The sequence below is a fragment of the Streptomyces sp. TP-A0356 genome, assembly GCF_001417775.1.
Taxonomy (GTDB): domain Bacteria; phylum Actinomycetota; class Actinomycetes; order Streptomycetales; family Streptomycetaceae; genus Streptomyces.
In genome coordinates this window covers 1-42,461 of sequence record NZ_BBZJ01000041.1, presented here as the reverse complement: position 1 = coordinate 42,461, position 42,461 = coordinate 1, and the positions used below count along the sequence as shown (strand labels likewise).

At 69.2% G+C, this 42,461-nt stretch carries 40 protein-coding genes and 8 pseudogenes; 24 read left to right on the top strand and 24 right to left on the bottom strand.

The features are described from left to right. Window positions 1-127: 127 nt before the first annotated feature. A complete protein-coding gene (locus ASC56_RS35460) occupies window positions 128-892 on the top strand; it encodes a MerR family transcriptional regulator (RefSeq protein WP_055495725.1) in 765 nt (254 codons plus the stop codon). Between the two features lie 29 nt (window positions 893-921). Here the strand turns inward: ASC56_RS35460 and ASC56_RS39075 are convergent, their stop codons facing one another. Further along, a complete protein-coding gene (locus tag ASC56_RS39075; RefSeq protein WP_079102941.1) occupies window positions 922-1,803 on the bottom strand; it encodes an IS5 family transposase in 882 nt (293 codons plus the stop codon). A gap of 157 nt (window positions 1,804-1,960) precedes the next feature. Further along, on the bottom strand, window positions 1,961-2,986 hold the full coding sequence (locus tag ASC56_RS35450) for an alpha/beta fold hydrolase (protein ID WP_234377227.1): 1,026 nt from the start codon (window positions 2,984-2,986) through the stop codon (window positions 1,961-1,963). A gap of 377 nt (window positions 2,987-3,363) precedes the next feature. On the opposite strand from ASC56_RS35450, the gene ASC56_RS35445 reads away from it, so the two are divergent. From ASC56_RS35445 to ASC56_RS43390, 3 genes and pseudogenes are all read left to right on the top strand, one after another. Next, complete coding sequence (locus ASC56_RS35445; protein ID WP_055495722.1) at window positions 3,364-3,981, top strand: TetR-like C-terminal domain-containing protein; 618 nt, start codon at window positions 3,364-3,366, stop codon at window positions 3,979-3,981. A gap of 913 nt (window positions 3,982-4,894) precedes the next feature. After that, complete coding sequence (gene ltrA, locus ASC56_RS35435; RefSeq protein ID WP_055495720.1) at window positions 4,895-6,136, top strand: group II intron reverse transcriptase/maturase; 1,242 nt, start codon at window positions 4,895-4,897, stop codon at window positions 6,134-6,136. Window positions 6,137-6,292: 156 nt separating this feature from the next. Then, window positions 6,293-6,807: pseudogene (locus ASC56_RS43390) on the top strand (hypothetical protein); the annotation flags it as partial. Here the strand turns inward: ASC56_RS43390 and ASC56_RS42600 are convergent. Continuing rightward, a pseudogene (locus ASC56_RS42600) lies at window positions 6,793-6,981 on the bottom strand (IS5/IS1182 family transposase); the annotation flags it as partial. The pseudogenes ASC56_RS43390 and ASC56_RS42600 sit on opposite strands and share 15 nt — an antisense overlap. A 409-nt stretch (window positions 6,982-7,390) precedes the next feature. Here ASC56_RS42600 and ASC56_RS39060 point away from each other — a divergent pair. Next, window positions 7,391-7,598 (top strand): annotated as a pseudogene (locus tag ASC56_RS39060) (transposase); the annotation flags it as partial. Window positions 7,599-7,697: 99 nt separating this feature from the next. Here the strand turns inward: ASC56_RS39060 and ASC56_RS43385 are convergent. After that, a pseudogene (locus ASC56_RS43385) lies at window positions 7,698-8,252 on the bottom strand (rhomboid-like protein); the annotation flags it as partial. Window positions 8,253-8,464: 212 nt separating this feature from the next. Between ASC56_RS43385 and ASC56_RS35425 the strand changes: the two are divergent. From ASC56_RS35425 to ASC56_RS39055, 3 genes are read left to right on the top strand one after another with little or no spacing between them, the layout of a single operon-like run. Then, window positions 8,465-9,571, top strand: a complete 1,107-nt coding sequence (locus tag ASC56_RS35425) for a sensor histidine kinase (protein ID WP_159039808.1) — start codon at window positions 8,465-8,467, stop codon at window positions 9,569-9,571. Further along, on the top strand, window positions 9,568-10,236 hold the full coding sequence (locus tag ASC56_RS35420) for a response regulator transcription factor (protein WP_055495718.1): 669 nt from the start codon (window positions 9,568-9,570) through the stop codon (window positions 10,234-10,236). Before ASC56_RS35425 ends, ASC56_RS35420 begins: the two co-directional genes overlap by 4 nt. After that, complete coding sequence (locus ASC56_RS39055; protein ID WP_159039807.1) at window positions 10,206-11,372, top strand: hypothetical protein; 1,167 nt, start codon at window positions 10,206-10,208, stop codon at window positions 11,370-11,372. The genes ASC56_RS35420 and ASC56_RS39055 overlap by 31 nt, the downstream gene beginning before the upstream one ends. Before the next feature lie 31 nt (window positions 11,373-11,403). On the opposite strand, the gene ASC56_RS42935 is transcribed toward ASC56_RS39055, so the two are convergent. Continuing rightward, window positions 11,404-11,865: a hypothetical protein gene (locus tag ASC56_RS42935; protein ID WP_159039806.1), complete on the bottom strand. Its 462-nt coding sequence runs from the start codon at window positions 11,863-11,865 to the stop codon at window positions 11,404-11,406. A gap of 15 nt (window positions 11,866-11,880) precedes the next feature. Between ASC56_RS42935 and ASC56_RS40300 the strand changes: the two genes are divergently transcribed. Beyond that, the gene (locus ASC56_RS40300; RefSeq protein ID WP_055495715.1) at window positions 11,881-12,084 is read left to right on the top strand and encodes a hypothetical protein; all 204 of its coding nucleotides are present in this window, start codon (window positions 11,881-11,883) and stop codon (window positions 12,082-12,084) included. Window positions 12,085-12,114: 30 nt separating this feature from the next. On the opposite strand, the gene ASC56_RS35400 is transcribed toward ASC56_RS40300, so the two are convergent. Next, window positions 12,115-12,435, bottom strand: coding sequence for a hypothetical protein (locus tag ASC56_RS35400; RefSeq protein WP_159039805.1), 321 nt, complete (start codon window positions 12,433-12,435; stop codon window positions 12,115-12,117). 82 nt (window positions 12,436-12,517) lie between these two features. Between ASC56_RS35400 and ASC56_RS40940 the strand changes: the two genes are divergently transcribed. After that, window positions 12,518-12,700: a hypothetical protein gene (locus ASC56_RS40940; protein ID WP_159039804.1), complete on the top strand. Its 183-nt coding sequence runs from the start codon at window positions 12,518-12,520 to the stop codon at window positions 12,698-12,700. 71 nt (window positions 12,701-12,771) lie between these two features. Here the strand turns inward: ASC56_RS40940 and ASC56_RS35395 are convergent, their stop codons facing one another. Next, window positions 12,772-13,125: a hypothetical protein gene (locus ASC56_RS35395; protein ID WP_107309450.1), complete on the bottom strand. Its 354-nt coding sequence runs from the start codon at window positions 13,123-13,125 to the stop codon at window positions 12,772-12,774. A 764-nt stretch (window positions 13,126-13,889) separates the two neighbouring features. Here ASC56_RS35395 and ASC56_RS35390 point away from each other — a divergent pair. Beyond that, window positions 13,890-14,516: pseudogene (locus ASC56_RS35390) on the top strand (protein kinase); the annotation flags it as partial. Between the two features lie 141 nt (window positions 14,517-14,657). Here the strand turns inward: ASC56_RS35390 and ASC56_RS35385 are convergent. From ASC56_RS35385 to ASC56_RS35375, 3 genes are all read right to left on the bottom strand, one after another. Then, a complete protein-coding gene (locus tag ASC56_RS35385; protein ID WP_055495713.1) occupies window positions 14,658-15,860 on the bottom strand; it encodes an IS110 family transposase in 1,203 nt (400 codons plus the stop codon). A gap of 668 nt (window positions 15,861-16,528) precedes the next feature. Then, window positions 16,529-17,191, bottom strand: a complete 663-nt coding sequence (locus ASC56_RS35380; RefSeq protein WP_055495712.1) for a response regulator transcription factor — start codon at window positions 17,189-17,191, stop codon at window positions 16,529-16,531. Beyond that, a complete protein-coding gene (locus ASC56_RS35375) occupies window positions 17,188-18,360 on the bottom strand; it encodes a sensor histidine kinase (RefSeq protein WP_107309449.1) in 1,173 nt (390 codons plus the stop codon). The genes ASC56_RS35380 and ASC56_RS35375 overlap by 4 nt, the downstream gene beginning before the upstream one ends. A gap of 207 nt (window positions 18,361-18,567) precedes the next feature. Here ASC56_RS35375 and ASC56_RS35370 point away from each other — a divergent pair, with 207 nt between their 5' ends. The 4 genes from ASC56_RS35370 (at window position 18,568) to ASC56_RS35355 (ending at window position 21,957) form a co-directional block, all read left to right on the top strand. Next, window positions 18,568-19,488, top strand: coding sequence for an ABC transporter ATP-binding protein (locus tag ASC56_RS35370; RefSeq protein ID WP_199836159.1), 921 nt, complete (start codon window positions 18,568-18,570; stop codon window positions 19,486-19,488). Then, window positions 19,485-20,309: an ABC transporter permease gene (locus tag ASC56_RS35365; RefSeq protein WP_055495709.1), complete on the top strand. Its 825-nt coding sequence runs from the start codon at window positions 19,485-19,487 to the stop codon at window positions 20,307-20,309. The genes ASC56_RS35370 and ASC56_RS35365 overlap by 4 nt, the downstream gene beginning before the upstream one ends. A gap of 589 nt (window positions 20,310-20,898) precedes the next feature. Continuing rightward, entirely contained in the window at window positions 20,899-21,273 is a 375-nt protein-coding gene (locus ASC56_RS35360) for a hypothetical protein (protein WP_055495708.1), read from the top strand. Window positions 21,274-21,504: 231 nt separating this feature from the next. Continuing rightward, window positions 21,505-21,957, top strand: a complete 453-nt coding sequence (locus ASC56_RS35355; RefSeq protein ID WP_234377224.1) for a hypothetical protein — start codon at window positions 21,505-21,507, stop codon at window positions 21,955-21,957. A 119-nt stretch (window positions 21,958-22,076) separates the two neighbouring features. Here the strand turns inward: ASC56_RS35355 and ASC56_RS35350 are convergent, their stop codons facing one another. The 4 genes from ASC56_RS35350 to ASC56_RS35335 form a co-directional block, all read right to left on the bottom strand. After that, window positions 22,077-22,583 carry a hypothetical protein gene (locus ASC56_RS35350; protein ID WP_371330474.1) on the bottom strand — a complete coding sequence of 169 codons (507 nt, stop codon included), beginning with the start codon at window positions 22,581-22,583 and terminating at the stop codon, window positions 22,077-22,079. A gap of 253 nt (window positions 22,584-22,836) precedes the next feature. After that, window positions 22,837-22,980 carry an ATP-dependent DNA ligase gene (locus ASC56_RS42580; protein ID WP_159039803.1) on the bottom strand — a complete coding sequence of 48 codons (144 nt, stop codon included), beginning with the start codon at window positions 22,978-22,980 and terminating at the stop codon, window positions 22,837-22,839. Beyond that, window positions 22,971-23,537 carry a hypothetical protein gene (locus tag ASC56_RS42575; protein ID WP_371330483.1) on the bottom strand — a complete coding sequence of 189 codons (567 nt, stop codon included), beginning with the start codon at window positions 23,535-23,537 and terminating at the stop codon, window positions 22,971-22,973. Before ASC56_RS42575 ends, ASC56_RS42580 begins: the two co-directional genes overlap by 10 nt. Window positions 23,538-23,690: 153 nt before the next feature. Beyond that, window positions 23,691-24,620 carry an ADP-ribosylglycohydrolase family protein gene (locus ASC56_RS35335; RefSeq protein ID WP_055495705.1) on the bottom strand — a complete coding sequence of 310 codons (930 nt, stop codon included), beginning with the start codon at window positions 24,618-24,620 and terminating at the stop codon, window positions 23,691-23,693. A gap of 400 nt (window positions 24,621-25,020) precedes the next feature. On the opposite strand from ASC56_RS35335, the pseudogene ASC56_RS43380 reads away from it, so the two are divergent. Then, window positions 25,021-25,197 (top strand): annotated as a pseudogene (locus ASC56_RS43380) (integrase); the annotation flags it as partial. A gap of 41 nt (window positions 25,198-25,238) precedes the next feature. Here ASC56_RS43380 and ASC56_RS42570 read toward each other — a convergent pair. The 3 genes from ASC56_RS42570 to ASC56_RS35320 all read right to left on the bottom strand — a co-directional run bounded on the left by ASC56_RS42570 (window position 25,239) and on the right by ASC56_RS35320 (window position 27,527). Further along, complete coding sequence (locus ASC56_RS42570) at window positions 25,239-25,532, bottom strand: hypothetical protein (RefSeq protein WP_234377223.1); 294 nt, start codon at window positions 25,530-25,532, stop codon at window positions 25,239-25,241. Between the two features lie 313 nt (window positions 25,533-25,845). Then, complete coding sequence (locus ASC56_RS35325; protein ID WP_055495728.1) at window positions 25,846-26,604, bottom strand: response regulator transcription factor; 759 nt, start codon at window positions 26,602-26,604, stop codon at window positions 25,846-25,848. A gap of 41 nt (window positions 26,605-26,645) precedes the next feature. Then, window positions 26,646-27,527 (bottom strand): sensor histidine kinase, encoded by an 882-nt coding sequence (locus tag ASC56_RS35320; RefSeq protein WP_079102937.1) that lies wholly within the window; start codon window positions 27,525-27,527, stop codon window positions 26,646-26,648. A gap of 129 nt (window positions 27,528-27,656) precedes the next feature. On the opposite strand from ASC56_RS35320, the gene ASC56_RS35315 reads away from it, so the two are divergent. Then, entirely contained in the window at window positions 27,657-28,400 is a 744-nt protein-coding gene (locus tag ASC56_RS35315; RefSeq protein WP_079102936.1) for an ABC transporter ATP-binding protein, read from the top strand. Further along, window positions 28,397-30,742, top strand: coding sequence for an FtsX-like permease family protein (locus ASC56_RS35310; RefSeq protein ID WP_055495703.1), 2,346 nt, complete (start codon window positions 28,397-28,399; stop codon window positions 30,740-30,742). The genes ASC56_RS35315 and ASC56_RS35310 overlap by 4 nt, the downstream gene beginning before the upstream one ends. Window positions 30,743-31,434: 692 nt before the next feature. Here ASC56_RS35310 and ASC56_RS35305 read toward each other — a convergent pair. Together ASC56_RS35305 and ASC56_RS40930 are read right to left on the bottom strand one after the other, a co-directional pair. Continuing rightward, a complete protein-coding gene (locus tag ASC56_RS35305; RefSeq protein WP_055495702.1) occupies window positions 31,435-32,265 on the bottom strand; it encodes an SDR family NAD(P)-dependent oxidoreductase in 831 nt (276 codons plus the stop codon). Window positions 32,266-32,445: 180 nt separating this feature from the next. Further along, on the bottom strand, window positions 32,446-32,604 hold the full coding sequence (locus ASC56_RS40930) for a hypothetical protein (RefSeq protein WP_159039800.1): 159 nt from the start codon (window positions 32,602-32,604) through the stop codon (window positions 32,446-32,448). Between the two features lie 49 nt (window positions 32,605-32,653). Between ASC56_RS40930 and ASC56_RS40925 the strand changes: the two genes are divergently transcribed. From ASC56_RS40925 to ASC56_RS42560, 4 genes are all read left to right on the top strand, one after another. After that, on the top strand, window positions 32,654-32,998 hold the full coding sequence (locus ASC56_RS40925) for a hypothetical protein (RefSeq protein WP_159039799.1): 345 nt from the start codon (window positions 32,654-32,656) through the stop codon (window positions 32,996-32,998). Between the two features lie 756 nt (window positions 32,999-33,754). Beyond that, window positions 33,755-33,928 carry a hypothetical protein gene (locus ASC56_RS40920; RefSeq protein WP_159039798.1) on the top strand — a complete coding sequence of 58 codons (174 nt, stop codon included), beginning with the start codon at window positions 33,755-33,757 and terminating at the stop codon, window positions 33,926-33,928. Window positions 33,929-33,975: 47 nt separating this feature from the next. After that, the gene (locus tag ASC56_RS42565) at window positions 33,976-34,776 is read left to right on the top strand and encodes a hypothetical protein (RefSeq protein WP_055495699.1); all 801 of its coding nucleotides are present in this window, start codon (window positions 33,976-33,978) and stop codon (window positions 34,774-34,776) included. 772 nt (window positions 34,777-35,548) lie between these two features. After that, on the top strand, window positions 35,549-35,848 hold the full coding sequence (locus ASC56_RS42560; protein WP_234377222.1) for a hypothetical protein: 300 nt from the start codon (window positions 35,549-35,551) through the stop codon (window positions 35,846-35,848). 15 nt (window positions 35,849-35,863) lie between these two features. On the opposite strand, the gene ASC56_RS35280 is transcribed toward ASC56_RS42560, so the two are convergent. Together ASC56_RS35280 and ASC56_RS35275 are read right to left on the bottom strand one after the other, a co-directional pair. Further along, window positions 35,864-36,520 carry a hypothetical protein gene (locus tag ASC56_RS35280; RefSeq protein WP_055495698.1) on the bottom strand — a complete coding sequence of 219 codons (657 nt, stop codon included), beginning with the start codon at window positions 36,518-36,520 and terminating at the stop codon, window positions 35,864-35,866. Next, a complete protein-coding gene (locus ASC56_RS35275) occupies window positions 36,517-36,714 on the bottom strand; it encodes a hypothetical protein (protein WP_055495697.1) in 198 nt (65 codons plus the stop codon). The genes ASC56_RS35280 and ASC56_RS35275 overlap by 4 nt, the downstream gene beginning before the upstream one ends. Before the next feature lie 74 nt (window positions 36,715-36,788). Between ASC56_RS35275 and ASC56_RS43375 the strand changes: the two are divergent. Then, a pseudogene (locus ASC56_RS43375) lies at window positions 36,789-39,437 on the top strand (CHAT domain-containing protein); the annotation flags it as partial. 692 nt (window positions 39,438-40,129) lie between these two features. Here the strand turns inward: ASC56_RS43375 and ASC56_RS43370 are convergent. Further along, window positions 40,130-40,198 (bottom strand): hypothetical protein, encoded by a 69-nt coding sequence (locus tag ASC56_RS43370; protein WP_371330482.1) that lies wholly within the window; start codon window positions 40,196-40,198, stop codon window positions 40,130-40,132. Here ASC56_RS43370 and ASC56_RS43365 point away from each other — a divergent pair. Further along, entirely contained in the window at window positions 40,197-40,976 is a 780-nt protein-coding gene (locus tag ASC56_RS43365; RefSeq protein WP_371330480.1) for a tetratricopeptide repeat protein, read from the top strand. The genes ASC56_RS43370 and ASC56_RS43365 overlap by 2 nt on opposite strands. Before the next feature lie 193 nt (window positions 40,977-41,169). Here ASC56_RS43365 and ASC56_RS35265 read toward each other — a convergent pair. Together ASC56_RS35265 and ASC56_RS42555 are read right to left on the bottom strand one after the other, a co-directional pair. Continuing rightward, window positions 41,170-42,120, bottom strand: a pseudogene (locus ASC56_RS35265) (helicase associated domain-containing protein); the annotation flags it as partial. 45 nt (window positions 42,121-42,165) lie between these two features. Next, on the bottom strand, window positions 42,166-42,461 hold a 296-nt coding region (locus ASC56_RS42555), incomplete at its 5' end, for a hypothetical protein (RefSeq protein WP_234377221.1).

Below are 42,461 nucleotides of genomic sequence, written 5' to 3'. Positions count from 1 at the left end.
GGGCCTGTCCGACGGGTCAGGCCCTGGTGTCTGTCCAACAGGGTTTCGGGCTTGCGCTTTCCGTTGCGGCAACTTCTACGGTCATGTGTGTGGCCGGAGAGACCGGCCCGGCGAGGGAGGCACCGGCATGGCCTGGTCGATTGCGGAGGTGGCGAGGATGTCCAAGGTGACATCGCGGACGCTGCGGCACTACGACGAGATCGGCCTGCTGCCGCCCGCATGGATCGGGAGCAACGGGCACCGCTACTACGAGGAGGCCGATCTGCTGCGGTTGCAGCAGATCCTGCTGATGCGGGAGCTGGACCTGGGGCTGCGCGATATCCAGGCGGTCCTGGACAGCCAGCTCGACCAGGTGGCCGTGCTCCGCGAGCACCACCAACGGCTGCTCGCGGAACGGGACCGGCTGGAGACGCTGGCCCGTACGGTCGGCCGCACCATCGCCGAACTGGAAGAAGGTAGGGACAACGGGAAGATGACGAAGATCAACAAGCCGGAGAACCTGTTCGAGGGGTTCCAGGCCCCCTCCGAGGCCGAGGCCGAGGTACGGGAGCGGTGGCCGCAGGCGTGGGAGCAGTCCCGGCAGGCAGTCGAGGCGATGACCTCCGAGGACACGGAGCGCTGGCAGCGTGAGGTGACGGCGCAGATGATCCGTATGGCGGAGTTCATGGTGGCCGGCACGCCGGTCTCCGACCCCGCGGTTCAGGCCGAGGTGGACGCCAACTACCAGCAGATCTGCCGGTTCTGGACCCCGACCGCGGCCGCGTACAAGGGAGTGGGCCAGACCTATGTCGACGACCCACAGATGCGGGCCAACTTCGACAAGATCGCCGAAGGTCTGGCCATCTACCAGCGCGATGCGATGACCGTGTACGCCGATGCCAGGCTGAGCTGACCGCACGTGCCTAAGGGCCGTGCGGCGGGTCATGAGCGCAGCCAGAGGCGAATGGCTGCGACGGTCACGGTGCCTTGGAAGATGTATGCCCTCTTATCGAATCGGGTGGCTACGGCACGGAAGCCCTTGAGGGCGTTGATCGTTCGCTCGACTTCATTCCTGCGTTTGTAGAGCGTCTTGTCGAAGCCGGTGGGCCGACCGCCCCGGCTGCCACGGTGCTGTCTGTTGGCCCGCTGGTTCCTCGGTTCGGGGATGGTGTGCTTGATCTGGCGCCTGCGCAGGTACCGGCGGTTACAACGGGATGAGTACGCCTTATCGCCGCTGAGGTGATCAGGCCGGGTGCGCGGGTGACCGCCACCCGGCCGTGGTACGCGAACGCGCTCAAGGACCGGGATCAACTGAGGTGCGTCGCCCCACTGACCTGGCGTGATCAGCACCGCCAGGGGCCGGCAGCCGCCGTCTCCGGCGAGATGAATTTTCGTGGTCAGACCTCCCCTGGATCGGCCGAGAGCCTCGTCGGGGCGATGCTGAGCGGGCGGGATCCGTTTCCTTGGAATTCGCGGCGGACGCCGTCGAGCCCCGGCGGCATGCTGATGGGCCCGGCAGGTCGTCGAGTCAATGCCGACCATGCTCCAGTCGATACGTTCCTTGGCGTCGGCGTCGGTCTGGACGGCACGCAGGACGTTCTCCCAGGTGCCGTCCGCCGCCCAGCGCCGATGCCGGTCGTGGCAGGTCTTCCACTTCCCGAAGCGCGTCGGCAGGTCGCGCCAGGGGATGCCGGTGCGCTGGCGGAAGAGAATGCCGTTGATCACCTTGCGATGACACTTCCACCGCCCGCCCCGTCCCACGTTCTTCGGAAGGTGCGGCTCCAACCGAGCCCACTGCGCGTCAGAGAGATCGCCCCGCCCCACACCAGCCGGAACGATTTCGCCAATCGCCAGTCACATGACCCATCGGACACCCTCAAGCCATCCCAATGGTGAGAGGTCGTCCTTGGCTGTACCTGGGGCAGGGCCCGGGCGGCTTCAAGGTCTCGCCTGCCGTTGCCGGTGACGGGCTGCAGCGTCTTCATTTGTGGTCGCGCAGGAAGGTAGGGATCTCGTCGCGGGTCGGGTAGTCCGGCAAGGGCGCTGGCTTGTCCTGAAGGAACGCAGTGATGACGGCGGCGGCTCGGTCGTTGTTGTCGTCCAGGCCGTTCCACACGTGGTGTCCGACTCCGGGCAGGTACTGCGTGCGCTGGATGGCGAGGTCGTCGGCAAGGATGGCGGTCGCCCATTGACGGACCTGGGAGGAGCACTCAGCGATCATCAGCATCGCGGGGGTCCGGGACTGCCTCAGTAACGGTGCAATGGAGGGCGAGTCTTTGACCGTCTGCTGGACGCGAAGGCTGGCGGCGGGGCTGAAGGAGAAGTTCTGTGTGGTGTCCTCGGCGGGGATGCGGTGCGCGTCGCCCGCGCAGTAGGCGGATGCGGTGTCGCTGCCGAGGTCGGCTGTGGTGAAGGCGTTGTCGCCTTCGGCCTGTCCGATCAGTCCGGTGTCGGGGGTGAGGAGTCCGAGTCGCATGAGGCTGAATGCCACGGCGTATCGGGGAACATGCGTGGATCGCGGTCCGGTCATGGCTGGCGCGAGGCCCCGTGCGGACTTTCGGCCCTTGTGCCCGGTGATGCGCGCGGTGGGGCCGTCCATGGGGCCGGGCTCGGCGATGATCGCCCGGTGCAAGCGTGCGGCGACGCTCGGGTCGGTCAGGGCTCGGGTGAGCACGGCCCCGCCTGAGGAGAATCCGAGGATGTCGACTTTGCCCTTGTCCAGGCGGTCGACGAAGGCGGCGAGGTCGCGGACCGACCTGGAGATCGTGTACTGGCCCATGGGGAGCAGGTCGCTTCGTCCGCCACCGGCCTGTTCGTAGGCGTAGACGTCGTAGCCCTGGCGTGCCAGGAGTTGCAGGAATCGGTGATCGAGCACCGACATGCCACGGACCGGCCCGCCGTTGAGGTACACGAACGGGATGGGATGCCGGCTGCCGGGGTTCGTGGGCGGGTAGTGGTACACCGCGACCCGGCTGCCTGTGGCCAGGCTCCAGTGCTGCGTGGCCACGAACGGTAGGGCGGGCGGGTACCGCCGGACCGTCGGCACGGTCGGGATACAGACCGTCGCCGTCAATGCTGCCGCGACAACCACTGACAGGAACGGCACGAGCCGCGCCGGCCAAGTGCGGCGCCGTCCCCGCCACATCGCAAGGACAGCCCCGGCCCCAAGGGTCGTCAACCATGCGGCGAGCCCCGACCCTGCCCCGTTTGTGAGGGCGATCAGTGCGAGAAAGACGACGACCAGCGTCGCGATGGCGGCCAGGGCCAGCAGTAAGCGTCCGGTGAAGCGGGCGAGACGTATGGCGGGCGTGGGCACGGCGAACCTCCGACAGTTTCAGAACACTGTTTCAAAACGACGTTATCAGGGAGGCTAGGCTGCTGGTCGTGGGTAGGCCAAGAACAAACGACGAGGCCGTCAAAGAGCGGCTTGTGATGTGCGCGACCGAGATGCTGGCCACCCGTCCGCGGGAGTCGGTCACAGTCCGCGCCGTGGCCGCTGCTGCCGAGGCGTCGACGACGGCGGTGTACTCCTTGTTCGGTGATAAGGACGGGCTGATCGGTGCGGTGCGCGACAGAGCCGTCGCCGGCCTGTTCCAGGACGTGTCGGCGGTGCAGACCTCCGCGGACCCTCTCGCCGACCTGTACGCGCTGGCCGTCGCCTACCGTCGTTGGGGGCGCGGACACAGCCACCTGTACACAGTGCTGTTCGGTGGTGTGCAGTCCTTCGACCCGTCGGGGGAGGTCGGTGCCAGTGACCCGATCCGTCCGCTCCTCGCGGCGATCGATCGCGCATTGGCGGCGTCCGTCCTCGTCGGCGAAGCAACGTCGATCGCCCTGTCGATCTGGGCCACCCTGCACGGGCTCGTGACTCTCGAACTGGCCGGGGCCCTCGACGCCGCCACGGCCGAGGCCGCATTCCGATCGACGATTCACGCCACGTTGCGCGGATGGACGACCCCAGAGGTGTTCCGCAGCCTTCGCCAAGCCGAACTCGCTCCTTAACAGGACCAGGGACGGTATCCGGGCCCTCCCGGTCCCTGCTGGGGTGGGGGTGCATGGTTGGTGAATACCGGCATGCCAAGGTCGACCAGCTGCGGCCGACCATCGGTCGGAGCCCGCTTGCGGCTGTTGAGCTTGGCCATCGCAGCGTCCAAGCCGACCCGGAGTCCCTCGACCTCGCCGAGCCATCCGTTGGCGCGGGCCTCGCGGATGCGTTCTCGGAGGTTCTGGATGATCTCGATGAGGCGGGGCCTCTGGCCGGTAGTTGTTAAGTCAAATGAGACGTTTAGAAGTTGTTGTTTTCCGGACCTGATCGACGCGTTTCCGCTGGTCGTGTGTCACGAACGCTGAAGGAGGCGTCGATGTAGGAGCTTCCGGAAGCGGTGCTGTGTGAGAGATGGAGGTAGGTCCTCCGGGGTCGCCCTGCAGGGGGAGGCTCCAAACCACCGCAGGCTGCGTCGGTTAAGTGCCGGTCGTGGTGAGCGCTGCGGGAAAAGGCGCGGCCTTGATCGCGTCAGGTGTGGGTCAGGAAGGCGAGCGTGAGCGAACCGCTGATGACGTGTCGTAAGAAATTCCAGTGGCGTCGAAACCAGGGCGAGACCAGGGTCCTGGGACAAGTCCGGGGGGAGCCTGCTGACTGCCCGGATGGCGTCCGGCATGTAGGCGGCGCGAGCCTGGCGCGGGCTCTTGCACGGAACGTGAGAACCTGTCGCCCCGATACGGCCGCCGGGCAGCCAGCCCGGAGGCGGGAGGGAGAACCCCAAGCGGCCAGCACCGCAAGGGGCCGAGTACCGACGCGGGGCACGGGGACGGACCGTCTCGTAGTAGTGAGGAAGCCCGGTAATGCGGGTGGAGCGAAGGGGACGGATCATCCTGGCCTGCTTGGCGGTCAACCGGCGGTGCCGGGAGGAGCCGGGTGAGCGGGTCGAAGCCGTTCGAGATCTCGAAGCATGTCGTCTGGGAGGCGTATCGCAGGGTCAAGGCGAATGGGGGAGCGGCCGGCGTCGATGGCGAGTCGATCGAGCAGTTCGAGGCGGACCTGAAGGGCAACCTCTACAAGCTGTGGAATCGCTTGTCGTCGGGCAGCTACTTCCCGCCGCCGGTACGGATGGTGGAGATTCCTAAGCCGCAAGGGCGAGGGGCCAGGGTTCTCGGGGTGCCGACGGTCGCGGACAGGATCGCGCAGACGGTGGTGGCCATGGTTTTGGAGCCGGAGGTGGAGCCGGTGTTCCATCCCGACTCCTACGGCTATCGGCCCCGCCGTAGCGCGCTGGATGCGCTCGCGGTGTGCCGGGAGAGGTGCTGGAGACGCGACTGGGTGGTCGATATCGACATCCGGGGCTTCTTCGACAACCTCGACCATGACCTCGTCCTCAAGGCGGTGGCCCACCACACCGACCAGCGGTGGATCCTGCTGTATGTGGAGCGCTGGCTGAAGGCCCCGCTCCAGCAGGACGGTGGCGCGCTGGTGGCGCGGGATCGCGGGAGCCCGCAGGGCTCGGCGATCTCTCCTTTGTTGGCGAACCTGTTCATGCACTACGCGTTCGATGCCTGGATGGCCCGGACCTTCCCGGCCGTCCGCTTCGAGCGGTACTGCGATGACATGGTGGTCCACTGCCGCACCGAGGCCGAGGCACACCGGGTGCGCGAGGCGATCGGTGAGCGGCTGGCGCAGTGCGGGGGCTTGCAACTGCATCCTGACAAGACCCGCATCGTGTACTGCAAGGACGGCAAGAGGTGTGGCTCGTACGAACACACCTCGTTCACGTTCCTGGGGTACACGTTCCGGTCGCGGAAGGTCCGGACACGGAGCGGGAGCTACTTCTTCAGCTTCAATCCGGCCATCAGCGACGAGGCCGCCAAACGGATCCGGGCCCGGATCCGGTCCTGGCGGCTTCACCTGCGCAGTGGATCGTCCCTGGCAGACCTCGCACGGGAGATCAACCCGATCGTGCGGGGCTGGATCGGCTACTACGGGCGGTTCTACCCGTCCGAGCTGGTCAAGAGCCTCAAACGCATCAATCACTATCTGATGCGGTGGGCCATGCAGAAGTACAAGCGACTCCGGCGCCGCCGGATGCGGGCCTGGGACGGCTTGGGGAAGGCCGCACGGCTCTACCCGGGCCTCTTCGCTCACTGGAAGCTTGTCAGACCTTGATCGACTGGATGATGGGAGCCGTGTGAATCGAGAGGTTCACGCACGGTTCTGAGAGAGCCGGGAGGTGAGATCCCTCCCGGCTACTCACCGGGGATAGGAGTGGTGGTTCCGTGGGAGTCGTGGCCTGTCGGGTCGTCGTTCCCCGGGAGGTCGCGGATGCCGTCGGTTGTTGGACTGCTGGAACAGCACGAGCTCGCCGCTCGGCGTCGCGTCGACGGCCTGCGGGAGGAGGCCGACCGCATCCAGGCCGAGCTGGAATGGCAGGAGTGGGCGATCGCTCGCAGGCGGGTTGATACGGTGCTGGCTCCGGACGACGGCGCCACCGCCGGGCGGAGGTCACCCCGGATCCGCGGGATGGGGAGGTGCAGTCGGCGCTCCGGGACGCGGCGAAGCCGAAGTCGCAGGTGCCGGTGTGGCGACAGGGGCTGGCGTGGTCGGCGCTGTCGGTCGACTACCAGCGCATCCTCAAGACACTCGCGGACCGGGCCCGGTTCCATCAAGGGCCTCTGACCTGCCAGGAGATGGCCGCCATGTTCGGCATGGACGTGGTGCCAACGCGGGTGGAGGCACTGCGGTCGAAAGCGAAACGCCTGGTGGCCCGCGGCTGGCTGGCCGAGCAGCAGCCGGGCCGGTTCACCCTCGCTGCGGGTGTGACCGGCCAGGCGACGGGTCATGAGCCGGATCATCGACCAGTAGACCATCGCCTCCGCGCTGGTGGTGCGCCGCTCGAAGTCGCGCACCAGGCGGCGACTTCGCATCAGGTGGGCGAAGAGGCGCTCGACGATCCACCGCTTGGGCAGCACCACGAACCCTTTCTGGTCGTCGCTGCGCTTGACGATCGCCAGGACCAGGGCGAACGTGGCCAGGCAGTACACCGGATCGCATCGAGCATGGCCCGGTGGCAGTACGCCTCCGGCCGGCCGCCCCGGCCACGCATCCAGCTCGGCACCGGCAGCAGCGGCAGGACCCGGGCCCACTCCGTGTCCGTCATCGTCATGTCCGTCGGATACCGCCGCTCACGCATCGGGGTGTCGGCGGCGTTCCCGAACCGGTGAGCCAGACAGTCACACGCGAGAGTGACCGAAATGGATTCCGTCTCCGCGGTGGCATACAACAACAGGGCCTCCGGGCAGACGAGTTGGCGTAGACACCCTCCGAGCTACCAAGAGGCCCTGTTCCCATGCCCGGCACCGGCCGCAATCACCCGATCGAGACTCCCGTTCGACGGACACCGCTCAAGATGGAAAAGTCAACAGCTCAAAGGTCATGGACGGCATGGCCGAATGGCAGAACCGACCCCTCGACCGCGTCTACCCGGGTCCTGTTCATGGACGCCATCAACGTCAAGATCGAGGACGGGCAGGTCGCAAACCGTCCCGTCTACGTGGTGATGGCGGTGACCGTGGACGGCACCCGCGACATCCTCGGCATCTGGGCCGGCGACGGGGGCGAGGGCGCCAAGTGCGGTCTGAAGCGGCGCTGCGCGTAACGTCAGTCGGTGCAGGTAGCGGTGGGGGGCGTCGGACGACCGCAGACCCCATGCCAGTAGCATGCCGGTGGACAACGCTGTCACGTGGCCGACGGGAGTGACCCCCAGCGTGGTCAGGCCGCTCGTGATGTGCGGTGCGCGCACCGCGAGCGCGGCGAGCGCGGTCCATCGGTGCCAACGCCGGGCCCCCGCTGCCACCACGGCGGCCAGGGCCGAGACGATCACGTAGGACGGGCCGACGTCCAGCGTCGCACGCAGCGCCGGGTCTGCTTGGCCCGCCGCGATCCGTGCTGCCAGCAGTCCTTCGCTCACCAGTGTGCCGAGGACTTGGCCGGCCGCGATCAGCGCGACCGCCCGCATGTTGCCGAACCGGATGACGAGAAACGCCAGTATGGCCCCGGCGAGGGCGATGCTGCGCAGACAGGCCCAGGGATCGGCGCCGAACAGGAAGGCGGAGGTGATGAGCGCCTCCACAGGATGATCACCCATATTGGCCAGGTTGGTCGATGCCCAGGCGTTCACCGCGTGATCGCCGCCATATGTCAGGGAAGACGCGGCGGCGAGCAGGGCGAAGCCCCAGGGCACAGGGGAAAGCCATCGGCGGGCGGGCGTCCGGGAGAGGTCCATGTGGCCGACCCTGGCAGAGGGTGCCCGCCCCGCGGATCTGGCCACGGAATGACCGGCTGATCTCTGTCTCTGGACAGAGGCGGATGATCGCCCTCCTGGCTAGGGTCGGATGCGTGCGAGGCATGATGGTGAGGCATGACGTGGCGTCCTTCGCCAGAGGACTGAGGCCGACTCAGCTGATCGGGCTGGATGTGCTTTTGGCCATGGTCCTGATGGCGTCGAACGTCTTGTGGTGGACGCTTGGCACGCACCGCACGGGCTGGCCGGCATGGCAGACCGTGCTGACGTGCTCGTTGGGCGTGGCCGTCGCCGTCCGGCGGCTGCTGCCACTGCCTGCACTGGCGGTGGCGTCGGTGGTGATGGCTACCGACGGCGCGCTCAGCCTGACGGGGGTGCTGGCGACTGCCTTGCTGGTGTACGGGGTGGCGGTCGCCCGACCCGCGCGTGTCGCGGCGTACGCGAGCGCGGTGGCAGGCGCCGCACAACTCGCCTTGATGATCCCTATGCAGGGCATAACAGGGCACGACTACTGGGGGTGGCCGGGGATGAGCCAAAGCCTCATCGTCGAGGCCGCCGCCTGGGCGATCGGGTGGTCCACCAGACGGGGCCGCGCCTATTCCCAGGGCCTGGTCGAGCAGGCCGAGGAGCGGGCACGGCGCACGCTCGTCGAGGAACGCATACGCATCGCCCGGGAGTTGCACGACGTCGTCGCGCACAGCCTGAGCGTCATCGCGGTGCAGGCGGGCGTCGGCCACCACGTGATCGGTAGCCGACCCGACGAGGCCGCGAAATCCCTCTCCGCGATCGAGACCACCAGCAGGGCCGCGCTGGGGGAGCTGCGCTCCCTGCTAGGTGTCCTGCGCGACGACGACGGCGCCGAATGGCTGCCCGGTGGCCTCGACGACCTGAACACACTCATCGAACAGACCCGACGGGCCGGCGTGCAGGTCGACTTGACGATCAGCGGTCACCCGCACGCCGTGCCCCGAGGGGTGGACCGCGCCGCCTACCGCATCGTGCAGGAAGCCCTGACCAACGTCGTCAAGCACGCCCGCACCGGCCATGCCCGGGTGACGGTCGCCTACGCGCCGGGCGAGGTCGCTCTCACGGTCGTCGACGCCGGAGCCGGCCGCACGACCACCCCGATCACCGAGGGCCACGGCCTGACCGGCATGAAGGAACGCGCCGCCCTCTACGGCGGCGAGGTTCACGCCGGCCCGCTCTCGCCGCACGGCTTTCGCGTCACCGCCCGGCTGCCGTACGCCACGGACGAGCGAACAGCCCAGTTCCCCGTGGGCGCCGACCTGGAGGGCGCATGACAGTGCGGGTCGTCGTGGTGGACGACGAGACGCTGGTGCGTGCCGGGTTCCGCGTGCTGATCGAGTCGGAAAACGATCTCCAGGTCGTGGGTGAAGCGGCCGACGGGACCCAGGCGGTCAGGGTGATCCGCGAACAACGCCCCGACGTCGCCCTGATGGACATCCGGATGCCCGGGCTCAATGGCATCGAAGCCATCCGCGCGCTGCTCGGCGGCCCGTCTCCGGTGCCCGTCCACGTCCTGGTGCTCACCACCTTCGACCTGGACGAGTACGTCTTCGAGGCGCTCCGCGCAGGCGCCGCGGGCTTCCTCCTCAAGGACACTCCACCCGCACGCCTGGTCGACGCCGTGCGGGTGATCGCCACCGGGGAGTCGCTGCTGTCCCCCGGCGTCACCCGCAAGCTCATCGAGACCTACGTCCGCCGCCCCGGCTACCCCGGCCCGGTCACCCGCACCCTGGACGGTGTGACCGGCCGCGAGCGCGACGTGCTGGGCCTGATCGCACGTGGCCTGTCCAACCACGAGATCGCGGCCGAGCTGTATCTGACCGTCGGCACGATCAAGACCCACGTCAGCCACCTGCTGACGAAGCTGGGGGCCAGGGACCGGGCCCAACTCGTCATCGCCGCCTACGAATGCGGACTGGCAGGGCCCGCGCGTCGTTGAAGCAGGACGAGCAGGACCCAGTTGTTGGGCAGGAGGTTCACGCCTCGGCCTCCCTCCTCACCGACGACGAGACCGTGGCCCGCGTGCGTGCGACGCGCGGCCAGTTCTGGAAGGCCCACAACCTTGGCGAGCGGCTGGCCGACGAGGAGTCCCTCGCGGCGGTGGCGGCGGAGCAACTCTTCGACGCCGACGGCCAATTCCGCCCCGAATACGAGAGCTTCGTCGACCTGCCGGGCAACGTCCTCGTGGTCGACGACCTCCACATCGCCGCACCCTGGGACGACCCGTGGATCGTCGCCGGGCTGACCTCCAGCATCATCGACCGACTGACCGACAACCAGTACGCCGTGGTCCTCCCCCGGCTCTCCGGTAACACGGCGGCAGCCCTGCTTACGGAGGCGGGCGTTCTTCTGAGCGCCGAGCCGTTCTCCGATGAACTGCTGATCATCGACACGTCGCTCGCTGCCCCCGAAGAGGCCGCGCACCGGGTGCGCGAGCAACTGCGCTCCCGCGCCCGCTACGGCGGAGCCGACCTCTTGAGCGAGGAGTGGGACGAAGAAGACGACGAAGGGGAGGAGGTCCTCACCGCGCGCACGCGAGCGGTGCTGCACCTGGCCCTTCAACAGCTGTCGGATCAGGCGTGGCAGGAGGTGTCCACGCTGGGGGATCAGCTGGCCCAGCGGAATGCCGGCGGGCTCTTCGGCTCGCTGCCGCGGGTGACCTGGCACCAGGACGGTTCCTGGCGGCGGCAGATGGCCCCCGCCTTCGACGACCCGGCCGCCGACTGCTCGTCCGACGCTGAGGTCGAACCGCGCTGCACCGGTGAGGAGATGGCCCTGCACCTCGGGATCGCCCGCGCCCAGGACCTGACGCGCAACCGGCCGCGGCTCGTGCGTGACACTGTGGCCGGCCTTCCCGAAGACCGAGGGGACTTCGACTGGGGCGCCTGCTCGGACGTCCTCTTCCAGGACCACGACGTCTTGATGCTGTTCGACCATGCCCTCGACGGGATGGAGGACCCCGAAGGCGACATCCATCAGTCCCTTGGCATGGTCAATCTGGCCCCGCACGACTGGTTTGCCGCCTTCGACCCTGAGCAGGCCCGCGACCCCGATCGCGGCTTCCGCCATCCGTGACCGCGGTACCCCTGGCGGACACCGGCGGCCGTCACGCCGATGCGGCGCCGGACGCGTCCACGGGAGGCGGCAGGGTGCGCAGGCGTTCGCGGAGATCGGCCACGTACTCGGCGGGGCGGGCGGCGAGCAGGCCCTCCAGTCGCTGCAGCCGGGTGCAGGAGGTGGCGCGCAGGCGGCTCGGCGGCACGCGGTCGAGGACGTTCAGGGCGCGCTGAGCGGCGTCGGACGGTTGGTCGGAGGCCTCGGCCTGGGCGAGGACGAGGGTGGCGGCGGCCCATCCGGGGGTGCCGGGTGTGCAGGCGGCCGCGGAGGCCTCGGCGCGGGCGCGGGCCTGATCGGTGCGGCCCAGCGTGAGGTGGGCCTCGGCCTGGTGCAGGGAGAGTTCTGGTTCGTCGAAGCCGAACCGGCCCGGTGCCTGGCCGGCCGGGTCGGCTTCGAGTTCGGTCAAGGCCACGTCGAGGGCGACGGACGTCTTCCACCACGCCACCGGCACGCCGACTGGATCCGTGTGCTGCGCGCGGCGGGCTTCACCGATGCGCACTGCGCCAGCGCACCAGCCTGGGACGCCGCCTACCAGGGGATCTACCGCACCGCACTGACCCTGCACGCCGAGCCCGGCTCGGCGCTCGCCGGGCTGCAGGGCGAGGCCCGGCGGCGGCTGCCCACCGCGCACCTGCTGCGCCGCGTCGCCGTCACCGCCACACGAGGCTGACGCAGGCCGGTGGCTGTACTCGGCCGCCAGCTACCAGGGCGCGATGCCAGGGTCGTAATCGATCGCCGCGGCAACCTCGTTCAGCAGTCCCGCCTGGAGAGCATCCCGCGCGAGGACCTCGTTCTCCTCCTCGATCAACTTCGCCTTCCGCTCGGCGCGGGCCACCTCAACGGCGTTGTCGAGTTCCTCCGCGGTGGCGCCCAGCCGAGTGGCACTCCCGTACCAGGATGCGAAGCTGTTCTGCACGTCGGCGGGGCCGGACCAGCCGGGCTCGACCATGCCATCAGCCGTCATGCGTTCGCGGGCGAGAGCGGCAGCACCGTAGCTGCGCAGCGCCTCCTCCTCCATCACGGGCCGATACGGTGTAGGGTCCGCGATTCCGTGAGCACTGGTTCCCGTACCCGCGCGAGGCCCACTCCTACGGCGGCGACCCGTGCCACTCCGGCCGACCGGCCGCAGCGGCTCGGGTGCTGTCGTCCCAACGACGAGTTTGCTGACCTGCATCTCCTCCGGTCAGCAATACCGCTGCTTGGTGCTGTGTGTGTTCCGCGGCGAGTTGAGCTTCGGCGACGACGTCACCCCGCTCGCGTATCAGGTCGTCATGATCGGCAAGTGATCGTTTCCAGTTGAGCTGGGTGTCATGGTCGGCCCACTTTCCTGGTGATCAATAAAGAGGCCGGTCCTCTGTCAGGCTCGATTGAGCCGGGCAGCGATCCCGTGACCGATCAGCAAATAGATGACGGCCGGGAGACCGTAATTGAGGACGACGCGTAGTGCCTCTGTGTCCATCGTGAAGATGTCCTGTGACCACCAGGACAGCCAGCCCGCTGTGCCCCGCACGAATTCGACGAACACATTCGCGCGGTTCGCGTCGAGCAGGAACAGCAGGATCCACAGGCCCAGCAGGCCCGCCGCAATATCGGTGATCGTGCAGATGGTGATGGCCGTACGCCGTGTGGTGGCCTGACGGTGCACAGAGCGGTCCGGATCCGGCGGCTCGCCGTATGCCTGGTATCCGGGAACCGGGTCGATGTTTCTCACAGGGATATCCGTTCTGACGTAGTGCCGTGTCTGCGCGCTCGCGCCAGGGCACCCAGATTCATCCGGTCGGTACCCCGCTTCTCCCTACTCCTGCGTTCCGCATGCACTGCAGCGTTACACCGACGTCTGCGATGTCCCGAATATGGCTGCCTATGCGGGCACTTACCTGAATGTTCACACACCAGGGCAGTTTTCCGGACGGAATGGAGGAGCATGATTCGGGGCTGCCGCAGTCCCCGGCCGCCGGTGTTTGCATAATGCGTGACCAGATTACGAAGGAGGCCAGGGTGTTCCTTCACAGAGTTGTCGGTCTCGCAACCATTCCCGTTCCCCCGTGACACTCCTGACCTTCGGCTCGCTGTTGGAAGTGACCCCGGGCGGGGTCATGGCGCCCATCCTCCGGGGGGAGGTTTGCAGGCGCCGACGTGCTGGGGCAGGTTCGGTTTCCCCCGTGCGGGGCCTGCCCCTGCTCTCCCAGCTCGCAGAGCCGCATGGCGTTGGGCGCTCCAGGCGTGTGACGGCCCGGCACTCCGGTGCGCTGTAGGAGTGGGCCCAGGGACCCAGGGGCCTCGTGGCACCTGCTCGCCCCAATTCCGAGCGGGTAATCGCGCAATGAGGGGCAGGCAGGTGAATCCCCCGTCGTCAGCCTGCCCCCATGCGCACCCCGGCGCCCGGTCCGACAGGGAGTGTGCATCGACCCCGGGCAACCGGAACCCGATGACCGCAAACCCAACCATCGGCCCGGGGGTTCCACGAGCAACGCGATGATCGGGGTGGGTGTGCAGGGTCTGCTGGCGGACCGCTATGAATTGCAGGAGCTGCTGCGACGCGGCGCGATGGGCGAGGTGTGGCGAGCCTGCGACCACCTCCTCGGTCGGCCCGTGGCCGTCAAACTGCTGCATGCCGAAGAGGCGGAAGACGCCGAGCGATTCCGCCTAGAGGCGCAGATCGCGGCCCGGCTCAACCACCCCAACGTCGTCGGCATGTACGACTTCGGCACGCCCGATGACCAGCCCCACCTGGTCATGGAACTCGTCGACGGCTGGAACCTGGCCCAGGAACGCTCCCTGCGCGGCGCCCTGCCCCCGGCCGAGGCGGCTGCCATCACGGCCCAGGCGGCCGCCGGCCTCTGTGCGGCACACCAGCAGGGCGTGGTCCACCGGGACGTCAAACCCGCCAACGTGATGCTGACCACCGACCGCACAGTGAAGATCGCCGACTTCGGCATCGCACGCTTCGCCGAGGAGGCAGCCAGCAACCTGACCGCCACATGCAAGATCATCGGCACCGCCGACTACCTCGCTCCGGAACGCGCGTTGGGCCGTCCCGCTCAGCCCGCCTCCGACGTCTACTCCCTCGGTTGTGTCCTGTACGAACTGCTCACCGGGCGGCTCCGGGACCATCCCCGCACACGCGGGGAGCAGTGCTCGATGCCGATGTCGTAGGGGTCGACGCTGGGACCATCCCCGCACCCGCGGGGATGGTCCCACCGAGGCCATGTCGTACTGGGGGGGGTGCCTCTATGTCCTTCGTCAAGCGAGGCGAGGGCTGCGGGGTTCGTAGAAGGTGCCGTCGCGGAGCATCGCGAACAGCACGCTGATGCGGTGGCGGGCGAGGCGGAGGAGGGCTTGCGTGTGGGTCTTTCCTCGGGCCCGGCAGCGGTTGTAGTAGGTGCGGGAGGCGGGATCGTGCAGGGCGGCGAAGGCGGACAGGAACATCGCGCGCTTGAGCTGCCGGTTGCCGCCTCTGGGCGCGTGTTCGCCGTGGATCGAGGTTCCCGAGGACTTCGTCGTCGGGGCGAGGCCGGCGTAGGAGGCCAGGTGGGCGGCGGTGGGGAAGCTGGTTGCGTCGCCGACGGTGACCAGCAAGGTGGCGGCGGTCCTGACCGCGACCCCCGGAATCGAGGTCAGGACCGGGGAAAGAGGGTGAGCCTCCAGCAACTGCCCGATCTGCGCTTCCAGGGCTCGTCGCTGTTCGTGGACGGCCGCGAGCGAGCGGGCCAGGGACGGGATCACGAGGTCGAGGGTGCCGGTGCCCGGGACGACGACAGTCTGCTCGTCGAGCGCGTCGAAGACGTCGTCGATCAGCCGCTGGGCCATGCGTGGGGCCTTGGGCCGGATCACCTCAACGAGCCTGCGGCGACCGGCTTTGCGCAGGGCGGCCGGGGATCCGTAGCGTCCCAGCAGCCAGGTCACGGCGCTGTGGTCCAGGCGCGGTCCGAGGACGCGCTCCAGACTGGGGTGGAACTGGGTGAGCAGGCCGCGTATCCGGTTGGAGGTGCGGGTGGCCTCGGCCGCCAGGTCCTGATCGAAGCCCACCAGCACGGTCAGTTCGGCTGTGATCTCGTCGGTCAGTTCGAGCGAACGCAGGGTGTGCGGCATGCTGCGGGCTGCGTCCGCGATCACCGCGGCGTCCTTCGCGTCGGTCTTCGCCTCGCCCGGGTAGAGGTCGGCGATTCGCCGCATCGCGAGTCCGGGCAGGTAGGCGACCTTGCAGCCGGCGTCCCGAGCAACCGTCAGAGGCAGGGCTCCGATCGAGGCGGGCTGGTCGACGATCACCAGTACGGTGCCGAACTTCGCGGCCAGCTTGTCGAAGACGGCCCGCAGTTTCGGCTCGCTGTTGGGCAGGGGCTTGTCGAGGACCTTCTTGCCGGCCGGGGTGAGGCCGTGCCCGTGGTGGGCGCTCTTGCCGACGTCCAGGCCGAGGAAGACGCCCACGTCGTCGATGTCGTACAACCCATCCTCCTGAACCGGGTTCGTGCGGTGCTGGCCAGGGCGTTGGCGTCGTATGCGCGCATCCACGTTATGCAGACCTGCCGCCCGCGAGATGCCGGGCATTGCGCCAGACCAGGTGGTGGTCAGACCTCTCATCAGCGTCTCCAACGGCGCCTCTCGGGCCCGGTGACACCACCCCCCAGGTCATCCGATCGACAGGGGGACACAGTCATGCCGGGCCCGGAGGCCAGCGGCCCTCTTGCAGGACCGCGAAGAAGATAACGGGGATGCCAGCCTGCTCCCCGCACCCGCGGGGATGGTCCCGCGTCCATGGGCTTGGCCACGCTCGCGGCCGGCTGCTCCCCGCACCCGCCGGGATGGTCCCCACCATGGGCCGCGCCGGCGCGTCTCCTCCACATGGCCGCCTATGCCCGGTCCTTGCGGATCAACGGCGTCCCCGTGCCGCTTCGCCGCCTGCCGGCCGGTTGGCGGGCTGCGGCCCTTGCGCGGCCCGGATGCCGTCAACCTCGACGATGACGACGGCGGAGGGGACTGTGCCGGCCCGGGACCGGCCAGTGCTGTGTACGGCCGCAGCGGGTGGCGTGGCGGCGGCTGCTCCTTCGGCGGCTCGTACCCGCGACGTGAGCGACAGGGTATTGCCGGCTTCACCATGCGGGCCGGTGGCGCCGTCAGCGAGGCAGGGTGACGAGCCCCGTCTCATAGGCGGTGATGACGAGCTGGACCCGGTCCCGGGCGCCCAGTTTGGTGAGCAGGCGTGAGACGTGCGACTTGGCGGTGGCCACCGTGATGAAGAGGTCCTCGGCGATCTCGGCGTTGGACCGGCCGCGGCCGACCAGGGTCAGTACTTCCCTTTCACGCTCGGTGATGCCCTCGACCGGTCGTGGGGAGTGCTCCGGGGCTGGTGCCGGGCGCCCGACGAAGTCCGCGATCAGACGACGCGTCACACCCGGTGCGATCAGTGCGTCGCCGGCGGCGACCACGCGGATCGCCGCGAGGATGTCGTCCAGCGCCATGTCCTTGACCATGAAGCCGCTCGCGCCGGCCCGGAGAGCGCCGTAGACATGGTCGTCCTCGTCGAAGGTGGTCAGGACGAGGACGCGTGTGGTTGCCGGACCGGCCGTGATCAGGCGGGTGGCCTCGATCCCGTCCATGCCGGGCATCCGGATGTCCATGACCACGACGTCGGGGCCGGTGTCGCTGACCAGTTGGACGGCCTCGGCGCCGGTGGCGGCTTCACCGACGACCTCCAGGTCGCTGTGATCGGCCATGAGCACGCGTAGACCGGACCGCACCAGCGGCTGGTCGTCGGCGAGTACCACCCGGACGGTCATCGGGTTTCCACCGGAACTGCGATGGGTGCGGGCAGCGGCAGCCGGGTCGCCACCCGGAAGCCGCCCTCGGGGCGTGGTCCGGCGCTGAGGTGGCCGCCCAGCAGGCCGGCCCGCTCCCGCATCCCGATGATGCCGAAGCCGTGCGCCGAGCCGTTGTCGGCGCCGCGCCCGTCGTCGACGACCTCCACGGACAGCTCCTCCTCTCCGTAGTCGATGGCCACCCGGCAACGCCCGGTGCCCGCGTGTCGGACCACGTTGGTCAGCGCCTCCTGCACGATGCGGTAGGCAGACAGGTCGATGTCGGCCGGCACAGGACGCTGCTTTCCGCTGCGGCGCACGTCGACGCGTACTCCTGCGCCCGCGGTCGCTGCCGCCAGCCGTTCGACGTCCGCCAGCCCCGGCGACGGTGCGAGAGGTGACTGCTCCAAGGCGGTGTCGCCCCGGTCGGCCTGACGGAGCGACACCAGCGTGCGGCGAAGGCCCGACAGGGTCTCTCTGCTGGTGACCTCGATGGCGCGCAGGGCCTCGCGCGCCTGTGCCGGCTGGGTCTGGATGACCCGGCCGCCCACGCCGGCCTGAATGGCGATGATGCCGATGCTGTGCGCGACCATGTCGTGCAACTCCCGTGCGATCCGCAGCCGTTCGGCGGTCACGGCCTCGGTCACCTCCTGTGCACGCAGCGCCACCGCGTGTTCACGTCGCTCGCGACTCAGCAGACCGGCCATGCAGGATGCGGCCAACGCCAGGAGGGCGATCACCTCGTTGACGGCCAGGCCGTCCCCGTGCCCGAAGACGCCGATCACCAGCACCTGCACAACGAAAGACACGGCCACGGCAACCATCGAGGCGCGCCGTACACAGGTGGCGACGATGAAACCCAGCACGAGGTCGACCGCCAGATACGACAGGAACTGGCCCTGGTACGACGCCGCCCGGCTCTCATGGCCGGCACTCGGAGGGCCCACCACCACAGCAGTGGATCCGAAGAGTGCCATGGCCAGAGCCGGCAGCGGCATCCGTCGCACCACGTCGGCGAGCAGGCTCACAGCCAGCAGTGCCCCGACACCGTGGACCGTGCCCGACGCCCGCGGCGCGCCCCCTACCAGCAGCCCCACCACGAGGAGGTAAGAGACACCCCCCGCCCAGGCCACGGCCTTGGTTCTCGTCATCGGCAACATTCCCTCCCGGGAACAACACCGTGCGGCGCGACGCGTGCAGGCAACGGCGTGATCGTCATGGGGTTCACGCCGCGAGACTAACCGGCCACCGTCGACGCGGCATCAGCCCGGGGACGTACGCCCACGGGCCAATGCGGCCGCACGATTGCAGCCCATGGCCCCATGTCCGGACGGGGGCCCACTCGGCAGTGTGGTGCCGTGATCGAAATCAGCGAACTCACCAAACGCTACGGCAGCAAGACGGCCGTCGACCATCTGTCCTTCACCGTGCGGCCGGGCCAGGTCACCGGATTTCTCGGCCCCAACGGCGCTGGCAAGTCCACCACCCTGCGGATGATCCTCGGCCTGGACGCGCCCACCACCGGCGCCGCCACCGTCAGCGGCGTCCCCTTCCACCGCCACCCGCGGGGACTGCGGCACGTCGGCGCCCTCCTCGACGCCGACCAGGTTCACGGCGGACGCAGCGCCGCGGCTCACCTGTTTGCTCTGGCCCGCAGCAACGGCATCCCGCGGCGCCGGGTGGACGAGGTGCTTCAGGAGGTGGGGCTGGCCGAGGTGGCGAACCGCCGCATCGGCGGATTCTCCCTCGGTATGAAGCAGCGCCTCGGCATCGCCACCGCCCTGCTCGGCGACCCGCCCGTGCTCATGTTCGACGAGCCGATCAATGGCATGGACCCTGAGGGCGTGCTCTGGGTACGCCGGCTCTTCCGGCGCCTGGCCGCCGAGGGGCGCACGGTCTTCCTCTCCAGCCATCTTATGTCGGAGATGGAGAACACCGCCGACCAGCTCGTCGTCATCGGCCGGGGCCGCCTCATCGCCGCCGAGTCGGTACGGGACTTCGCGGCCCGCAGCACCCGTAGCAGCGTTGTGGTGGGGACACCACAGGCCGCCGAGCTGGCAGCCGTACTGACGGCGGCGGGCGCCTCGGTCGAGCCGGAGGGCTCGGCCGGTGCCGAGAAGCTCGCCGTGACCGGACTTGCCGCGGACCGGATCGGAGCGCTCGCCTTCGAGAACCGCATCCGGCTGGACGAACTGACCACTCGCACCGCCTCGCTGGAGGCGGCCTTCATGGAACTGACCGCCGACAGCGTCGAATACCTGGCAGGACAGCCCCGATGACCACACTTGCCTCCGTCTCCCCGACCACCCCCGTCGCCGTACCGCCCGCCCGCTTCGGCGACCTGCTCGCCTCCGAGTGGATCAAGATGCGGTCCGTGCGCTCCACCCCGTGGACGATCGGACTCACCGCCCTGTTCGTGCTCGGCTTCACCGCCGTGGCCACGCTGGCGGACAAGTCCGCGGGCTCCGGCCCCGCTGATTTTCTGCCCTTCGACGCTTACCCGGCGGCCGGCTACTGGACGCTGATGCTCGTCGCCAGCAGCATGGGCGCCCTCACAGTCGTGAGCGAGTACAGCAGCGGGCTGATCCGTACCACCACCGTGGCTGTCCCGGCCCGCGGCTCGGTCGTGCTGGCCAAGGCGGCCGTCACCGCCGCGCTGTGGACCGCAGTCGGCACGGCCGTCTCCACCGGTTCCTTCCTGGTCTCCCAGGCCATCCTGGCCGGGCATCATGCCGGCGTTCCAATCACCCGCCCCGGGGTGTTCCGGGCATTGGTGGCATCCGCATTGCTGGCTCCGGTCTGTGCCCTGGTCGGTCTGGGCCTCGGCGTTCTGCTCCGGCATGCCGCCGGGACCATGGTCACCAGCGTCTTCACCCTGCTGATGCTGCCCACCATGTTCTCGGAGAGCAACCGATGGTCGGCGGACATCAAACACGCGCTGGTGCCGGCCGCCTGGAATCGCCTGGTCCAAACCTGGCAGCCGGATCCCGGGTCCCTGGGCTACACCGCCACGGTCCCCGGCTCCTGGCTCGTGTATACGCTCTGGCCGCTGATCACGGTCGCACTCGCCATTCTCGTCGTGAGGCGCCGCGACGTGTGAGTGTGGGTGGTTGGGAAGCAGAACGCTTCTTCGTGACCGTTCGACTTGCGGCAGCACAGGCGCCGCCGCGCTCTGCTGCACGCGGCGCTGCTCCTGATCCGAGTGCAGTACGCTCGCCGGCCCGCGTCCGCTGCGTGCAGCAACTGCGTGCAGGAGCCGATGCTGCAACACCCGCCTCGCTGTCGGTCTCTGTCCACAGGGCACTGGCTCCAGTCTGCGCATATGGCTGATGAAGCCATGGAGCAGATAGTGCAGCGCGGCCCGGTCCAGGACGGCTTGGAGCGCGCGGAGCGCAACGTGTTGACCGAGCGGGTGCCGACGTCGCCGGCAGAGCAGGTGCGGTTCCTGGTGGAGAAGGTGAAGGTCGGCAAGCGGGCTCTGGCGGCTCGTCTGGGCGTGTCGCAGCGGATGGTGCAGCGCTGCCGCAAGGGCACGATCCGTACCCCGCGCCAGGCCACCGGGGAGGCCTTGGCCGACCAGGCCGCCGGCGAGTGGCAGCCGGAGGTAGGCGCGCAGGTCCGGGAGCAGGCGGCTTCCACCACGGGCCTGGTGATCTGCGTCCGCTGCCGGTTCGGGTTCGGCGCTCCCGGTGGGACCTCCGACGAGGCGCGTATGCGCCGGATCCTGGCCCTACCAGGCCCTCGAGGCCTGGCTCTCCCATGCCTTCCTCGCCCGCTCCGGCTGCTGCGCCGACCCCGCGGTCCGGGCCACCGCCAAGCTCTGCTCAATCGTGCTGAAGCACGCCGCCCTGCGCTACGACTGCCCCGAGGACTGCGAGGGGCCGGCCACCGAATGCGACGGCTGCGCCGCCTGCAAGGGTGGTGTCCACCGCATCGAAGCGCGGGCAGCTCAACTGCTGGGCGAAGAGCTGCGCAAGGCGCGGTGGGACGCCGCCGTCCAGATCGAGCGGCCTGGTGGAGTCAGCGCCGCCGCAGGCCCGCTGACCTGTGACACCGAAGCGTGATGGTGTGCCACGGAAGGCTGGCCGGGGTGTTGTGGCCTGATGAGTAGAAGGACTCATGACGGCCACGGAGCTGTGGGGAAGGATTGGGGGATGACGACGCTGAGGAAGACGAGAGCCCGGCTCGGGATGCTGCCGTTGACGGTGATGGTCCTGCTGACGGCTGGGTGTGGAACGCAGCGGGCAGGGGATACTGCCGGCGTGTACCGGGGTTCGCATCCGACGCCGACCGGTATGTCGACGCCGAGTACACCAGCGGACTTCCCCTGCCGCGGCGAGAGCCCCAAGCCGGCGGCGCCCACGGCCGCCGCTACCTCCGGCTCAACCGTGCCGCCGAGCGACCACTACGCCGAAAACCACGGCTTCAGAGTTCCCATCCCGCTGCACGGTCAGAGCCGCTGCGACGGACTCACCGCCGTCGGACGTGTCAAGAGTGCGCTTGAACCGCTGCGCCAGCGCGGCGACTTTGCCCCGGACAGCGTCCGCAGCGCGCTCACTGGCCTCGGCTACTCCGCCGGGAAGGTGCAGGCGTACCAGGACGGGTCCGCCGGGGTCGGCTTCCTGATCGACATCGGCGCCTCCCCCTGGTGTGTGGAGGGCACGATGAGCCGTGACGTCACCAAGGCGGATGCCTTCGGCGGCTACCCCGACGGCACTGGCTGCGAGCCCCCGAGCGGCGGCCACTGACCACAGCTCTCTGCCAGTGGCAAACCATCGACGTTCGCTGTCGCAGGTCACCCGCAGTGACTCTGAGTGTTTGTCATGCTGCCCTGTTGCGCGGGTGTCGCGCTGCCGGAGCTCTCGAGCTACTGGATGCTCCAGCGGTGCGGATGGTCGGGGTCGGTGGGGCAGGCGGAGACGTTGAGTTCGCCGAACCGGCCCACGGTGGGGTCGGTGGGGGTGGCGCACCGGTGGGTGGGCAGGTCTCGGTCCTCCGGTGGCTTCCAGCTGTCGCTGCCGCCGTCCCACTCGGAGCTGTCGATGGTCAGCAGGAGGCGCATCGGTGTCCTGCTGGTCTGACAGTCCATGCGGCAGGGGTCAGTGGTGTGCCAGGAGGCGAAGCCGCCGACGCGCCGGCCGGGCGGGATGGACAGGTCGTACTGGTAGCCGATCGGCTCGGCGGCGTTCTCGTCCGTCGATTGCCCGGCGTCCTCCTCCTGGGCTTCGTCCCAGGCATCGGTCCGGGCGCGCAGGTTCTCGGGCAGGAGGCCGGCGAACGGGTAGGTGACCACCTGCTGTGGGTGCAGGACGCAATGCTCGGGAATGAATCCGTCCGATCCGACGACCAGAGGCTGCGGCTGCGGTGTCAGCACCTCGCCGACCTCCGACGACTGCCTCCAGCACGCTGCGTCTGCTGGAAGGCCGGTTCCAGGTCATCGTCATGGAACACGCCGATCTGGACCACCCGGACTTCAGCCCATATGTAACCCAGCGTTGGCGCTATGACACCGATCAAGCACTCGTACCGGCCGGCTGGATCGAGGAAGAGGCTGGCTGAAGGCCTGGTCTTCAACCTGAGCGTGTCGTGCTGCGCCGACTGCGGCGTAGAGTGCCGTTCGGCGTGGCTCACTCGCCGAACAGCGGTACCTGCGCTACGTCGACGTCCGTGCGGATGCGGTGCGGACGGGCCGGGTGGCGCCACCGCCCGGCGCTGTCCCGGGCGACGTCGATGGCCACCTCCATCACCACCTCGGGCTGGATTAGGTGCACATCGAGCGTGGGTTGTGTTCCCCAGCCTGCCGAGAACGTCCATCCCTCCCACGGTGCGCGCCTGTCGGTGGGGCCAGCAGGTCGGCCAGGGCGCGGCTGGCGGCCTGTGACAGCATGGTGCTGCGGCCGGTGTACTGCAGGCGGCGGTGCCGTGCGGCGTCGTAGCGGCCCGGCAGCACCGTCCGCGGCGCTGCGAGGGAGCCGGTGACCGCGCCGACGAGCGCCTCGGTCGTCTCGCGCACCTTGTACTTCCGCCACGACCGCTGCGGTCGGTGCGGCTCATCAATCCGTTTGAAGCACAGCCCTTCCACCCCCGCCGCCGTCCACTCCAGCCACCCTTTCGCCACCTTCGGGTCGGTGGTTGACGGGCACAGTGTCAGGGGCGCCTGCAGGCCGTGGTCGGCGAACAGCGCCTCAAGCGCCGTGCGCCGCCGCCCGTACGGCCAGCCGGTCAGGCCTGCGCCCGCGTGGACCAGGTCGAAGACCACGTAGTGTGCCGGCCACTCGCCCGCCGCCCGGGCCGCCCCGGCGCCGCGCCGCTGAAGCCGGTTCTGCAGCCGCTCGAAGGCGAGCCGGCCCGCGGCGTCCCATACGACCAGCTCGCCGTTTATGTGAGCTACCGAATGTGTCTCACCGACAGCCCGTCACCCGTCGGCCGGTCACCGGACGTTGGAATTCGTGAAGGGTGCCATCGCGCAGCAGGAGCCGATTCAGCCTTGGAGATGGCGTGCAAGTTGGAGCAGATCTGCCAGGTGCAGCACCCGTCCGTCGAATCCTGGGAGGGGAACATGGAGCGGCTGGGTCCAGCGGGCGGGGATTGCATCCATCCCGTAGTACGCCCCCGCGAGGCCTCCGGTCACCGCGGCGACCGTGTCCGTGTCACCGCCGAGGTCGATCGCCGCGCGTATCGCGTCTTCGAAGCTGGTGGTGGTACGCAGGGCCCAGACAGCGGAGCCCAGGCAGGGCCAGACGGCACCGTTGAACTCGGTCGCCTGATCGGGATGCCAGCCGGGCGCGAGGACGGTGACGTAACGGCCGCGGTGGTCGGGGTGGACATGAGCCAGGATGTCCGGGAGCGCGGTGAGGGGTTCGGTGTCCTCAAACGTGACGCGGATGAGTTCGTGAAAGATCGCGGTGCCTTCCCAGGCCGCGCGGTCACCGTGGGTGAGGGCAGCGATCCGGCGGGCCGCGTCCATCGTGGCTTCCTGGCCGGCGGCAGCGAAGTGGACCGCGGAGGTCGATGCCCGCATCAAGGCGCCGTTTCCTGCTGCTCGCTGGTTGACCTGGAAATGGATCGCGGCGGCGAGGTCCCAGGGCATGCCGTTGGTCAGGACGTCTTCGGTCTGCAAGCCGATGTCCTTCGGTTGTGATGCTGCCCACCGCTGGAAGCGGGCGAAGATGTCCGGCAGATCCAGTCCGCCCCGCTCCAGCAGCGACTCCGCGACCAGGACGGCCATCTGTGTGTCGTCAGTGGCCTCGCCGGGGTCCCAGCCGCCGCCTCCGCACATCTCGTCACCGGCACCGGGCGCGGGAAACCGTGCGGAGAATGCTCCCTGGGGGCCGAACTCGAAAGGACCGCCCAGGGCGTCACCCACCGCTGAGCCGACGACCGCGCCAGTGGCCCGCTGAATCCGCTCCATCCGCGCAGGTTATCTGTGCCGCGCCGACGGCCGCGCGGCCCTATTTCCTTCTTCGGCTCCCCGACCCATCGGCGACGAACGTGTGTCGTCTACGGAGGTGCGCCACCTGAGACACTGTGGGGCTGAGACACCCGTACAGGTCACATGACGCCGTCCAGGCCGGTGTCCGCCGGCAGTTGCGCGAGGGCCGCCGCCCGGTCATGTCGACCACCGGATGGCGGGTGCACTTCACTTGCCGAGACCAGGCGCGGCCGTGTGAAGCGACCTCGTTCATGAGGGAGTTCAGTGCCCTGTTCATAGGTCTCGGTCAGCAACTGGACGACTTGGGTGTGCCCGAGGGCCAACCGTTCCTGATCAGTCCGGCGGGCGGGTACGACGTGGCATTGAACCGCTACATTCGGTGTGGCTGGTGTCCTCTCCCTGGAACACGCAGGCGGCGCACGCCCGGGACCTGCGGACCTACTTAGACTTCTTGTGGTTCTCGCGGGGAGAGCGCGACTGGCGGTACGCGACAGTGGACGATCGGGCGGCGTACGAGTGGTGGCGCCGTCGCGACGAGCATGGGCCTCGGCTGGAAGACACGAGCTGGGACCGGGAGGTCTCCACGGTCAACCAGTTCTACTTGTGGGCGATCGGGCAGGACCTCGTACGGGCGAACCCGATCCGCCAGCGCGCTGCTGCCGTCTGGTCGCCATGGGGACGTGCGGCGGGCAGGGATGTAGTGCGCCAGGTGCCGGCCGAGAGGTCGCACACGGGCCCGCGGCGGGAGGTGAAGTGGCTACCGCCGCGGTCGTACCAGCTGTGGCGCAGCGTGGGGCTGTATGGCTTCAATGCGAAGGAGATGCCGAGACGCGCGTTCCGGGGCAGGTGGGCGGCGCGGAACGCGGCGTACACCACAGCCCTGAACTGCACCTATTCGGTCCGCTCAGCGCACGGGGGCGGCCGCACCAGGTAGATGTGCCCTGACTCCTCCGATCGAGCCGATGTCCGTCGAAGCTCGGCGACAGGTACCCCCGGGTGAGGCACTGCCGCGGGAATGGATCGCGCAGCAGAAGGCGGACGGCTTCCGCATCATCCTCTTCGCGCGCTTCGGACTCGTCATGGTCCCGTCCCGCCAGGGCGCGGACCTGGCCGGCGTTCTTTCTCGACTCTGTTCTGTTGCTGGAGCAGATTGGTGTGAGAAGAGGATTGGCGGGCGTCGATGCTGCCTACTGGGGAAGGGGTGTCATTCGGCGGTGGAGCTGCCGGGGGTGACCAGGCCCGTCTCGTAGGCGAGGATGACGGCTTGGGCGCGGTCGCGGAGGGCAAGCTTGGCGAAGATCCGGGCGACGTGGGTCTTCACGGTGGCCTCGCTGAGGGTGAGGGTGTCGGCGAGTTCGGTGTTCGACAGGCCCCGGCCCATGAGCACCAGCACCTCGCGTTCGCGGGGTGTTAGCGCAGCGAGGTCGCGGTGCAGCGGGGGTGTGCGGTCCACGGTCGCCGCAGTGGCGGGGCGGTGAGCCGCCTCGGCTCGGCCGGCCTCGTGGGTGGTCGCGTAGCGTTCGACCAGACGGCGGGTGATCGAGGGGGCGAGCAGCGCGTCGCCCGTGTTGACCAGCCGCACCGCCGCGGCGAGATGGGCGGCGGTGACGTCCTTGAGTAGGAAGCCGCTCGCCCCGGCGGCGAGCGCCGCGTAGACGTAGCGGTCGAGGTCGAACGTGGTGAGCATGAGGACCCGGCAGTGCGGGAGTAGCCGCAGGACGCGCTTGGCGGCTTCCAGGCCGTCCAGTTTGGGCATGCGGATGTCCATCAGGAGGACGTCCGGGCGTAGACGTTCGGCCTCTGCGATGGCTTCTACGCCATCTGCGGCCTCGCCGATGACCTCGATGCCGCGCGAGGTGAGGATGAGGCGGAAGCCGGTTCGGATGAGTTCCTCGTCGTCGGCGATGAGGACGCGCGGGGCGACGGTTTCCCTGCTCGGGCTCGGCTCCTGGGCGTTCGGGATCCGGTTCGGGGCCTGGTGGATGCGGTCGGCGGGGGGCTGGGTCACGGGCGCTCCAGGGGGATGCGGGCGCGGACACGGTAGCCGCCACCGACGCGGCGTCTAGCGTCGAAGTGGCCTCCGTAGAGGGCGACGCGCTCGCGCAGACCGATCAGGCCGTGTCCCGCTCCGTCGTTCCGGCGCTGGTGGCCACCGGATCGGGCTCCCGTGCTCGCGGGGCCTGCGAACAGCACGCTCGGCCCGCTGTTGAGCACCTCGACCCGCAGACAGTGGTCCGCATAGCGCACCGTCACGGTCGCCGTGCCGCCGTCGCCGTACTTGAGTGCGTTGGTCAGCGCCTCCTGCACGATCCGGTAGGCGGTGACGTCGATGCCGGGCGGCAACGGGCGCGGTTGCCCGGAGATGCCCACCTCGACCGGGAGGCCGGCGAAGGCGATCCGGTCGACCAGGGTGCCCAGTTGACTCAGGCTCGGCTGGGGTGCGAGTCCGGAGAGGTCTCCTTCGCCCTCGCGCTCAATCCGGTCGTCGTCGCCGTCCGGCGACGGCGCCAGCAGGCCCAGCAGGTGGCGCAGTTCGGTCATCGCGTCGCGTCCGGCACCCTCCACGGCCTGCAGCGCGGTCTCCGCCGCGTCCGGCAGGGCGGTGAGCACCTCGCGGGCTGCGGTCGCCTGTACGACCATCAGGCTGACCTTGTGGCTGACGATGTCGTGCAACTCCCGTGCGATGCGAGCACGTTCGGCTGCCACCGCCGTGCGGGCGGCAGCCTCCCGCTCGCGCTCCAGCAGCCAGCGGCGGTCCTCCAGGACCTTGCGGTAGCGGCGGCGGGCGCGCGCCAGCAGCAGGGCGGTGCCCCCGGTCACCGCCAGGCTCACGGTCGTGAGGGCGATGAGCAGCCAGCCCGTCTCCGATCTCCACACGTCGTCCATCGTGCCAGCCGGCCGACGAGCGGGCGTCCCTCTGCGGGTCCACCCCGTACATCGCCAGGATGACCGCCGCCGCGGGATACCTCCGGGGGCTGACGCTCGGGGCTGCCCATGCCGCCTACCGTCCCTGTCATGACCACCGAAGACATCAGCGGCACGACTGCGGAGGCCGGCCCGGCCGCCGTGCACGAGCAGGACATCGTCCGGGTGAGCGGCCTGCGCAAGGAGTACGGCGACACCGTCGCCCTGAACGGGGTGTCGCTGAAGATCGGCGCCGGGGAGGCGGTCGCGGTGATGGGACCGTCCGGCTGCGGCAAGTCCACACTGCTCAACATGATCGCCGGCCTTGACCGGCCGAGCGCCGGCCGGGTGCACGTGCACGGCGAGGACCTGGGCGCGATGAACGAGACCGGGCTGGCGCTCTTCCGGCGCCGCCGGATCGGCATGATCTTCCAGTTCTTCAACCTCATCGACGACCTGCCCACGATCGACAACGTCGCCCTGGCCGCACAGCTCACCGGAACGCCCACCCGTCAGGCCCGGCGCCGGGCGCTGGAACTGCTGGACGAACTCGGCATCGCCGACCGCAGGAACGTCTACCCCGCCGCGCTCAGTGGCGGCGAGCGGCAGCGCGCGGCGGTGGCCCGCGCGCTGATGAACCGGCCCGCGCTGCTGCTGGCGGACGAGCCGACCGGCGCGCTGGATAGCCACGCGGGCGAACAGGTGATGGATCTTCTCATCGACCTCAACGAACTGGGCCAGACTTTGCTGTTGGTAACGCACGACCAGACACTGGCCACCCGCTGTGCCGGCCGCCTGGTGATGATGGCGGACGGCCAGATCACCGGCGAGCGGGCCTTGGAGCGGTCGGCGTGAGCGCGGTGTGGAGGGCCTCCCGCGCGGCCGTGCGTCGGCGCCGGTTGCAGACTTCCGTGATCGCGGCAGTGGTCCTCGTTTCCAGTACGGCCCTGGTGGTCGCCCTCGGCCTGCTCGACGTCGCGTCGGGCCCCTTCGACCGGCTATTCGGTCAGGTGCACGGCGCGCACGTCGTCGCCACCTTCGACGCGGCGAAGGTCTCCGGCACGGAACTGGAGCGGACTGCGGAACGTCCGGGCGTGCGGGCCTCGGCCGGGCCGTTTTCGCAAGCCGTGATCGACATGCCGGAAAGCGCGGCGTCCCAGATGCCCGGAATGGCGCCCGGCCCCCTGACAGTCGTCGGGCGGGCGGACCCCGGTGGCGACGTCGACCGACTGGACCTGTTCGCCGGGCACTGGGCCACCGGTCCGGGCCAGATCGTGCTGGCGTTGCCGGACGCGCCCGGGATGGGCCACGGGCCGCATTCGCCGATCGGCAAGAGGATCCAACTGCCCGGGCAGCGGCCCCTGACCGTGGTGGGCCTCGCCTCCAGCGTGAGCGGCACCGCGCAGGCATGGGTCTCCCCGCAGCAGATCCCGGCCCTGCACCCCACGACGTACCAGATGCTCTACCGGTTCGACCGGGCCGCGACAGCCCGTCAGATCAGTGCGGACACCTCGGCGGTCAGCGCCGGCCTGCCGTCCGGATCGCTGGTCGCGCATCAGTCGTACCTGACCTTGAAGGCGCAGGTCGCGGCCAACCCCAACGGCTACGTGCCGTTCCTCATGGCCTTCGGGATCCTCGGCCTGCTGGTGGCCGTCCTGATCGTGGGCAACGTGGTGAGCGGCGCCGTCGTCTCCGGTTTCAGACACATCGGTGTGCTCAAGTCCCTGGGCTTCACGCCCCGACAGGTCGTCGCCGTCTACCTGGTGATGGTCTGCGTCCCCGCCACGGCGGGCTCGCTGGCCGGCACGGCCCTGGGCGGGGTGGTCGCGCCGCCGCTGCTGCACCAGGTCTTCCAGGGCGCGAACCTCGGCACCGCGACCGTGCACCCGACGATCAGCTCCTGGGCGTACGCGACCGCCGCACTCGGCATGCCCCTGACGGTACTGCTGGCCGCGCTGATCCCGGCCCTGCGCGCCCACCGGCTCTCCGCGGCACGCGCCATCAGCGCGGGCAGCGCACCGCACGCCGGACGGGGACCGGCGGTGCAGCGGTGGTTGAGCGGGGTGCGGCTGCCACGCTCGATGACTCTGGGCCTGGGCCTGCCCTTCGCCCGGCCCGGACGGGCGCTGCTCACCATCGCCTCGGTCCTGCTCGGCGTGGCCACGGTGACCTTCGCCACCGGCCTGTCGGCCACCATGGTCTCCTACGGCCACGCGGAACAGGACTACGGCAAGGCACAGTCGACCGTCTGGCGAGGACAGACCAAGTTCGATCAGACCGCCCCGCGTCACAACGACGCCGCAACGCAGAAACTCCTGGGCTCTCTGCCGGATGTCGCCGACGTGGCCGCAGTGGGCTTCATCAACGTACGGATCCTCGGCCGGAGCGAAGGAGTGGCGATCGAGGGCGTGCGCGGGGGACGGTCGACGCTCCCGGACAGCCTGGCGCGGGGCCGCTGGATGAGCAGACCCGGCGAAGTGGTGGCCTCCGGCAGATTCCTCGCCAAACAGGGGCTACGGCTCGGCGACTCTTTCACCCTGACCGCGGCGGACGGCCACCAGGAGCGCGTGACCCTGGTCGGGGAGATCCTGGCCGGCCCGGAGGACTGGATGCGCGCGGACTGGTCGACGGTGACCGCTCTGGCACCCGACGCGCAGGCCAACCAGTACTGGGTGCACCTCACCCGCGATGCCGACTTCAACACCTACACGAAGGCCGTACAAGCCGCCGACCCGGGGCTCTACCCTTCCAAAAACACAATGCTGAACGCGGACGCCGTGACCGTCATCAGCTCCGCCTCCGCACTGACCCTGATGCTGACGCTGGTCGCAGCGATGGGCGTGTTCAACACCGTCGTACTCAACGCACGGGAACGCCAGCGCGACCTCGGGATGCTCAAGTCCATCGGCATGACGCCACGCCAGGTCACGGTGATGATGGTGGTGTCCATGGCCGGACTCGGGCTCGTCGGCGGGATCCTGGGCCTGCCGCTCGGAGTCGCCGCGTACCACGTGGTGATCCCGATCACCGAGCACGCGGCCCAACTCACCTTCCCTTCCCGGATGCTGGACGTGTGGCACCCAGGGTTGATGACGTTGCTGGTGCTGGCCGGGGTGGCGATCGCCGCACTGGGTGCGCTGCTGCCGGCGCGTGCGGCGGCCCGGCAGACCATCGCCCGCGTCCTGCACACCGAGTGACGGCCGGCGGTCGTCCCTGCTGCTGCGGCGTCGACGCGTCAGAGACCCCAGCCTCACTGTGTCGCAAGCCAAGACCGCGTCGGCGTGCGCGTGCCAGAGCTGAACGCATGTATCGGATCGGGTCCCTCATGTTGAGGGGCCCGACCCCGTTTTCGTCGCGGACAACGGACAATCTCAAACCCTGTCCATAACTTGGGCTCCGCGGCCCATCCGGCGGGCAGGGCAGGGCTTTCCACGGCCGCGGTCAGTATCGGCTCGGGCAAGGACCACGTCATGCCGTGATGCCTTCCACGCATGCGCCGGGCAGGTTCCGGATGGTCGGCAGCTATGCCGCCTCGCTGACGGCGTTGTCGAACTTCAGCGGCTTCGCCACGATCCCCTCAACGCCCGTTCCCTCGAGCGCCTCGTGCAGTCGCAGTGCTGGGCGATCGTAATTACGTGAGTACTCGCGGCAAGTACTCCGTCAGTCTGCCCCTGGGGCTGCAAAACCGACCCCCAGACGGCGTGTTCCAAAGACACAGGCCCGTACAGCGCTTCGCGGGTTCGTCGTACCGGGCCGGGTGGCAGCGCCTCACCTTCCGTGTCAGCTTCCTGGGCGCGGCCGGCGGGGGAGGCTCCTGGATCTGGGTGCACCAGGACACCGCCCAGGCCCTGTGGGAGGCCGACGCGCTTCCATACCAAGACCCGGACCCTCAGCGCAGCTCGTCGGAGCGCCCGTCGCGGCGTGGCGCGAGCTGAAAGTCGAAGGCGAGCGTTCCGGGATCAAGGGCGGTCGCCCCACCGTCGACCGTGAGCACCGCACCATTGACATAGGAAGCCGCCGGAGACAGCAGCCAGCTGATCGCCTCCGCGATCTCACGCGGCTCGCCTGGCCGGCCCATGGGCAGCGGCATGGTCGCCTCCGCATAGGCGGCCTCGAGGCCACCTCGCATACTCATCTCCTCGGCGAAGCGGGCCATGCGCCTGTCGGCCATCTCACTGCGCACCCAGCTCGGGCACACAATGTTGGCGCGAAGCCCTCGACGCCCATAATCGACAGCGACGGAACGGCATAGCTGGAGCAGAGCTGCCTTGGACGTGGCGTACGGGGCGTTGCTCGTTCCGTTCCGCAGCGCCGACACCGAAGCGACCGCCACCACCGCCCCCCTGGTCTCCAGCAAGTGCGGGATGGCTGCGCGCAGAAGCAGCAGCGGACCGGTGAGATTGGTGCGCATCACCTCGTCCCAGTCCTCCAGCGACATGTCCCCCACACTCCCGCCGCGCCCGATGCCCGCGTTGAGTACCAGCCCGTCGAGACGTCCGTACGCGGCCAGGGTTGCCCGGACGAGGCCGCTGGCCGCATCCGGGTCAGCGACATCGGACGGATACGCCAGTGCCCCGGTCTCCTGTTCGACGCGCCGCAAAGGCTCGGCCCGTCGGCCGGACACGACCACATGGTGGCCTTGTCCGCACATCAGCCGAGCGGTGGCCTCCCCGATGCCCGTACCTCCGCCGGTCACGATGACAACGTGCTTATCCGGCACTGCTCTCCTGCTCCGTCCTTGCGATGCGACGCGTCAGATACGGCGTCCGTAGGGAAAACCTATTACCGGCTCACAGGGGTCACGGCGGCTGGAGGACAGTTCCGGCCACTGAAGCTGCTGAACTTGATTGGGTGATGTCGGGTTCGGCTGGTGTGCGACAGCCCGGGGCGTCCTGCCTTATCAGCGACGAGTCGGTTGCAGGCGCTCGATGCGGTCAAGGGCGCCGGCGAGAAGGCTCCGGTGGCTGATGGTGAAGTCTCCGTTGAGCAGGGTCTGCCCTTTGCCGTGATACCGGCCCACGACGGCGGTGGGAAGGAAGGCGCGCAGGCTGTGGCGCATGTTCCTGGGGTAGTCGACGGGTTCGCCCCAGTCGGCAGGGGCTTGGTCGGTGGAGAGCAGGACCCAGTGGTCCACAGGCACGGCGGCGTCGAGGTCCGGTGCCGCTCCGGACAAGGAGGGCACGCTCCATGCCCTCCAGACGGGCGCGATCGGCGCGGCCTCCGTCGCGGCCGTCGGCGGCCTGGCGTACGGGATCCTCACCCGCAAGCGCCGCGAGCTGATGCGCGAGTGGGTGATGCCGCTGCACCGGGCGCTCGCCGTGCCGCTGGGCATCGCGGAGCTGCGATGTCTTGGTTTTGTGTCGGTGGTGGTGAGAGTCGGTGGTGGTGTTCTGGGGTGGGGTGTTCCGGGGCTGGTCAGCGGCTGTTTATGGGTGGGTGGGTCGCTGTCATGAGGTGAGAGATTGATGGGTGGGATCGTTGTCGTGGGGCTTTGTCGCATGGAAGCTGATGTTGTCTCAGGTTCGGGAGAGCTTATGCGCTGAGGTTGGCCCGGCCGGTGTGATCGTGGGGTGGATCAAGAGGTAAAGGGCCGGCCGGGGTGCTGTGCTGCCCTGGGGGTTGGTGGTGCGTCGTTTGCTGGAGCGGCAGCAGGCGGGGGAGTTGTCGACGCGGCATGTGCGTGCGGTCGCTGAGACGGTGGGTGTCTCCGAGCGCACGGTGTGGCGCTGGCTGGAGCAGGCCAAGACGGCCGGGCGGATGGAGGTCGGGGCCCGGCAGGGGTATGCGGTGTCGGTCGAGGTGTGGGCGCTGCTGGGCGAGGTCGGAGGGAATGTCGCTGAGCTGAGACGCTGGCTGGCCGCGGCTGGCGGGGCGTCGGTGCCGTCGGCGTTGACGTTGCACCGGGTGATTCGCAGGGGCCGTCGGGCGGGGCGGGCTTTGCTGACCGGGCGGGAGCCCGGGGTGGCCGGGTCGCGCCGGCCGGATCCCCTCGGCGAGCTGGGCCTGAACGTGGTGGCCGAGAAAGGTGTCGGTGGGCAGGTGTTTCTGGGGGAGCAGAAGCATCTGGCGCAGGTCCCGGTCCTGGTGCCGGGTGCCCAGGTGGTGCACACACCTGCCGTTCGGTCGGTGCTGCGGACGGTCGCGCGCGCGGCCGCGGTGGGGGCGGTGGTGTGTTTGTACGCGACGCCGGCCAGGGCAGGACCGTCGCGTTGCAGTACGTCTTGTCCCAGCTGCCGCACCCGGCCAGGGTCCGTCGGGTGCATGTCGGTGTGCACCCGACGGTGCCCGAACTGCGCCGGGCGCTTGCGGACGCCCTGGAGCTGGGCAGGCGTCTGCCGCGTGGGGCGGGGGAGGCCGACGTGATGCTGGTGAACGCGCTGTGACAGCCTCGCGTGCTGGTCTGGAGGAGGCTCAGCGCCTTCCGGGGCCGGTGCTGGAGTTCCTGTGCGGGTTGTGGGACCACCCGGACACGGACACGGCACTCGTGCTGGCGGGCGCGGGCTGCGAACGGGCGCTGCGCCGGGTGCCTGCGCTGGCCTCTCGCGTGCTGACCTGGGAGTTGGTGCCGCGTCTTCGCCCGGGCGAGGTGGCCACCGTGATGGCTGCCTTCCACCCGCTGTGGGAGGACGTGACCGAGGCTGATGTCGCGTGGGTGGACGAGCATGTGGGGCACGGCAATTTCCGGACCTGGGCGGAGCTGACCTCGCACCTGACCCGCGGAGACCTATGGCAAGAGCCGTGCGGTGGTGGACCGCCGGTTGCTGGGGCGGGCCTGCGCACGACTCATGGGGCCAACGTGACCGGCGCCTCCAGGCCGGGAGAGGCTGGCGGCCACGAGGACGGTCCGCACGCGCGGGGAGGTCTGCCTTCTTCCTCCCTGTCGGCGCTGCGCGGCCCTGCCGTGCGCCGGCTGCTCGCCCTGCGAGAGGACCAGAAACTGACCACCCGGCATGTACGGCTGATGGCGGGGTGGTTGGAAGTGACCGAGCGCACGGTGTGGCGGTGGCTTGCCGCTGCCGAGCGTGACGAGTCCGCGGCGGCGGAGCCCGGGGTGCGGGCCCAGAGCAAAGACCGCTTCTCCGTCACCCCGGAGGTGCGCCGGCTGCTGGCCTTGTGGAAGGGCAATGTCGCGGCGGTGCATCGTGAGCTGACGGCTCGCGCGGCTCGGGGCGAGGGAAGGCGCCGCCTCCGTCGATTCCGACGCTGCATCGGGCGATCCGTCGTGATCTGACGCCGGGGGAGCGGGCTGGGCTTGCGGGTGGGGAGCGGGCGGCGCGCAGGCATGATGTTTCCTTGCCCGGCCGCGGGGCTGGCGCAGTCAGGTGTGGGAGACCGGCCACATGCAAGCGCCGGTGCTGGTCGATGCCACGGCAGGGCCCGCAGGCCGTGGATCACGTGGTTCACCGACTGTGCGACGAACGCGATCACCGGCGTGGCGGTCACGCCGGGGATTCCTTCGCGGGAGTCGGTGCTGGCCGCGCTGCGCTCCGCGGTCCTGCGTGAGGACCCTTACGGTCCGTTCGGCGGTCTGCCGGAGAAGGTACGGGTGGACCGCGGCAAGGACTTCCTGTCCCGGACGGTGACTGCCGCGTTCGATCTCCTGGATGTGACGGTGGAGGACCTGCCCGCCTATACCCCTCACCTCAAGGGCACTGTGGAGGGCCTCAATCGGGCGGTGGAGGGCATGTTCCTGGCCGCGCTGCCCGGCTATGCCCGCCAGCCGCGCCCCGGCAGACGGGCTTCCCGCCCGGGGGACGAGGTGCTGCTCGGCTTCGAGGACTTCACCGCCCGGCTGCTGGATTGGACTTCGTGGTGGAACACCGAGCACCGCCCCGCGCCCTTGCGGGGCAAGACTCCGCTTGAGGCGTGGCAGGACGATCCCACCCCGCTGCGGGACGTGCCCGCGGCGGATCTGTGGACGTTCACCCTGGAGGACGCAGGCACCCGCACGCTGACCACCCGCGGCATCCGCTTCAGGAAATGCGACTACGTAGGGGCCGTGGATGACCGACCAGGCCGGGGTCCAGGTCCGCATCCGCTTCATGCCCCACCACGACCACCGCGTCGAGGTCTACCACGCCACCACCGGCCGTTACCTGGGTTCCGCGGACCTGGCCGACCAGGCCACCGAGGAACAGGTCAGCGCCGTGCGGCGGGAACGGGCGGCCCGCGCCGGCCGAGCTGGGGCAATTCGGCGCCGGCGGCCGGGCGATGTACGCCCCGCGCCCCGGCGACCCACGCCGCTTCGACTGGAACGGGGACATCCCGTGACGGCTGCCAACCGGTGCCCCTCACCCGCCTGAACCCGGACCACCACGTCAGTGCCGTACGGCTGTCGCGCTGAGGAACGTGACGGCCCCCGCGATGACGAGCACGCCCCCCAGGAAGGTGTGACGACGGGCCCTGTGCAGGGTCTCCCGTACCTGCCACGCGTGGGCCGTGGCGAGCACCCAGCGCAGGTAGGGGTCGGTCTTGACGACGTTGCGATGGGCCGTCGACAGGCTGCGTCGAAGGGCGTCGCGGTCTCCGGGCTCGGCCGACCGGAGCAGGGCGGCGATGTTGGCCGCGATCTGGCGGTGCCGCAGCAGGTCGTCGAGGCTGGTGGCCACCGAACCGAAGTAGTACCAGGGCGCGGCATCGAACTGCTCGCGCAGACCGCGCAGTGCCGGGCTGTCCAGTTGGGCCGGGGTCATCACGGCCGGTACGAGGACATCACTGGTCCGCCACAGCGCCCAGGCGACGCCGGAGAGGGCCAGCAGCAGTCCGGCGCCTGCCCAAAGGCCGTGCTCCCAGTCCGCGATCCTGCCGACGGCCAGGAGGGGACCGCCGCCCAGCAACAGCGCGCCCACCGCCCCGGTCGAGGCGATGATCCACCGCGCCGTTGCCCGGCTTCCGTCGACCGAGGCCAGGGGCGAGGGCAGGGCGTCCAGTGTCGCAGGGTCCGGCTGCGACGCGGTCGGCTGTTCGTCGCTCACTGCCCGTCCTCGCGGAACACGATCCCCAACGGGCCGGGGTCCTCCTCGGGCAGGTCGGTGTAGGGCACCCAGCGTTCCCCGTCGTAAAACTCGATGTCACCGGATTCGTTGAGGCGGACCACGTTCGTCTCCGTCGCGGCCTGCGGCGGCTGCACGCCGCCCGCCTCCCCGGTTCCCCCCGCTTCCCCGGACATGTTCCTTCCCTGCCCCTCTCACCCGTGCCCTGGCCCGGCGCAGCCACCATCATGTCAGTGAAGGGGGCGAAACGATGCAGTTGGTGATCGGGCACTCACAGGTCGCGGGACTGTTCCGGGGGCAGCAGGTCACCCAGATCGCTGGAACGGTGGATCAGCGAACGGCCGACGCGGTCTGGCGCCTGCGCAGGAAGCCGACGCCGGAACTGCTGCGTGAAGTGGGCACGGCACTGGGACGCTGTTTCCTGACCGGTCCCGTGGGCGAGGCTTTGGCCGAGGAACTGGTCGGACCCGGCCGTCACCGTCTCGGTATCCGTGTGGCTGACGCGGAGTTGGCCGAACTCCCGTGGGAGACCCTCGTCGTCCCCGGGCAGCAGACCCCGTTGGTCCTGGACGAACGGGTCGACGTGTACCGATCCGCACCTGGCACCAGGGCCGGTGCGTCCTTGCGTGGCGGCCCGCCCCGTATCCTGGCGGTCTTCGCCAGCCCCGACGACAGTAGCGGTCAACTGCTCGACTACGAAAGAGAGCTCGGGCGGATCCTGGACGCGGTCGAGCCCAGCCACCACCACGGTGGGCGGGTGCGCCTCCTGGAATGGGGCGGTGTCGCGGCGATGAGGACGGCACTCGCCGAAGAACCGGTGGACATCCTCCACGTCTCCTGCCATGCCCGCCCCGGTGCCCTGCTGCTGGAAACCGAGGACGGAGCGGAAGATCCCGTCAGCGGCGTCCGCCTTCTCGCCGAGGTGCTGCCACCCGGTCACATCGTTCCCCTGATCGTGCTGGCGGGCTGCTCGACCGCCCGCGATGACCACGGCGAGCAGGCAGGCACGGCCAGAAGCCTGCTGGAGCACGGAGCCCCTGCGGTACTGGCGATGAACGGGCCGGTCAGCGACGAGTACGCCACCGAACTGTGCACACGCCTGTACGAAGGTCTTGCCCGTCGCCCGGAAGCGGATCTGCTCACCGTGTTCTGTGAGGCGAGGCGCGACATCGAACGCGTGCCACGGCTCCTGCCGGAGTGGGCGACCCCCGTACTCCTCCTCGCGGATCCGGAGTTCCGGCTCGCGGCCCCGGACGACGAAGCACCCCGGCGACCTGTGGCTTCGACGGTCGCTTCCCCGGACTCGACGACCACGTCCGTCTCGGTGTCCGCATCGGGTGCCGTGGCCTCGAGCATGTCCGTGACCGTCCAGGACGCTGTCGCGCGGCGGCCCGGGGATTTCGTCGGCCGCAGGCCCGTGCTCCGCCAACTGTCAAGGACCGTGCCCCGGATCATGCTGCACGGCATCGGTGGGGTCGGGAAGACCAGCCTGGCCACCGAACTGGCCCGGCGCTTCGAGGCCGCCGGCGGCCTGGTGGTGGCGATCAGCGGCGAGACGGGCGTCGACGCGATCCTCGACCGCCTGCGTCGGCGACTGGCGCTGTGCTGCGGCTGCGAGGAGTCGCCCGGCACACACCCGCTGCGGCAGGCCGTCATGACGCTGGCCGAGCCCACTCTGCACTGGGTGGAAAGGCTGGAGGCCCTCCGGGACTCCGGTGCACGCCCCCTCCTCCTTGTCGTCGACAACGCCGAGGACAACCTGGACGCGCAGCACCTCCCCGCCGACCGCGAACTCGCGGAGTTCCTCGCGGCCTGGGCGAGGGACCACGCTCTGATCGTCACCAGCAGGCACCCCTTCGACGTTCTCGGTGTGGACGCCCACCATCTCGGTCCGCTCTCCTGGCAGGAGACGCGGAAGCTGATATGGCGGCTGCCCGGGGTGGACGTGCTCACGTCTCAGCAGAAGCGGGAGGTGTGGAACCGGCTCGGCGGTCATCCGCGTTCCCTGGAGTACCTCGACGCCCTGCTGCGTGACGGTCACGGACGGTTCGACGACGTGACCGCTCGGCTGCGTGCCGCCACCGCCGGCAGACGGCCCCCCGGCGACAGCCTCGGCGAACTGCTGGCCGAGACAGGGGCACTGATCGCCGAGGACGTACTGCTTCCGCAGTTGATCGAGCGAGTGGACGCCGTTCCTGTGGGAAAGGACCTGTTGCTCGGTGCGTCGGTGTACCGGTTGCCCGTGGACACCGACGGGCTCGCCTCGGTCCTGGCCGCCGCGCCCGGGGCCGAGGAATATCCGCCCGTCCCGGAAGGCATGGCAGGCGCGCTCGCCGCCCTGCTGCGCCTCGGGCTCGTAGCGCCTGACGGCCCGGGATACTCGGTGCACCGCTGGACCGCCGGGACACTGGCCGCACTGGCCGGCCAGGAGCGGTTACGCACGCTGCACGAGAGAGCCGCGGAATACTGGGCCCGTCGCAGTCGTGCCGTATCGGAGCCGACGGAGTACATCCAGCAGGTGATCGAGGCCCGGTACCACTGGCTGGCGGCGGGTGACGTGGAGGGTGCCATCGAGTGCACCAGGCGCGTCTGTCACGAACTCAACGCCGCTGGCCAGTGGTCCTGGCAGGAGCAGCTCATCCGCCAGTCGCTGGCGCTGGCCCCCCAGGGCTCCAAGACCCGGGCCACCATCGTCGGAGATCTCGCCGACGTGAGGCTGAGCCGGGGGGACACTGCCCAGGCGCAGACGCTGTACCGTACGGCTCTCGCCGCCTTCCGCGCTCTCGGCGCGGACCACGATGTCGCGGTGGTGCTCCATCAGCTCGGCCTGATCGCCGACAACCGGGACGATCTACAGGAAGCCGAACGGCTGTACCGGGAGTCACTTTCCATCAAGGAACGTCTCGGCGACCGGCATTCGATGTCCCTCACGATGCACCAGCTTGCCGGGATCGCCATGCGTAGGGGGGATCACGCTCTGGCCGAGCGGCAGTACCTTGAGGTTCTGGCCGTCTCCGAGGAAACGGACGACCTGGAGGGCATCGCCGCAAGCCATCACCAGATCGCCTCGCTCGCTTTCCTCTCCCAGGACTACGCGAAGGCGGAACAGTGTGTCCTCAATGCGTTGTCGGGATTCACCAGGCTGAACGACCGAGTCAGGACAGGGCAAGGCAGGCTGCTGCTCTCCAGAATCGCGGCCGCGCTCTTCGACTACGAGTCGGCCGACCTCCACCTCAGGGCCGCACTGGAAATATTCGAGGACATCGGAAGCACCCGCGACATCGCCGAATGCCACCTCGAACTCGGCGGCACCGCGCGGGAACGGTGCGACCTCACCTGGGCAGAGACCTGTTTCACCCGCGCCCGGGCCATGTACACGGTTCTGGGCGAGCAACAATTCCTGGCAAGTGCGAACCGCCAACTGGGCGCCGTCCGTACAGTTCTCGGCCGCGCCGCTGACGGAATTACCTGCACCGCGGACGCGTGGCTGCACTGGATGGAACACCCCTTCAGGGACCGCAAGGACATCGACTGGTTGGCCATCCAGTACCTCGAACTGGGAGAAGAGGACTTCAACGCTGCCCTCGTGGGTCATCTGCCCCCGGAGGAAGCCGCGTTGGCCCTCGACCGTGCCACCTCGTATCTCGCGTTCCGTCGCATGCACTCCCACCCCAGCCCGCTCGGCAGCACCTACGTGCTCCTTGCCATCGACCTGCAGAAAGCGGGCCACTACGGCACTGCCCGGATGTGTCTCGAGAGGGCACTGCCGATCTGCGAAGCGGCGGGCGATGTGCGGGCTGTCGCCATGTGCCATGAGGACCTGGGCAGCATCGCTTTCATGACCAAGCACTTCGACGAAGCCGAGACCCGGTACCGGATGGCACTGGGCCTCTACGAGCAGACGCACCGCGAGACAGAAGCCGCCATCGTCCACCACCAACTGGGATGCATGTACGAAAAACGCGGTGACTATGAGCGGGCCGAGTCAAGCCTGCGTTCGTCCATCGCCATCAAGACACGTCTGGGAAACCAGGCAGGAATCTGCAACAGTACCTTCCACCTGGGAAAGATCGCCCAGCGCCAAGGCGACTACGATCTCGCGGAGCAATGTTATCGCCGCTGCCTTTCCATGGACAAGGAACTCGGAGACCAGCAGGGGATCGCCCTCGACTACGCCGAACTCGGGAACCTGCGGGCGGAGCAGGGAATCCATGATGAGGCCGTCTACGCCATGGCGTACGCGCTGCGCATCAACGAGCAGATCGGATCGAAGAACGCAACCCGCAACATCAACGCCCTGCGTGCTCAGCGCGCGAAACTCGGCGATTCCGCCTTCACCCGCATTCTGAAGGCCTACCTCGGCGAGAACCAGGCCGTGCACATCCTGAAGGTCACCGCACTGCTGCCTGACGCCGAAGGGGATTCCGGGCCCTCCTGAGCATGTTCACCGGCCGGTGGGCGATGGCCGTCGCGCCACGGGCACCACGGCTGTCGTCACTGGCCCACCCTTGCGTCGACGCACCCACCCGGCCGGGCGATCCGCCACCGACCCGGGACCTGGGGCGCCGCCGCATACGGCCGCGGGCCGCACAGGCTCCCTGTGCGGCCCGCGGTTCGCGGACGGGGCCGATTTATGCCCATCGCATGCCGATACGGGAGAGCTGCGCGATCCGCTCGGGCGTCAGTGTCGCGGCCCTGCTCCGCTGGTTGCTGATCCAGGCGCCCAGCCTCAGCTCCCGCTTCTCCTGGTTCTCGCCGTCGACCCGTTCGATGTGCTTTCTGGGTACCCGCAGGTGCCCCTCGCGTTCGTAGTACTGTTTGGCGGCGGCGTAGTTCATGGCCCATTTGTCGGCCTGCGTGCGGCGCGGTCGGGGCTTCTCGTCCTGTGCTGCGGGCTCGATCCGGAGGATGTTTTCGCACATCCACTGCTGCACGCCTGTGAGCTTGTCCCAGCCCAGCCGGACCGAGCGCACCCAGCGCCCCAGGTCCTCGCCCTGGTGCATGACGGTGCCCGGCTCCATGGGCAGGGTGCCGCCGGCCTCCAGGTGCAGCCGCACGAGGTGGAAGGCGCGCTGCCACTCCACCGGCCAGGCCGGGCACCACGAGGGGTCGATGTCCTCGAGCTGCTCGCGCCGCTCCTGTGACAGCGCGCCGGCCGCCGACTCCACTGGCAGTCCCTCGGCGCGCCGCTGCTCGATCTCGGCGGCCTTCCGGGCGGCGGCCCGCGCGTTCTTCAGCCAGATGCCCACCCGGTACCCCTGGTAGGTGGCGTCCAGCGGCGCCAGCAGATGCCCGTTCTCCTCGGCCCACCCGCGCGCGGCGGCCAGGCCCTCTTCCCACGCGACGTCGAAGTGCGACCAGACCATGCCCAGCTTCTCCAGCTGCTGGACGCGGTTCTTATCCATGTCCCCACGGGCGTAGACGCGGCGGGCGTCGGCGATCCATTGCCCAAGTGGGAAGGCGGCGAGCGCGGCCGGCCACCCCTCGACCTTGGCCTCCTGGTCGTCGCGGCCGGGCACGCGGTACGTGAACGGGACCTTGAGGTCGCCGTGGAGCCGGTTGTAGATGACGGCGGCTGTCGTGGTTCGTTCTTTTTGATCGGTATCCGGGGCGTTGAGCTGGGCTGATCAGTTGGCTGGTTGGGTTGGGCGGTGGGGTGTGTGCTGGCGAGGTGCTTGGCGTTGCTTGCGGGCTGCGACTGGGCGGGCTTGTGAACTGCGGGTTTTCTGCTTTGAGTTGGTCTTGTTGGTGTTGGTCAGTTCTGTTGGCTGGTTGGTCAGTTTCGTTGGGTGGTTGTTGTAGCGGTATAGGGGTGTGGGGCTGTGGATGCCGAGGGTGCCCAGCAGGTGTTGTTGGTGGGGGTGGAGCTGGGTCCAGGTGCGTTGTTGGGTGCGGATCCATTTGGTGGTCTGGTTGGGGAAGG

What these genes read in the sequence shown, in the direction of transcription:
- ASC56_RS35460 (WP_055495725.1), top strand. Translation starts at nt 128, where the DNA reads ATGGCCTGGTCGATTGCGGAGGTGGCGAGGATGTCCAAGGTGACATCG.
- ASC56_RS35425 (WP_159039808.1), top strand. Translation starts at nt 8,465, where the DNA reads ATGGCGTCGAACGTCTTGTGGTGGACGCTTGGCACGCACCGCACGGGC.
- ASC56_RS35420 (WP_055495718.1), top strand. Translation starts at nt 9,568, where the DNA reads ATGACAGTGCGGGTCGTCGTGGTGGACGACGAGACGCTGGTGCGTGCC.
- ASC56_RS39055 (WP_159039807.1), top strand. Translation starts at nt 10,206, where the DNA reads ATGCGGACTGGCAGGGCCCGCGCGTCGTTGAAGCAGGACGAGCAGGAC.
- ASC56_RS35380 (WP_055495712.1), bottom strand. Translation starts at nt 17,191, where the DNA reads ATGACCGTCCGGGTGGTACTCGCCGACGACCAGCCGCTGGTGCGGTCC.
- ASC56_RS35375 (WP_107309449.1), bottom strand. Translation starts at nt 18,360, where the DNA reads ATGACGAGAACCAAGGCCGTGGCCTGGGCGGGGGGTGTCTCTTACCTC.
- ASC56_RS35365 (WP_055495709.1), top strand. Translation starts at nt 19,485, where the DNA reads ATGACCACACTTGCCTCCGTCTCCCCGACCACCCCCGTCGCCGTACCG.
- ASC56_RS35355 (WP_234377224.1), top strand. Translation starts at nt 21,505, where the DNA reads ATGTCGACGCCGAGTACACCAGCGGACTTCCCCTGCCGCGGCGAGAGC.
- ASC56_RS35335 (WP_055495705.1), bottom strand. Translation starts at nt 24,620, where the DNA reads ATGGAGCGGATTCAGCGGGCCACTGGCGCGGTCGTCGGCTCAGCGGTG.
- ASC56_RS35320 (WP_079102937.1), bottom strand. Translation starts at nt 27,527, where the DNA reads ATGGACGACGTGTGGAGATCGGAGACGGGCTGGCTGCTCATCGCCCTC.
- ASC56_RS35315 (WP_079102936.1), top strand. Translation starts at nt 27,657, where the DNA reads ATGACCACCGAAGACATCAGCGGCACGACTGCGGAGGCCGGCCCGGCC.
- ASC56_RS40930 (WP_159039800.1), bottom strand. Translation starts at nt 32,604, where the DNA reads ATGCGCCACAGCCTGCGCGCCTTCCTTCCCACCGCCGTCGTGGGCCGG.
- ASC56_RS42560 (WP_234377222.1), top strand. Translation starts at nt 35,549, where the DNA reads ATGACCGACCAGGCCGGGGTCCAGGTCCGCATCCGCTTCATGCCCCAC.
- ASC56_RS35275 (WP_055495697.1), bottom strand. Translation starts at nt 36,714, where the DNA reads ATGTCCGGGGAAGCGGGGGGAACCGGGGAGGCGGGCGGCGTGCAGCCG.
- ASC56_RS43365 (WP_371330480.1), top strand. Translation starts at nt 40,197, where the DNA reads ATGCACTCCCACCCCAGCCCGCTCGGCAGCACCTACGTGCTCCTTGCC.